The organism is Microlunatus ginsengisoli, assembly GCF_039537205.1.
In the GTDB taxonomy this organism is placed as follows: Bacteria; Actinomycetota; Actinomycetes; order Propionibacteriales; family Propionibacteriaceae; genus Microlunatus; species Microlunatus ginsengisoli.
Genome location: NZ_BAABAB010000036.1, coordinates 1 through 57671, shown reverse-complemented (window position 1 = coordinate 57671; position 57671 = coordinate 1). Strand labels below are relative to the sequence as shown.

48 protein-coding genes and 1 pseudogene (1 of these 49 running past the window's edge) are annotated in these 57671 nt (G+C 68.7%); 31 read left to right on the top strand and 18 right to left on the bottom strand.

From position 1 onward, the window contains the following. Nucleotides 1–3210 carry the 3' portion of an FtsK/SpoIIIE domain-containing protein gene (locus tag ABD747_RS20790; protein WP_344808214.1) on the top strand. It extends 888 nt beyond the left edge of the window, so the window shows 3210 of its 4098 coding nt (coding positions 889–4098); the start codon falls outside the window, past its left edge; the stop codon is at nucleotides 3208–3210. A 498-nt stretch (nucleotides 3211–3708) separates the two neighbouring features. Here ABD747_RS20790 and ABD747_RS20785 read toward each other — a convergent pair whose 3' ends face one another. Both ABD747_RS20785 and ABD747_RS20780 read right to left on the bottom strand, forming a co-directional pair. After that, complete coding sequence (locus ABD747_RS20785) at nucleotides 3709–4248, bottom strand: ANTAR domain-containing protein (RefSeq protein ID WP_344808212.1); 540 nt, start codon at nucleotides 4246–4248, stop codon at nucleotides 3709–3711. A gap of 61 nt (nucleotides 4249–4309) precedes the next feature. Continuing rightward, on the bottom strand, nucleotides 4310–5419 hold the full coding sequence (locus ABD747_RS20780) for a GAF domain-containing protein (protein WP_344808210.1): 1110 nt from the start codon (nucleotides 5417–5419) through the stop codon (nucleotides 4310–4312). Nucleotides 5420–5905: 486 nt separating this feature from the next. Here ABD747_RS20780 and ABD747_RS20775 point away from each other — a divergent pair, with 486 nt between their 5' ends. Continuing rightward, a complete protein-coding gene (locus tag ABD747_RS20775; protein ID WP_344808208.1) occupies nucleotides 5906–6394 on the top strand; it encodes a hypothetical protein in 489 nt (162 codons plus the stop codon). 224 nt (nucleotides 6395–6618) lie between these two features. Here the strand turns inward: ABD747_RS20775 and ABD747_RS20770 are convergent, their stop codons facing one another. Genes ABD747_RS20770 through ABD747_RS20760 form a run of 3 tightly spaced genes read right to left on the bottom strand, consistent with a single transcriptional unit; the run spans nucleotide 6619 to nucleotide 10414 of the window. After that, complete coding sequence (locus ABD747_RS20770) at nucleotides 6619–7932, bottom strand: Tm-1-like ATP-binding domain-containing protein (protein WP_344808206.1); 1314 nt, start codon at nucleotides 7930–7932, stop codon at nucleotides 6619–6621. Next, nucleotides 7929–9383, bottom strand: a complete 1455-nt coding sequence (locus ABD747_RS20765; RefSeq protein WP_344808204.1) for a hypothetical protein — start codon at nucleotides 9381–9383, stop codon at nucleotides 7929–7931. The genes ABD747_RS20770 and ABD747_RS20765 overlap by 4 nt, the downstream gene beginning before the upstream one ends. A 5-nt stretch (nucleotides 9384–9388) precedes the next feature. Continuing rightward, entirely contained in the window at nucleotides 9389–10414 is a 1026-nt protein-coding gene (locus ABD747_RS20760; protein ID WP_344808202.1) for a Gfo/Idh/MocA family oxidoreductase, read from the bottom strand. 1723 nt (nucleotides 10415–12137) lie between these two features. On the opposite strand from ABD747_RS20760, the gene ABD747_RS20755 reads away from it, so the two are divergent. The 7 genes from ABD747_RS20755 (at nucleotide 12138) to ABD747_RS20725 (ending at nucleotide 17661) form a co-directional block, all read left to right on the top strand. After that, nucleotides 12138–12728, top strand: coding sequence for a hypothetical protein (locus tag ABD747_RS20755; protein ID WP_344808200.1), 591 nt, complete (start codon nucleotides 12138–12140; stop codon nucleotides 12726–12728). A gap of 180 nt (nucleotides 12729–12908) precedes the next feature. Further along, nucleotides 12909–14000 carry a hypothetical protein gene (locus ABD747_RS20750; protein ID WP_344808198.1) on the top strand — a complete coding sequence of 364 codons (1092 nt, stop codon included), beginning with the start codon at nucleotides 12909–12911 and terminating at the stop codon, nucleotides 13998–14000. Between the two features lie 50 nt (nucleotides 14001–14050). Then, the gene (locus ABD747_RS20745) at nucleotides 14051–14248 is read left to right on the top strand and encodes a hypothetical protein (protein ID WP_344808196.1); all 198 of its coding nucleotides are present in this window, start codon (nucleotides 14051–14053) and stop codon (nucleotides 14246–14248) included. Further along, nucleotides 14245–14595 carry a hypothetical protein gene (locus tag ABD747_RS20740; RefSeq protein ID WP_344808194.1) on the top strand — a complete coding sequence of 117 codons (351 nt, stop codon included), beginning with the start codon at nucleotides 14245–14247 and terminating at the stop codon, nucleotides 14593–14595. Before ABD747_RS20745 ends, ABD747_RS20740 begins: the two co-directional genes overlap by 4 nt. Beyond that, a complete protein-coding gene (locus tag ABD747_RS20735) occupies nucleotides 14592–15599 on the top strand; it encodes a hypothetical protein (protein WP_344808192.1) in 1008 nt (335 codons plus the stop codon). Before ABD747_RS20740 ends, ABD747_RS20735 begins: the two co-directional genes overlap by 4 nt. A 542-nt stretch (nucleotides 15600–16141) precedes the next feature. Then, entirely contained in the window at nucleotides 16142–16564 is a 423-nt protein-coding gene (locus ABD747_RS20730) for a hypothetical protein (RefSeq protein ID WP_344808190.1), read from the top strand. Between the two features lie 101 nt (nucleotides 16565–16665). Next, nucleotides 16666–17661, top strand: coding sequence for an alpha/beta fold hydrolase (locus ABD747_RS20725; RefSeq protein ID WP_344808188.1), 996 nt, complete (start codon nucleotides 16666–16668; stop codon nucleotides 17659–17661). A gap of 114 nt (nucleotides 17662–17775) precedes the next feature. Here ABD747_RS20725 and ABD747_RS20720 read toward each other — a convergent pair whose 3' ends face one another. Continuing rightward, a complete protein-coding gene (locus ABD747_RS20720) occupies nucleotides 17776–18366 on the bottom strand; it encodes a hypothetical protein (RefSeq protein WP_344808186.1) in 591 nt (196 codons plus the stop codon). 542 nt (nucleotides 18367–18908) lie between these two features. On the opposite strand from ABD747_RS20720, the gene ABD747_RS20715 reads away from it, so the two are divergent. From ABD747_RS20715 to ABD747_RS20690, 6 genes are all read left to right on the top strand, one after another. Beyond that, on the top strand, nucleotides 18909–20015 hold the full coding sequence (locus tag ABD747_RS20715; RefSeq protein ID WP_344808184.1) for a hypothetical protein: 1107 nt from the start codon (nucleotides 18909–18911) through the stop codon (nucleotides 20013–20015). Between the two features lie 58 nt (nucleotides 20016–20073). Further along, nucleotides 20074–20481: a hypothetical protein gene (locus ABD747_RS20710; RefSeq protein ID WP_344808182.1), complete on the top strand. Its 408-nt coding sequence runs from the start codon at nucleotides 20074–20076 to the stop codon at nucleotides 20479–20481. 82 nt (nucleotides 20482–20563) lie between these two features. Further along, entirely contained in the window at nucleotides 20564–21088 is a 525-nt protein-coding gene (locus ABD747_RS20705; RefSeq protein ID WP_344808180.1) for a hypothetical protein, read from the top strand. After that, nucleotides 21085–22950 carry a hypothetical protein gene (locus tag ABD747_RS20700; protein ID WP_344808178.1) on the top strand — a complete coding sequence of 622 codons (1866 nt, stop codon included), beginning with the start codon at nucleotides 21085–21087 and terminating at the stop codon, nucleotides 22948–22950. Before ABD747_RS20705 ends, ABD747_RS20700 begins: the two co-directional genes overlap by 4 nt. An 11-nt stretch (nucleotides 22951–22961) precedes the next feature. Further along, complete coding sequence (locus ABD747_RS20695; RefSeq protein WP_344808176.1) at nucleotides 22962–24038, top strand: hypothetical protein; 1077 nt, start codon at nucleotides 22962–22964, stop codon at nucleotides 24036–24038. A 32-nt stretch (nucleotides 24039–24070) separates the two neighbouring features. Continuing rightward, nucleotides 24071–24808 (top strand): hypothetical protein, encoded by a 738-nt coding sequence (locus ABD747_RS20690; RefSeq protein ID WP_344808174.1) that lies wholly within the window; start codon nucleotides 24071–24073, stop codon nucleotides 24806–24808. A gap of 18 nt (nucleotides 24809–24826) precedes the next feature. On the opposite strand, the gene ABD747_RS20685 is transcribed toward ABD747_RS20690, so the two are convergent. Then, on the bottom strand, nucleotides 24827–25069 hold the full coding sequence (locus ABD747_RS20685; protein WP_344808172.1) for a hypothetical protein: 243 nt from the start codon (nucleotides 25067–25069) through the stop codon (nucleotides 24827–24829). Between the two features lie 103 nt (nucleotides 25070–25172). After that, the gene (locus ABD747_RS20680; RefSeq protein WP_344808169.1) at nucleotides 25173–26144 is read right to left on the bottom strand and encodes a ribonuclease HI; all 972 of its coding nucleotides are present in this window, start codon (nucleotides 26142–26144) and stop codon (nucleotides 25173–25175) included. A gap of 362 nt (nucleotides 26145–26506) precedes the next feature. Here ABD747_RS20680 and ABD747_RS20675 point away from each other — a divergent pair, with 362 nt between their 5' ends. The 5 genes from ABD747_RS20675 (at nucleotide 26507) to ABD747_RS20655 (ending at nucleotide 33194) form a co-directional block, all read left to right on the top strand. Beyond that, nucleotides 26507–26737: a ribbon-helix-helix domain-containing protein gene (locus ABD747_RS20675; protein WP_344808167.1), complete on the top strand. Its 231-nt coding sequence runs from the start codon at nucleotides 26507–26509 to the stop codon at nucleotides 26735–26737. Continuing rightward, nucleotides 26724–27071, top strand: coding sequence for a type II toxin-antitoxin system PemK/MazF family toxin (locus ABD747_RS20670; RefSeq protein ID WP_344808166.1), 348 nt, complete (start codon nucleotides 26724–26726; stop codon nucleotides 27069–27071). Before ABD747_RS20675 ends, ABD747_RS20670 begins: the two co-directional genes overlap by 14 nt. Before the next feature lie 257 nt (nucleotides 27072–27328). Beyond that, entirely contained in the window at nucleotides 27329–28168 is an 840-nt protein-coding gene (locus ABD747_RS20665; protein ID WP_344808164.1) for a hypothetical protein, read from the top strand. A gap of 338 nt (nucleotides 28169–28506) precedes the next feature. After that, the gene (locus tag ABD747_RS20660) at nucleotides 28507–28884 is read left to right on the top strand and encodes a CU044_2847 family protein (RefSeq protein WP_344808162.1); all 378 of its coding nucleotides are present in this window, start codon (nucleotides 28507–28509) and stop codon (nucleotides 28882–28884) included. An 11-nt stretch (nucleotides 28885–28895) separates the two neighbouring features. Next, nucleotides 28896–33194 (top strand): nSTAND1 domain-containing NTPase, encoded by a 4299-nt coding sequence (locus ABD747_RS20655; RefSeq protein WP_344808160.1) that lies wholly within the window; start codon nucleotides 28896–28898, stop codon nucleotides 33192–33194. A gap of 102 nt (nucleotides 33195–33296) precedes the next feature. On the opposite strand, the gene ABD747_RS20650 is transcribed toward ABD747_RS20655, so the two are convergent. The 3 genes from ABD747_RS20650 to ABD747_RS20640 all read right to left on the bottom strand — a co-directional run bounded on the left by ABD747_RS20650 (nucleotide 33297) and on the right by ABD747_RS20640 (nucleotide 36060). Beyond that, nucleotides 33297–33851, bottom strand: a complete 555-nt coding sequence (locus ABD747_RS20650; protein WP_344808158.1) for a hypothetical protein — start codon at nucleotides 33849–33851, stop codon at nucleotides 33297–33299. Nucleotides 33852–33995: 144 nt separating this feature from the next. Beyond that, nucleotides 33996–35129 carry an ATP-binding protein gene (locus ABD747_RS20645; protein ID WP_344808156.1) on the bottom strand — a complete coding sequence of 378 codons (1134 nt, stop codon included), beginning with the start codon at nucleotides 35127–35129 and terminating at the stop codon, nucleotides 33996–33998. Between the two features lie 694 nt (nucleotides 35130–35823). Continuing rightward, a complete protein-coding gene (locus ABD747_RS20640) occupies nucleotides 35824–36060 on the bottom strand; it encodes a hypothetical protein (protein ID WP_344808154.1) in 237 nt (78 codons plus the stop codon). Between the two features lie 370 nt (nucleotides 36061–36430). Here ABD747_RS20640 and ABD747_RS20635 point away from each other — a divergent pair, with 370 nt between their 5' ends. Both ABD747_RS20635 and ABD747_RS20630 read left to right on the top strand, forming a co-directional pair. Next, nucleotides 36431–38920, top strand: a complete 2490-nt coding sequence (locus ABD747_RS20635; protein ID WP_344808152.1) for a WD40/YVTN/BNR-like repeat-containing protein — start codon at nucleotides 36431–36433, stop codon at nucleotides 38918–38920. Nucleotides 38921–39089: 169 nt separating this feature from the next. Next, nucleotides 39090–39511: pseudogene (locus ABD747_RS20630) on the top strand (error-prone DNA polymerase); the annotation flags it as partial. A gap of 676 nt (nucleotides 39512–40187) precedes the next feature. On the opposite strand, the gene ABD747_RS20625 reads toward ABD747_RS20630, so the two are convergent. The 3 genes from ABD747_RS20625 to ABD747_RS20615 form a co-directional block, all read right to left on the bottom strand. Next, nucleotides 40188–42452, bottom strand: a complete 2265-nt coding sequence (locus tag ABD747_RS20625; protein WP_344808150.1) for a beta propeller repeat protein — start codon at nucleotides 42450–42452, stop codon at nucleotides 40188–40190. Nucleotides 42453–43031: 579 nt separating this feature from the next. After that, the gene (locus ABD747_RS20620) at nucleotides 43032–43304 is read right to left on the bottom strand and encodes a hypothetical protein (RefSeq protein WP_344808149.1); all 273 of its coding nucleotides are present in this window, start codon (nucleotides 43302–43304) and stop codon (nucleotides 43032–43034) included. Between the two features lie 811 nt (nucleotides 43305–44115). Then, the gene (locus ABD747_RS20615) at nucleotides 44116–44655 is read right to left on the bottom strand and encodes a MarR family winged helix-turn-helix transcriptional regulator (protein ID WP_344808147.1); all 540 of its coding nucleotides are present in this window, start codon (nucleotides 44653–44655) and stop codon (nucleotides 44116–44118) included. Nucleotides 44656–44745: 90 nt separating this feature from the next. Here ABD747_RS20615 and ABD747_RS20610 point away from each other — a divergent pair, with 90 nt between their 5' ends. From ABD747_RS20610 to ABD747_RS20570, 9 genes are all read left to right on the top strand, one after another. Beyond that, nucleotides 44746–45324, top strand: a complete 579-nt coding sequence (locus ABD747_RS20610; RefSeq protein ID WP_344808145.1) for an NADPH-dependent F420 reductase — start codon at nucleotides 44746–44748, stop codon at nucleotides 45322–45324. Between the two features lie 65 nt (nucleotides 45325–45389). Next, nucleotides 45390–46220: a VOC family protein gene (locus ABD747_RS20605; protein WP_344808398.1), complete on the top strand. Its 831-nt coding sequence runs from the start codon at nucleotides 45390–45392 to the stop codon at nucleotides 46218–46220. 800 nt (nucleotides 46221–47020) lie between these two features. Continuing rightward, nucleotides 47021–47449, top strand: coding sequence for a nuclear transport factor 2 family protein (locus ABD747_RS20600; RefSeq protein WP_344808143.1), 429 nt, complete (start codon nucleotides 47021–47023; stop codon nucleotides 47447–47449). 91 nt (nucleotides 47450–47540) lie between these two features. Next, nucleotides 47541–47834, top strand: coding sequence for an NIPSNAP family protein (locus ABD747_RS20595; RefSeq protein WP_344808141.1), 294 nt, complete (start codon nucleotides 47541–47543; stop codon nucleotides 47832–47834). A gap of 289 nt (nucleotides 47835–48123) precedes the next feature. Continuing rightward, nucleotides 48124–48366, top strand: a complete 243-nt coding sequence (locus ABD747_RS20590; protein ID WP_344808139.1) for a hypothetical protein — start codon at nucleotides 48124–48126, stop codon at nucleotides 48364–48366. 229 nt (nucleotides 48367–48595) lie between these two features. Beyond that, a complete protein-coding gene (locus tag ABD747_RS20585; protein ID WP_344808137.1) occupies nucleotides 48596–49420 on the top strand; it encodes a COG4705 family protein in 825 nt (274 codons plus the stop codon). After that, a complete protein-coding gene (locus ABD747_RS20580; protein ID WP_344808135.1) occupies nucleotides 49420–50193 on the top strand; it encodes a COG4280 domain-containing protein in 774 nt (257 codons plus the stop codon). Before ABD747_RS20585 ends, ABD747_RS20580 begins: the two co-directional genes overlap by 1 nt. A gap of 8 nt (nucleotides 50194–50201) precedes the next feature. Then, the gene (locus ABD747_RS20575) at nucleotides 50202–50411 is read left to right on the top strand and encodes a hypothetical protein (RefSeq protein WP_344808134.1); all 210 of its coding nucleotides are present in this window, start codon (nucleotides 50202–50204) and stop codon (nucleotides 50409–50411) included. Nucleotides 50412–50654: 243 nt separating this feature from the next. Continuing rightward, nucleotides 50655–51671, top strand: a complete 1017-nt coding sequence (locus tag ABD747_RS20570) for a YncE family protein (protein ID WP_344808132.1) — start codon at nucleotides 50655–50657, stop codon at nucleotides 51669–51671. A 1164-nt stretch (nucleotides 51672–52835) separates the two neighbouring features. Here the strand turns inward: ABD747_RS20570 and ABD747_RS20565 are convergent. The 4 genes from ABD747_RS20565 to ABD747_RS20550 form a co-directional block, all read right to left on the bottom strand. Further along, nucleotides 52836–53783 (bottom strand): glycosyltransferase family 2 protein, encoded by a 948-nt coding sequence (locus ABD747_RS20565; RefSeq protein ID WP_344808130.1) that lies wholly within the window; start codon nucleotides 53781–53783, stop codon nucleotides 52836–52838. Nucleotides 53784–54053: 270 nt separating this feature from the next. After that, nucleotides 54054–54911 (bottom strand): phosphatase PAP2 family protein, encoded by an 858-nt coding sequence (locus tag ABD747_RS20560; protein ID WP_344808128.1) that lies wholly within the window; start codon nucleotides 54909–54911, stop codon nucleotides 54054–54056. A 175-nt stretch (nucleotides 54912–55086) separates the two neighbouring features. Then, nucleotides 55087–56316, bottom strand: coding sequence for a COG4705 family protein (locus tag ABD747_RS20555; RefSeq protein WP_344808126.1), 1230 nt, complete (start codon nucleotides 56314–56316; stop codon nucleotides 55087–55089). Nucleotides 56317–57183: 867 nt separating this feature from the next. Next, nucleotides 57184–57671, bottom strand: a 488-nt coding sequence (locus ABD747_RS20550) for an EfeM/EfeO family lipoprotein (RefSeq protein ID WP_344808123.1), incomplete at its 5' end; no start/stop codon positions are given.

The window sequence follows — 57671 nt, the reverse complement described above, 5'->3', positions numbered from 1 at the left end:
GGGACGGTGATCGTGGAGACGTTCGGCTGCAACCCGGGCCACCCGGCGGACAAGGTATTGGCCCTCGCGGACCGGCTGCGACCCACCCTGGGCGACGACTCGGTCCGGTTGGCGCTGCTGCCGCTGCCGCGGACCGACCCGGCGACCGACGAAGCGGTGCCGGGCACCGCGTCGACGCTCGGCTTCCGTGCGGTCCGCTGGCCGGGCGGGCTGGTCGACATCACCGACCCGGCGGTCGGCCAGGAGCTGGTCGGGCCGGCGCTGGAGTCGGCGATGGCGTGGGCAGCGGAGTCGACCGGCTGGGCGCGGATGCTGCTGGTCGGCGCGACACGGATCAGCAGGCCGCCGACGCTCGCGCGTGGGTCGGGCAGTGTGGACGGGGATGAACCTGCACCGGAGGTCGACGGTGGGGACGGTCCCTCGAGGGGACGGCAGGCGTGGGCGGTGGAGTGGACGTCGCCGATCGGCATGGACATGGTGCAGGTCCGGCTCAACCTGACCGCACCGATGGCCGCATCGCTGGGCTGCGAGGTGCTTGCCGACCACCGCGCCACCGGCGGCCGGCTGCACGGGCAGGGTGTGATGTACGCGGGCGCGCTGACCGACGGGAGCGCCCGGATCGACCCGGACCGGCTGCCCGCGCCGCTGCCGGCCGGCGTCGACGGGCCGGGCCAGATGCTGGAGAACCTCACCGTCGACGACTGGTGGGTCCGGGTGTGGGCGGCGGTGCTCGGCTCCGACGCCAACCCGCCGACCCCGAAGCACAACGTGCGCAGCACCGTCACCCTGCCCGGCGGGGTCGAGATCGTCACCCAGCCGTTCGTGGTGCGGCAGGGCCAGGACCCACGGGACTTCTTCGGCCGGGAGGCCAAGCTGACCTCCGCGATGGACTCGATGGGGTTCGTCGCGGTCACCGCGTTCCCGGACCGGTCGTCGAACCGGCCCGGCGAACGTCACCCGATGGCGTTCCAGGTTCACTACTCGCGAGGGGCGGTGCCGCGGATCACCGCGCTCGGACCGGTGCCGCCGGCGGCCGCGCTGCCGCTGCTGGCCGGCCGGGTCAACGCGGCGTTCCGCGCGGCCAGGCTCGCCCAGCCGGAGACCTACGCGGTCCGCTGCCTCACCGAGCCCGGATCGACGGGCCACATCTGGGAGGCCCGGGTCCGGCTGTACGACGGGGTCACGCTGGCCGACCTGCGGGCCCGGCGCAAGCAGCTGGCGATCACCCTCGGGGTGCCGTGGCTGCGGATCGTGGAGGACGGCAACGACTGCCGCCTCGTCGCCGGCGTCGACCTGGCCGGGGCGCGGCTGGGGCCGCAGCCGCGGGCCGAGCTCGCCGCCCACGACTGGGAGCAGGTGTGGCGCGACGCCCGCTGCACCGGCGCCGACGGCGCCCTGCCGGCGCTGCTGTCGGTCCGGGCCCTACCAAGCAACGACGCCGTTTCCGAGCTGGTGTTCCGGATCCCGGCCGGTCTGGACCTGGCCCGGCTCCGGTCGGCGAAAGGGAAGCTGGCGACCGGGTCGGAGAACGGCTTCGTCGAGATCGGGCCCGGCGCCGAGCCATCCACGGTCACCGTGCTGGCCGCGCGGACCGACCCGATGCCGGCGGTGGCGCCGTACCGGTTCGGGGCGGACCCGGGCGAGCACCGGATCGCGTTCGCCGACGGAATCGACGGCGAACCGGTGGCGATGGACCTGACCGAGGTCGCCCACCTGTTGCTGGTCGGCACCTCCGGCGGCGGCAAGACGACCGCCGGGCAGGCCATCATTCAGGGGGCGCTGGCAGGCGGGGCGCAGGTCGTGGTCGTGGACGTGCAGAAGGGCTGCGCCGACTTCCGCTACGCCGAGCCGTGGTGCCTGCGGATGGCCGGAGACCTGGCCGACGCCGCGGCCACCATGACCGCCCTGTACGCGGAGGTGCAGCGCCGCCGCGACCTGAACGCCGCCCACGGTGTCGGGTCGGTGCACGCCCTGCCGGCGGCGATCCGGCCGCCGGACGTGTTCGTCGTCGTCGACGAGTTCTTCGGCCTGATCTCGTCGGCGGAGCGCCCCGCCACCCGGTCGGAGCCGAACCCGGACCTGGAGGCGGCCCGGCTGGAAGCGCTGGCCGCGTACAGCGCGAAGGCGCGGATCGCCTACCTGGCGGGCAGGATCGGCGCGGAGGCCCGCTCGGCCGGATTCCACCTGGTGCTGATGACGCAGGCGCTCACCTCGAAGATGCGGCTGCCCGCGTCGATCGCGGACCTGAAGGTGAACAGCAACCGGATCCTGCTCGGCAAAGCTAACCACGGCGAGCGGATGTCGGCGCTGCGGCAGCCGGAGACCGCGCCCGATCCGGGCGAAACGGTGCCGAGGGGCCGCGGCGTCTACGAGCCGGTGGTGGGGGAGGCCCGGCTCGTCCAGTTCTGGTACGCCCCGACCGGTGAGTACCGGACCTGGCTGGAGCACCATGTCGACAAGGTCGCCGAGCAGGATCGGCTCGACATCGAGCCGCACCGGATGGACCCCACCGCGGGGGCGGAGTTCGTGATCACCGACGAGCGAGACGGCGAGGAGAGGGTAGCCGGCGCGCGGGTCGTCGACGGTATGCCCGAGACGGCACCGGTTGAGGTCGACGACACCCTGGACCTGTTCGACGGCCTCGAGCTGCCCGAGCTGGTCGACGACATCGACGTCGACTGGTCGATCGTTGTCGGCGCCGAGGACGGGATTGGCCGGGACGGGGAGGCGACGCTCCCCGGCCGCAGTGTTGATCAACCTCCGGGCCGCCGGGCCGACCGGGAAAGGGAGCCTTTTGATCTTGGCGGGGGTGGGCCGGAGACTGCTTCCGGTCCGTACCAGGGAGGGGAACCCGCCACAGGGTCGGCCCACGACGAGGATGATCAAGACGGCGAGGACGGGTGGGACGACCGGCCGGATGCGCGGGGCGGGATTCGGCCGGCGCGTGAGAACGACGGTGCCGACGAGGAGTGGTTCGGAATCGGGCCGGAGCGTGGCGGCGGTGGTTCAGCCGGGGCAGTCATCCGCGCCGATCCGGTCGACGAGGAGGAGTTCGGTGACTGGCCGCCGCGCCCGCCCGCGGCAGCCGACCGCACGGGAAACGACATCGCCGAAGAAGACCTTCCCGATGGAGCCGATCCAGGCGTTGACGCGGACCCGCCGGTTCCGGTGCCGATGGCCGATCCGCTCGCCGGATTGCGGAGACGTTGAGCGTTCGAGGCTCACGCGATCGCGACGACCTGGAGACAGCGACACACACAGATCGTGCGGCCGCACGGCAGGTGGACGGTTCGAAAAGCACTCGTCGGTTCACGTATTCGACCGACCAAAAGGCATCGCACGCAAGATCGAGATCACCCCAATGCCAGGCCGCCGAACGATTCCGGATGAAGTCGACTGAGGGGCCTCCGCCCAGCCCCGAACAGAGCCTCCGCGCGCACTGTCGGACAGTCCCGTGTCGAAATGGCGTCCCGGCCCATGGCGGGATTCGGCGGCGACAACACGGCCGCGGTGGCCCTGCGGTGGCCCAGGCTGCCGATCCGCTCTGGATAGGTCAAGGCGGCGCCGCGCGCCGGTGCCCGCTCCGCGAGTTCTCGCGTCGCTGTGGGCTGCGCCGCGGCGTCCGGTGGGGGCTCGGAGATGTTCGATGGGTCGTGCTCGGGGCAGTCAGCACCGTCGCACTCCCGGGGCGCGGCCAAAGCCGCCAATCTAGCTCCCGGGCAGGTCGCTGATGTCGCCCGTCTCCACCACCTCGTCCGCAACGACGCGGACCTTGCGATTGGTGTTCTGGCTGGCCCTGGTCAGGAGCAGAAACGCATCCGTTTCGTTGACCTTTCGGCTCGCCATCACGATGCCAATGGCGGCCCCGATCCTGCGTGACGTGCGCAGCGCCTCCTGCAACTGCTCGGCATGCTGTTGGCTGATCAGCCCCTCGGCCCGCAGTTCGAGGATCATGGCCCGGTCGACATCGACGTGCGCCTCCAGCTCGCTGATCCTGCGCCGGTCGTCAGCAGACAGCTCTTCGCTCACGTCGGCCCTGCGGTCCGCCGCGGCGGCGCGCTCTTCGATCACGTCGGCCCGCTGCTCCGCGGCGTCGGCGCGGGCCTCGATGGCGCTCGACCGATGGTTGGCCGCGTCGGCGCGGCCGAGCAGCGAGTCAATGTCGGCACGATTAGCGGTCATGCGCTCCCGCAGGTCGTCGATCTGTCGCTGCAACTCGGACTCGTCGTCAGGTCGCTCGTCGTTCATGACCAAATTATGGCGCGCAGATTCGGGCGTGCCGATACCCAGAACGCCGACTTGGCGCCCGTCAGGACAGGTGCAGTTCTCCCGCCACGATGGCCCGCGCCACGCCGGAAAGTGATGCTCCGCTGCCGAGGACGTGTCCGCGGATACGGGAGAGGGCTTCCTGCAGGCTGACCTTCAGCTGCACGGAAACGATGCCGGCGGCGATGTGCACAACCGGCAACGCCAGCGCGGTGTCCGCGCCGTGCTCCCAGGTGTCACGGTCGCCCAGCAGGGCGGTGGCGGCGACCTGCGCCAGGAACGCCGCGTCGTCCAGCTCTTCTCGGTCAGGTAAGGCCCGGGTGCGACGGTAGAGCGTCAGGCAGCCAACGCCGACGCCACCGAGCCGGAGGGGGAACGACCACAGGCTCTGCAGCCCACTCTCACCGGCCACCGCCACGTATCCGGGCCACCGCTCCTGCGCCGCCCCCAGATCGTCCACGACGACCAGGCCCTGAACTTGGTGCGCGGTGACCGCCGGGCCCTCACCCATGAGCTGGTGGACCTCCTCCACTGTGCGAGTCCACTCGTCGGTGGCCGCTAGCGGATCCGGGGTCCCGTCGGCGTCGAAACCGGTCACCGCCGCCCCGTCCACGCTGTCCAACAGCTGCGGCGCGGCCGCACAGACCGCGCCGGCCCAGCCCGACCACGAACCTGACAGGCACTGATCGGTCACCGCCAGCCATATCCGCCGGAGCCGGCGCTCCGATTCCCCCACGTCCGACCAGCCTCGGCTGGCCAAGATCGTGGCCACCCCGGCCTGCAGTCGGTCATATCCCACACCAAGCCGCTCGACATCTAGCAGCCCGCGATCCGCGACCGAACGCTCGCCGCCGCCGTCGCCGGACCGGGTCCCGTCGGGTCGGTCCGCCCGAGTAACGCCGATCACCGACGGCAACGCCGGCCCAGGACCGCGACGTCGTCTGGTGGCGGCCTGCTGCGCCGTCTGCAGCCGCTCCGACGCCTCACTGAAGTGAACTCGCGCGGCCTGCGCCCGCAGCTGCGCGCGCCGCACGTCTTCAGGCGTTGAAGCCTCGCCGGCCGACAGCCGATCGATCCGCTCGTCCAACTCCGCCACACGCTCCGCCAGCAGCGCCACCCGGCGGGCCGCCGCCTCCGTTCCCCCCGAGGCCATGGCATCACCTCCAACCAGGACCGCTACCTACCGCAGTATCCCCCCGGCCCGGGCGTAAACGCGTCACCCCAGCCCGACCCAGCGCCCAACCCATCCAGAGCCTCGCCGTCCATCGAGGCGCCCTCGGCTGTGGCTGAGCGCGGTACTCGCCCGTCTGAGAAAGAGAGATCTGGGTGCCACGCTCAGGATTCGCGAAACAGCTGCAGTAACCGATGGGAAGCTCATGTCGTTGCCTGCAGCGGCGGCACTCGCTCACCGAAAGTTGCGGTGACCAGATCGCCCTCCCCGCGACACACATCCTTCAGTCGTTGGACTGTGAAGATTCGGTGCGGAACTGCTTGAACAGGTCCGGCCTTTGTCGGTCCTGCCACGATGCTCGCAGGGGCTGTCGGTCCGGCTTTGTCCGCGATCACGTGGGCGCCGCACACATAGCGGTCACTGCGGGCCGCACCGGAGACGGCCCCACCCGCGTGGAAGGAAACCGCCGTGGACGCTGCCGACAGGCTGTCCCTGGTCGCCGCCGCCGCGACCTCCCTCGGCCCGATCGAGGACCCGTCGACCTTCGCCGCGAAGGTCCGCGACCGTGCCGTCGAGCTGTACCTGATGTCGAGGGAACGCGGCGCCGTCGGCCGGGCCCTTGAGCAGCTCGACGAATGCCGGACCTATGTCGCCACCGTCCTCGGCGGCAAGGTGGAGCATCATCCGCTGCCCGACGGCGGTGAGCTGCGACGCGGCCTAGTCCGGCTCAAGGTCGCCGCCAGCAAGTACAACCGGGACGGCGTGGAGGAGATCCGCACCGAACTGCTCAGCACCGACGAGGGCGCCGCCCTGTGGGCGAGGATCCGCGGGCTCGTCGGCCACCGCGTCCTGGTCTACGCCCAGACCGAGGAGAAGGACTCCCGCAAGGTGAAGACGATGCGGCACGTCGAGGACCTCGGCGAGGACCGCGAACTGGCTCGGGGCGACGCCGCCTGAACGATCATGCGAGGCAGGGTGGCTGCGTGGCGTGAGCTGGTGCGCGGTGGTATCTCGGGGCGGCCGCCATCCGGCCTCTCTGCTGGCGGCGCGGCTCCTGGGTGCACACGGTCGGAAGACCACTTCTTCCGTCAAGGCGGCGAGGGGCGCTTCGACCGGGTGCGAGCTCTCGTCGACGACCTTCCTGTCGTCCGCCGCTCCGGAAGGGCGCACCTCACGATCGACTACGGACCGCCGACCGGACTTGGTTGACGTGAGTGCCGTCCGCCGCTCGCCGCGGGTCGGGAGTCGGGCGCCGAATTGCTGCGTCGGACCAGGCTGATGAAGTGCTCGGCGACGATGTCGGCGAACGCGGGGTCGTTGACATGCGTCGGGACGAGATCGACGGCAATGTGGGGCTGCAGTGTAGAAGTGAGTGCGTCGATGAACGCAGCGTCGGCGTCGGGATTCCAGAGCCGACCGCCGGGCACGTCGTTCAACGAGAACCCGCGGGTCGGGACGACGACACGGACCGGTCCGCGAGCCGCATTCAGGCGGTGTGCCAGGGTCTCGCCGACGGAACGCATTTCTCCCGGGAGCAGCCGCACCAGCGTGGACGACGGGTTGTGGTGATAGGTCTGCCGGCACTGCCACTGTGCGGGAACCGGGGCCGGCTGGTTGAAGAAGTCGACCCCACCGGGCACGACGATGCGGGGGAGCGCGGATTCCGCGGAGATGCTGAGCCGTTCGGGCGGGGCGGTCAGGATTCCGTCCATCAGCGTGTTCGAGATCTCGGCCAGGGTGTAGTCGATGATGCCGGCGAAGGAACCCCCGACCGCCGTTCGCTCCATCAGCGCTCCGCCGACCCCGTTGGCGTGGAAGACGACTGTCTCGTATCCGGCGTCGTCGAGCCTTGTTCGCAGTCTCATGACTCCGGGGGTGGTGTTGCCGAGCATCGTGACCCCGACTTGGGCGGGGAAGCCGTCAGCCGTCGCGGCTCCGCGATGGGTGGAACTATTGCGGGCCATGCCGACAACCGCTGCGGCCGCGTTGTCGAAGATCGTGCGGGCCAGGCTGTGCAGTCCGATGATGTCAACCACGGAGTGCATCAGCGTGATGTCGGATTCGCCGACGAACGGGGCGAATCGGCGGCGCCCGGAAGCGCACGGCGTGATGATCAGCTTCGGCACTCCGACGGGGAGCATCTGCATCGCCGCAGCGCCGAGCAGGGCGCCCTCGGCCCCACCAAGGCACAGCGCCCCGTCGGCGTGACCGCTCTCCCACAGATCGGAGCAGACTTTTCGCAGCCCCTCCGACATCTGCGTGACGGCGGCCCCGCGGCTGCCCGCACGTCGGACCGCGTCGATCGAACGGCCGGCAGCGGCGGCGACGTGCTGCCGGTCGATGTCGGGGACGATGTCGAGCGGGGAACCCATGATGCCGGAGTCGATCACCGTGGGTCGGGCGCCGAGCGCGATCAGCCGGTCGCGGACGTAGGCGATTTCGGATCCTTTCGTGTCGAGCGTGCCGATGAGCAAGATCCGCGGCCGCGTGCTCATGGCTGCATCGGTGCGTCGAGGATGGCCTTGGTCGGTTGAGCGCGCAAGGATCGGAAGCCGCGGATCCGACCCGCGTCGGGCGCGCCGTCGGCGTAGGTCGCGGCTTCGATGTAGCCGAGCCCCGGCGGGAATGACACGTCGTCGTCCAGGACCATGACGTACGGCTCGATCGTCAGCCGGCTCATCGTGCCGCTGGTGCCGTTGGCGTGGTCACCGGTGTGCAGATGGCCGTGCAGGTCGGTGTCGGACCAGAACGAGGACGTGTAGTTGCGGCGTCCGACGACGAGACCGCCGCTCAGGTCGATCGCTGCGCCCTTCCCGATCACGGTGGCCTGTCCGATGTAGACGAGGCTCGGCATGTCGAAGCCGTGCGGGGTGAAGTACATCTTGCAGCCGAGTCCGAGATTCGCCACTCGGCTGAACCCGAGCACGCTTCGGGCGAACGCTGTCCAGGCCTGCCGAACTCGGCGGTCCGGCCACACGGCCTCCGGGGCGAACGAGGCGATCCGGGTCAGGTTGGACACGGTCTGCCCGGCCAGCTTCTGGTGCGGATCCACCACGTAGTCCTCGACGCGACGGGTCCGAGACGTGAGCCGCTCGGCGACGATGGCCTCGGCGTCTGGGTGGCTCAGGTATTCGCCACGCTGGTCGTAGATCTGGGCCAGTTCGGCGAGGCTGGCCGCATGATCGGCGGAGAAGCGTTCATCCACCTCGGCCAGCTGCGCGATGGTCCGTGCGACGTCGACGAAGACCCGTTCACGGGTCTTGCTCAGCGAGCCTTGCCACAGTGCCTGGATTCGGTCCTCCGTGCTGGTCGGAAAGTCGAAGGGGGTGTCAATGGTGTCGGTGCCGGCGAGGACCCGTTCCCGCAGGGTGGTCGAGCCGCTCGATCGGTCGCCGTTCAGCACGGACTGCAGCGGTTCGGCGACGATCTGGTGATCATCGGTCCGGTAGGTTGCGCAGAGGAGGTCGGCGGCCTCCCCGCGCACGTCGATCGGCATCAGCGGGTTGTCGCTGACGATGCTTCGGACCAGCTCGGACACGATGGCGGCGTGCAGGTCGGCGCGGCCGGCGAGCGCTTCGAAGACCGTGATGGCGTGATGTTTCGGGGCGGCCTTGTCCAGGTTGACCCAGCCGAGCAGCAGCTCGTGGCGGAGCGCGGCTCCGAGGGCTGAGATCCCGCGGAGCGCGGGGGCGACGGGTGCCCGCTGAAGGCATTCGGTGAGGAGCCGGATGTAGTTGACGAAGGTGTCGCACAGGTCGGCGCGGTCACCGATGCGCGGGAACTCCTCGGAGTTGATCACCAGCCCGGCGACGAGGAGGTCGAGATCAGCAGCTTCAGCCGTGTCGGCGCACAGGATGTCACGGAGCCGGCGCAGCGCTTGGGCCGTCGTCTCCTCGGTGGCGAAGGTTTCCGGGTACGGCACGAAGCCGCGGTTGGAGAGGAGCATCGGTGTTACCGCCTTTCGGTGAGTCGGAGGGCGAGTTCGGTGGGGGCGAAGCAGGCGGCGTAGGTGCCACGGCGGTCGTTCCAGGACAGGTAGCTTGCCGCCGCACGGGCGAGATGGTCGTCACGGAAGCGTTGTCGGTATTGGGTCTGGCCGTGGTGGCGGACCGTGACCACGGAGTGGAAACTCGGTGTGCCGGGACGCAGCTGGCCGGGGAAGCGGAGCTCGACGCTGAACCCGTCGCTCACCGTGACCGTCAGGGTTCGCCGGCAGGGCCGGACGTTGGACAGATCGCTGCGGTGCTCGATTCCTTGCCGGTCACGAAGGACGATGTGCGCGTCCCGGTAGCCGGGGTAGATCCTGCCGTGGTGGAGCAGGTCGCGGCGTCGGACATCCTCGATGCCGAGAGGGCCGAACGCGCTGAACAGCAAGGTCAGGGTGTGCGGCAACTCGATCAAGCAGATGTTCTCCGCATGTCGCCCGAGATCGAGGTCGTGAACTCTGTCCTTGTGCAGGTGCGTTGTAGTCGAGACGATGCCGGCGTTCCGGGGCACCGTCCGGCCGCAGCGTCGGGAGAGATAGTCCGACGGGTGCTGTGCGAGCTCGGTCAGTTCGTCGAAGAGTGCGGAGTACAGGTACTGCTCCTGCACGCACATCATTTCCGGGTGGCTACGTAACATGTCCCCGATGGATCGAAGGTCAGCTGCATTCGCGGCTATCGGCTTCTCGACGACGATTCTGTCGACCCCGTGACGGAGCATCCACGAGATGCCTTCCTGGTGGAAACGGGCCGGGCAGGTGACGAAGCCCAGCGTTGACTCGGATGCGACGGGCGGTGGCTCCTGAGCGGAGTTGATGGCTGTCAGATCCGAGCCCGGGAAGAGGGTTGCCAGACCGTCGAGAAATCCCTGGCGGCGCTCGGGATCGGGGTCGATTCCGACGAAGCTCAGCCCCGATTGAGCCGAGGATTCGCGCACGGCCTTCTGGAGGCACAGGGCGAGGTTCGTTGCCTGCCGACCGGTACCGAAGAACACGACCCGGGACGCGTTCGACGGTGGAGGACCCGGAGCGGCGGCGTGTGCTGGGCCGGTGCCGAATGTGCGGACGATACCTGCCTGCGGCGCGGTCGAGGTGACAGTCATGACGACCTCCCTGAATGGTCGAATGAGAAGACTTGGCAGCATCGTGTCTGGTGGCGGCTAAGGGATGGCTAAGCCACCGGATCGTGGAGAAATCGTCGATTCTCCGCTCCACAGCACGCGTGCGGACGTCGATGACGTTTCTGAACCAGTGCTCGGACTCATGCGCGCCGGTGTCGGGGATTTCATCGGGCGTGAACGGGGGCGGTGGTCCCTGGTGCCTACCCCAGCTGGCGCTGCCGGCGGTCGGCATCGACATGGACGTATCAAGATCATCCGACTGACGTCGACATCGGCACGATCGTGCCTCGCCACCGCCCATCTCTATTTGTGATCTCGTGATCAACGACGTGCGATCCGATGGACCGGGCCTGCAGTGGTGCGAGACCTTGATCACTCAGATGCCGATGGACGGCTGGATGCCACCGAGGATCGCGCTCGCCAAGGGTGCGCGTGAAGGGGCGACGCATTGTCGTCCATGACGATCACAATGCGCGTGAGCTGATCCCCAGGGACGGTGGTTTAGCGGAGGAGCAGCGATTGGGCCGGGCGAAGACGATCAGGCGGTCCGACCAGCAACCATCCGACCTGCGCCGGCCTTGTGGTGGTCGCGGGTTCGGATGAGACAGTCGTCGTGCACGGCGAGTAGTCGGTCGAACGCGCCGACCTGGCGGGCGGGCACGGGTCGGCGGGCGGGTCACCCCTCGTCGATGGCGTCACGTGCCGGTCCGAGTCGGAAACCGGCGGCGGAGCCACCTGACATCCCGACTCGCTGCCGCAGCCATTGGCCCACCCGGAGTCGTCCGGAATGGGCCAGCGCGAGTTGGCTTCGGCGGCGTATCGAAGGGGCAAGATCCGAGCTTGCAGACGCCGGCCATGTTCGGACAGGGTGATGATAAAGCGGCTGCGTTCCGATGGTTGAATGTTGAACGGAGCGGTTTTCGGCTGCGCGGAGCGGGCGGTTGGAGGCTGAACGGGGCGGTTTTCGGCGGTTCTGTCCAGGCTGTCCAGGCTCGATTTGGTTGCCCTGGTCAGCGTTTCACCTGGTCAGGTGCCGGTTTCCAGGCTGTCCGGGCCGTCCAGGGTGTTTTGTGTATGTGTATGTGTGAAGAACGGTGTGTATATGTGTGTGTATATGTGTGTTCTCCGGTGCAGATATAAACACCCAGGCTCGCGTGTATAGAGATATGTGTATGTGACTGGACAGCCTGGTCAGTAGTAGTAATAGCCCAGATCTTACGTTGTAAACTGCTTTTGGTCAGGTGTGATGATTTCGGGTTGCTGTCCAGGCTCGGGCCGGAAATGCCTGGACAGGCCCTGGACAGCCTGGACAGACAGCTGGCCGACCCGAGGGACCCAGCCGGCCACTCGTGGAGCGCCGGGTGGCGCCGACCCGGAGCGACGCCACGCGTTCTCGGTGCCGTACTGGAGGCGCTCCCGCACACCGTTGGGGTGACGGCCGGCACCACCGCACGCGCTGCCGGCAACGACACCGCCGCACACCGTGAGGCATGACACTCGCGCATGCCTACTGCCGCTCCACCTTCGAGGCCGGGATGGCGGCGCGACCCTGGCCGGCCCCGTCCGGCGGCGTCCTGCCGCGTGGGTCGTCCGCCCGGTGAGCAACCCGTCGAAGGCGAAAGGCGACCGGGCGGAGCGCGAGGCCGTCGCCTACCTGGTCGCGGCCGTCCCGCAGCTGGTGAGCGTGTCCCGGCCGCAGCGCAAGCTCGGCGCCGGCCGGGCCGAGGACACCGGCGACCTGTGGGTGTTCGACGACTGCGCCGTCCAGGTCCGCAGCTGGGCGGTCGCCCAGATCGGCACCGCGATCCGCAGCGCCGCCATCGACGCGGCCGCCCAGGCCCGCAACGGCGACCTGGCGCACGGGTTGGGCATGGTGCCGGTCCCGCGGGCGCCGCGCGGGTCGGTGCGCTGGCTGGCCTGCTGTCTGGACTGGCCGGCCGTCCTGCCGCGGGAGCCGGTCCACTTCGAGCTGGTCGGCCGGATGCTGGCCTGGTTGCGCGCCGACGTCGGCCCGTACGGGTTCGACGCCCGGCCGCGGACCACCCGGATCGCGACCCTGCCGCGCTCCGGCGGCGGCCTGGTGCTGGTCGCCCCGATGGAGGCCTGGCTGACCGGCTACAGCACTCTGCGCGACCGCACAGTGGACGGGCCGACGCCGGCACCGTCCGGCGCCGTTCCGGCCGCCTGAAACCCAGGGCCCGGCGGCCGATCCGGACCCGATCGGGCGGCCCGGCGGCAGGACACGACGGGAGAGCGCCGCATGGAGCGGGTTGACGGCGGTCCGCGAATGTCACGGACCGTGGATCGGAACGGTGCCGGAGCCGAACGGAGATCCGGCGAGGCGACACGAGCGGAACGGGGAGACCTGATGCGGGTGGCGCGGCGGCACTGCTGGCCGGAGGAGGACCGGCCGGCGCAGTTGATGCCGTGCGCCGACCCGCTGTGGCTGGTCGAGGCGCCGCTGGCGCTGGCCCGGTTCACCGGCATCGACGTGAACGCCGTTCCGGTGGCCGAGGTGTCGGTGTTCGCCGTCCCGGTCGCGGAGGACGACTGGGTCGAGCGCGGGTTGCGCCGCTGGGAGGGCACCCGGGCGGAGGCGATGTGGCATCCGCTGCTGTGGCTGCCGGAACGGCTGGCCGCGCCGGTGGTCGCTGTCACCGGCGACGGTGCTGCGGTGGAGGAGCCGGCCGAGCTGTGGCAGGCCCGGGTGGCGTTCGAGGTCGTCGATTCCGGGCTGTACACCGCCGACGGGTGGGTCGACGTGTACGCCCTGCTCGGCCTGGACGTGGACTGTCCGGCCGACGTGGCCCGGGTCCGGGCCTGGCTCGACGGCACGGCCGACCCGCTGCTGGACGGCTTCGACCTGGAGTCGTTCGTCGCCGACGACGTCGACGAGCACGACGGGCCCGATCGGCCGTCCGGGCTCAAGCCCGACCATGATCCCGATCCCGAGCCCGGCGGGTGGGCGGCGGCGATGGCGGCCGACGTGGGGCCGCTGCTGGCGGCGGCGGCGACGGCGCTGATGGCCGACTCGCTGCTGGGGCTGGCCTACGACCTGACCGACCCGGAGAACCGGCTCGACGACGACGCCTATGCCCGCGGCGCGTGGTGGCTGGTCAGTCTCGCGATCGAGGCCGTCGCCGAACGGGACACCGCCGACACCTGGCTGGCGGTGCTCGACGCGATCCAGTCTTCCGGGGCCGAGCGGGACGCGGTCGCGGCCGCGTTGCGCCCGACGCTGCGGCTGCTCACCGAACCCAGGGACGAGCACTGGCCGGCGCTGACCGAGCTGCAACGCTTCGTCGGCCGGCTCGACCCGCGCGACGAGTCGATCCTCGCCCGCCCCGCACCGCCCACCACCGGCCTGACATCCGGCGGCGAGCGGCCGAGCACGCTTGCCGCGGTGGTATACCGCGCACCCGCCGCCAACGTCCTCCGGGTCCTCGGGCCACGACGATGACGTGTAGGGAGGCGGCCGCCGGGCCAGTGCGCGCCGCACACGGGCCGGACATGAACGCCACCACACGCCCGGCCGGGCGCGTCCCCACCGGGGCCAACCTGACCCGCTGGCGCGCCGCGCACGCCCGCCGCTCCTCCAACGCCGCCGTCCCGCACCGAAACCGCCGCCGCGAGGCCGCACGGGGCCTCGGCCGGGGCGGCCGGGCCGGGGCCCGCGCCGCCTGGCGGACGGGACGGTGGGACCGGTGACAGCCGCGTCCCTCCCTCTTCCGGCGGTCCCGGGCGGGACGCCGCCCGGCGTCACGGCCCTGTACGACCCGGACGTGTTCGAAGGGCTCGACCTGAACCAGGACACCGGCTGGCTCGACGCCGACGGGGTCCGGCACCGGATCGGCGCGATGCTGGTCACCGAGCGTCTCGACGCCGCCGCCGAGTTGGAACGCCTCGGGTCGGCGGTCGAGTGGGGCGAGGAGCTGGTCCGCGCCAGCATCCTGCACCGGGCCCTGCTGGACCTCGAGCCGCCCGCCGAGTCGCCCGCGGAGACGCCGGCCGAGACCGAAGCCGGCATCCCCTCAGTGGGGGAGCGGGTCGCGTGACCGCCGCACCCGCCGCCCACACCGACCGGCACCCCGCCGGGTCACCGGTCGGTGGCCGGTTCGCCCCGACCCACCACGCCGAGTCCCGCCCCGAGCTCGCTCCGGCAGCACCCGGCGGCAGGCGGGACGCCACGGCGGGCCGGTTCGCGCCCTCCGTCCTCGACCCGTCGAAGGTCGTCCACCAGGAGACCATCGACCTCACCCCGGTCGACGACTTCGGCGGCGGCACGCGGGCCTTGGCCGCCAACTGGGACCTGTGGGACGACTGGGCCGAGGAGGCCGTCGAGCGCGGCCGCGGCCGGTGCACCATGTGCGGGCAGCACCTCACCTTCGTGCACGTGATGCACCACGAGGATTTCGGCACCTTCACCGTCGGCACCGACTGCGCCGAGTCGATCGGCATCGCCGCCGACCTCGGCACCAAGGTGTCCCGGCTCCGCGCGGACCGGAAGGCGCGCGCCGAGAACCTGAAACGGGCCACCCAGTTGGAACGGTTCTGCGCCGACGACACCGAGTTCGCCGAGGCAGCGACGGGCGCCGACCCCGACGACGAGACGTTCGACCCGCTGATCGCCGACATCGTCGACTCGGTCCGTCGCCGCGGCACCCCGACTCCCGCCCAGCGCGACGCGGTCGTGAAGGCGGCCGCCCGCGGCCGCGAACGACGCGCCCGGCTCGCGGCGGAGGCCGAACTGCCCAAGATCGCCGTTCCGGAAGGCCGCCAGGCCGTCACCGGCGAGGTGCTCGCGACCCGGATCGAACCGAACCGGTTCGCGTACAGCGGCGACGTGGTCAAGATGCTGGTCCGCGACGACCGCGGCTTCAAGCTCTGGATGACAGCACCCGCTGCCCTGCTCGGCCACGACGGCGGCCTGAAAGGCCGCCGCGTCACCTTCACCGCCACCCTGGAACCCAGCGCCGACGACCAGCACTTCGGCTACGGCAAACGGCCTACCAGGGCTGAGTTGTTGCCGACGGTCGAATCGGCTGGTGGCGGCGGGTGAATTCTGCAGTCGAAGCGCCCGTGGCTTGAGAATCTGTCGCGAGATCGACGAGGCCGCGGACGACAGGTCGCTCACTGGTAGTCATAAGCACCCTCTCCTCGTCCGCGAGATCTGTCCGGTGCTGCCGACCACCAGCAAACGCGGCCTTTGCCACGCACCCCGTGCGATCTGCATCGCACTCCGAACCCCGCTCCGATGACGTGATAGGCGCTACTGTGCCTTGCGCGGCATCCGACACCGTGTTGCGCGAAGTCTGTGGCGGTGCCGATGCCCGCGGCCGCAGACACGATGATCGCTGCTACCGGTGCCCTCAAGCGACCGGTCGCTGTTGGACCCTTGATCCATTCGCTGACATGCTGTTCTGACATGACTGAACTTCCCCCGGATTGTGAGGCCGTGAACCGGACCGAATGCTTGGGACCCTTCATCGAGAATCCCAAGTCGGCCGACCTTCACCATCCGCCATTCGGCGGATCTTCAGCCCGCCCGCATTCGGGAGCCGCGTGCGGTCGGCTCGGGACATAACCGGAGCAGCGGTGTTGTTGACCTTTCCCAGCGACGAGTGGCTGGCGAGATGGGTCGAGTTGGCGAACGACGACCCGGAATTCAGACGGGCCGGCATGGGCTGGTCTGGTTCGGTTGGATGCGTTGTCAAGCAACGCGAAGACGGCCCGCGTCGCACCGTCCATTGGCTGCTGACCGGCAACGACGGACAATGGACGGACTACCGGAGCAGTTTTGAGGCTCAAATCACAGATCCTGCTCGATTCGTCCTCACCGCGCCACGCGCCGAATGGTGCAAGATTCTTCGGCAGGAGATCGGTCCTTTCGCAGCCATCGCCGCCGGACATGTGCGGATATCGGGCCAACTGTCCTCCGTGCTGCGATGGGCCCAGGCCCTGGTAGAGATGGCCCGGCTCGCCGGGCTCGTCGACACCGATTTCGACCGGCAGCCCCGACCCTGATGCAGCCCAGGCAAGAGGCAGGCCCGTCGACGCGGTATGCAACCAGCGAAGGTCTCAACCTCGCTTACCAGGTGCTCGGAGAGGGGCCTGGGGACATCGCAATGGTGCCTGGATTCATCTCGCATATCGAGTTCGCCTGGCACGAACCTCTCTGCGCGCGATTCCTCCGATCGCTGTCTGACTTTGGGCGGCTGATCGCGTTCGACAAACGCGGGATGGGGCAGTCGGATCGTGATCCCCACGACCTGGCGCCGACCATGCAGCAACGGTGCAACGACGTCCTCGCGGTGTTGGACGCGGCCGCGTCCGACAAGGCATGCCTTCTCGCCTGGTCCGAAGGTGGCCCCACCGCCATCCGGGTCGCGACCATGGCACCCGAAAGGGTCAGCGGGCTGATCTTGATCGGAACTGCCGCCCGGTTCGCCAGCGCGGTCGACTACGCGCATGGACTACCCCCGTTCGTCGTGACGGAGTTCATCGCGACCTTGCAGCAGCTCTGGGGGTCCGGAGTCGCTCTTGAGCTCTACGCGCCCACGCTCGCCGACAGTCCGGCCACCCGGAAGTGGTGGGCTACCTATCAGCGCCTCGCCGCAACTCCGGGAGCCGTCGCGGCGTCGTTGCGGATGCAGCTTGACGTCGACGTCCGCGATCTACTCCCAGAGGTGACGGTTCCGACGCTTGTCATCCACGAGACCAGGGACATGGTCATTCCCGTCGAAGCCGGACGTTATCTCGCGGAACAGATCCCCGGGGCCAGGATCGCCGAGATAGACGGTCACGACCACATGTACTGGGTCAATCATCAGGCCGCCAAACTCAGCGCGATACGAGATCTGCTCGACGAGGCGACGAGTCCTCGAAACACGCGTACTCGTCGGCGGCGCCCCGTCCATGGCTGGCCAAGCCTTACTGAAACCGAACTGACCGTGGCCGAGCTTGTGGCGACCGGCATGACCAATCCAGAGATAGCGCAAAGACTCGTCGTGTCCCCGCGAACAGTGCAGAGTCACGTGGCCCATATCCTGCAGAAACTTGGCAAGAGCCGACGGACTGAAATCGCGGCCGCGGTCACCGAACGCGCAACTGAACACAGATGAGCTAATAGCCGCTCGAGCCGGCCACAGGCCAGACTGACGACACTCTGGCGTAGAACCTGAGCGGGATGAGTTCCGACCCCGGCGTCGCGGCGCGGGCGCTACTGGCTCTCCGCCTTAGGTGAGCCGGCCGAGACCGGTCGTCCGGTCAAGCAGCTCGACCGCGGAGGCATGCATGCGGTCGAGGAAGTCGAGCATTCCCTGTCCGCCGACGGCGCCGAAGGCGGCGACCAGGCTGTCCAGCCCCACGGTCAGTGAGCGGAAGGTGACGTGGAACTCCGGGCGGCCGTAGGACCACTGCGGCATGTCGTGCAGCAGACCGTAGGCATCGACGGCCCCGCACTGGCGAGCGACGCTGAGGGCGGCCTGCGCCGCCGGCGGAATCTCAGACATTCCGTTGGCGTCGGTGCCGGCGACGAGGCCGGACGGATCCGTGGATCGAGGGTTCGGCGACGCGCTGGCCGCCCTGATCCGGGAACCGAACGAAGAATCCGACGAGATCGCGGCCGTGGGCTGGAGATCGCGGATCTGCCCATCGCGAGACCGCCGACGTGGATCTACCGTTGAACTCCGGAAGGCGGCGACGGCGGGGAGGAGCACGATGGCCACGCATAGGACGGTGCGCGTCACGCCCGCGCAGAAGCAGGCCGCGAAGGCGCTCGTCGAGCGCAGCGCGAAAACCGGTCGGTCCGTGTCGACCTCGGTCACCAAGATCGCCAACGCGATCTCGTCCGCCAGCCCGGGACCGAGCACGGCCGTCGACAGCTCGCACTGACGTCTTCTCACCGGAATCGCTGGGCCGCTGCAAGTCTGCAGATCGGTCGGATCGTCGCTGGCAATGTGCCGCCGCCGGCCTCGCGCACGACCTTGATCGGTCGAGGGTCGGGGCCGGAGTGAACGATCGGATGATGGCGCCCCTGTAGTCGGACAACACCCAGCTCGCGACGGCGGCCAGAGCCCTGAACTGAGCTGACCCGTCCCGCGGGCGGCCCCTGCGCGGTCGTTGCGCCGGTTGTTCCGACCGCGGCACGTCGCTCGGACTCCGTCTCCTCGCCGCCGACGGGGCGATCCCGCATTTTGTTGGCCTTCTGGTCGCGTTCGCCTGACTCGAAGCCCAGGCGAGCGATCTGCCGCACCCATGACGCGATCAAGGGCCTGTCAGCCCCCCTGAGGCGTCGACCACCGGCCGCAGTGACGGCGTGCGGTAACAGGCGGCCCGTAACTGCTGAGTCGCCGCACACCGGCTCGGCATGGTTACCCCCAACCGCCGCCCTGCCGGCTCCCCTCACTCCACCGGCGGCCAGTACGCCGCCCCGACCCAGAGCGAGTCCCACCTCGACCTGGGCGGCACGCTCGCCGTCGAGGACCACTACCGCGCCGTGTTCGACGCGACCGACGACGCCGCCCGCTACGCCGACAACCGGGTCGGCACCTCCCGCCGGCTGGCCGACCGGGACGCGGAGGATCTGCGCCAGGACGCCCTGGAGCAGTGGTGGCGGGACCGGCAGCGCGGCCACGCGATCGCCACCGACGCCGGCTATGCCCGCACCGTCGCGCACTTCCAGGCGACGAAGCTGGGCGACAGGATGCGCGCCGAGGACCGCCGCGCCAACCGGCAGCTCGCCGCGTGGGAGATCCGGTTCGAACAGACCTGGTTCCGGTCGCCGACGCGCCGGGAACGGGACGCCCAGGCGGCGTCGATCCTCGAACACTGGCCGGACCGCCGGCACCTGCCCACCGCCGGGTTCCACACCCGGACCCTGTCCGGGCAGGAGGTGTCCTACCCCGGCCGGGCCGACGACCGGGGCGTGGACCTGCTCGCCCAACTGGCGGTGCGGGGCGACAACTCCTCGATCGGCCAGGTGATGCGCACCGGTGACCGCTTCGACGCGGACGAGGACCGGGATCCGCAGCCGCTGGAGCCGGGCACGTGGACCACGGCCGCGATCGCCTTGACCGAGGGCTCGATCGGGGTGAGCAGGCCGCGGCGGGTCGCGGCCCGGCGGATCTCGTGCGCCGCGCTCGCCGAGGCGCGGAAGGCGCCGATGCCGCAGGTCGGCTGCCTCAGCCACGCCGCCGCGTCGAAGGCCAGCACGAAGCTGCGCCTCTACCCGGGCGGCGTGCCGGGCGCGATCGCGACCTGGCGCTCCGGTGAGGACGACGCCGGTACCGAGGCCCTGTTCGCCCCGTTCGGGCCGAACCTGGACGAGGGCCAGCGCGACGACGTGTGCGACCTGCTGGAGCTCGGCGAGCCCCGCACCCTGTGGTTCTCGGCGGCGTGGGTGGCCGACGAGCACAACGCCGTCACCGTCCGGCGCATCGTCGCCCAGGCCGCCGGGCCGGGCCGGGCGGCCTGAACCCGGCCGGATGTGACGAGCGACCGCCGCGGGCGGGACGGTGCCGTCGACCCGGCCCGTGCCGTCCGCGGCGGGCTTCGTCGCATGGACCATTGCCGCCGCGTTCGGGTTCGCCGCATGGATCAGGTCGGAACTGCCGACGACCCTGGAGACCGACATGCCGACACCCCTCGAGGTGAACCTGAGCGGGCAGTGGAACACGTTCTGGTCCACCCTGAAACAGGCCGTGCCGTCCCTGCCGACCGTCCTCGGGATGCTCGCGCTGATCATGGTGGTCTGCGCGATCGTCATGTGGGTCTGGGGCAAGCGGCGCAACATCCGCGCCGGCGACAACCAGATCCTGCTTGGGGCGCTCGCGGTCGGAGCCCTGTTCGCCGCGCCCGACATCGTGTTGCCGATCCTGCTGACGATCATCGACGGCGTCGCCAACTTCGCCATCAGGCTCGCCGGGAACGTCGTCAACTAGCCGGACCCCGGCTGCCGCGCAACCACGGGGCACTCGGGGGATCGCGGCGGGAGGCATCCATCGGAGGAGGTGAACAAGGCCTGTGATCGACGAGCGGATGGTGCTGTACGACCTGACGCCGCTGACCGGCCGGAAGGCGAGCGCCGACCGGACCGTGGTGATCATGACCTGGGACGTGAACTACCTGCTGGCCCGGGTGCTGCTGCTGTCGCTGCTGCCGGCGGTGCTGCTCGGCGCGATCGCCTACCCGCTGCTGCACTCCTACGCGGTCTTCGTGGTGCTCGCCACCGAGGCGCTGTTCACGGTGGTCTTCTACGCACGGTCCTCGACCGGCCTCCAGCTGCGGGTCTGGCGGCGGCTGTGGAACAAGAGCCGCGCCAACCTGGGCCGGGTCTACCTGCGCAACGTGCCGGTCGGAACCGGCGCGCCGGCGATCGTGATGCTCACCCAGGCATCCGTCCCGAACCCGCACATCCCCGACATCACCGACGGGGAGGTGTTCGGGCCGACCCCGGCCGCCCCGGATCCGGAGCCGGTGGCCCTGCGGCCGGCTCCACCGCGGCGGGTCGGCCAGGTCGACCACGACTGGTACGCCGGGGCGACGTGACCACCGGGCCACGACCCCGCCCGGCAACCGCCCGCACCGGGTTGTCGGCCAGGACGCCGCGGCGCCGGCGGGTGGCGCGGATCGCGGCCCTGCTGGCCGCGTCGGTGGCGCTTGCCGTCGGTCTGCTGCTCGCCTTCCCCGCCGCGGCTGAGGCCCGGCCGGCCGACGCCGGCGCGGACACCCTGTCGGTGTGCGAGCAGCTGTCGTTCAACGGCAACACGTCGTCGCTGCCGGCGATGCGCTGGGACGACGCCTCCACCCACTTACACTCCCGGCTCGGCGGTGCGGTGTGGGACGACGTGCCGCAGAAGCTGCAGCGCAACGGCTACACGGAGCAGCTGCTGGCGATCGGCAACTTCTTCTGGTCCTCCGCGGCCGGGTTCACCGAGAAGGCGTCCCGGTTCTGCCCGCTCGACACGGCCGGCGGGGTGATCGACCGGGCCGCCGGCCGGGTCGGCACCGCGATCATGGAGTCCTCCGTGCCGCCGCTGGCCATCCTGCTCGCCGTCGTCGGGTTCCTGTGGCGGAAACGGCGCAACGGCGGGTCGCCCCGCCAGCTGTTCGGCACCGTCGTCATCGTCGCCCTAATGGGGATGATGGTCGGCGGCGCGACCCGGTCCACCGGCGGCGGTCTCGACGGGGGCGACTTCACCCCCGGCACCCTGTCGCCGGGCTGGTTCGTCACCCGGACCGACATGATCACCTCCGCGCTGGCCGCCAAGCCGGCCCAGGTGCTGGGCGCGGTCGAACTGGACGACCCGGCCGGCGGGGCCCGGGACAGGCTGTCCTGCTACGCCTACACCACGGCGATGAAGGACCAGTACAAGCAGCTGTGGGGCAGCGGCGGCCCGGCCGGCACGAAGGCCGCGTCGTCGGTGCCGCTCGTGATCAGCGGCATGTGGGAACAGAGCGGCATGGTGGCCTGGCGCAAGGCCCAGTTCGGCGGCAACAGCTACGGCGACTACATGTCGTGCCGGCTGCTGGAGTCGTTCGCCGGCACCCCGTTCGCCGCGTCCCCGGCGGCGGTCCCCGGCCCGTCGGAGTCCTCGATCCGCGCCTACATGATCCGGGCCGGCATCCCCGCCGCCCAGCTGCACGCCGGCGCCCTCGCCTGGCGGCCCGCGAACGACCCGGTGGAACGGGACCGGCAGATGATCGGCTGGGCGGCGTGCCGGGCCAAGGACGGCGACCTGAACTCCGGGTTCGCGTTCTCCAGCCCCTACTTCGTCGACGACTCCCACCGCGACGACGCAGACGCCCTGTGCGGGAGGTTCTTCACCGACCCCGACTGGGACGGCGACGAGTTCGACGCGCCCGTCGACACCGCCGACGTGATCCGGCAGGCCGGCAAGGACCCGGCCGTCGTCCAGTTCATCAACGTGCTGCACGGCAAGGACTCCGCCGGCGGCCCGGTGGCCGCGTTCGCCTACGCTCTGTCCGGGGTGTCCGTGTTCGCCGTTTTCGGGCTCGTCTCGCTGGCCGTGATCGTGGCGAAGCTGGCCGCGCTCGCGCTGATGCTGACCTTGTTCGCGGCAATGACCGTCGCTCTGTTCACCCGGGACGGGCTGGACCGGGTGTTCCGGTTCGCCAAGCAGTACATCGGCCTGTCGTTCTACGTGTTCGCCTCCTCGCTGGTGATGGCCGTCCTCGCCCTGATCACCAAGGTGTGCATGTCGATCGGAGGCTCGTTGCTCGCCGAGGGCGGCCTGATGGCCACCATGTGGGCCGGCTTGTCGCCCCTGCTGGCCCTGTCGTGCTGGTTGCCCTGTTCAAGAAGGCCCGCATCCCCTCACCGTTCTCACTCAAGGGAGGCCTCGCCTGGGGTGCTGCGGCCGGCGGTGCCGGGGCGGCGGCCGCGATGAGCATGGGCCGGATGCGGGAGACCGCGAGACAGGGCTTCGGCCGGCTCAGCCGCACCATCGCCGGCCCGTCGGCACGCACCGTCCGCGGCGGCGGCTACCGCAGGTCCGGCACCGGTGCCCGCGGCGGCCGCACCTCCAGGATCGTGCCCGACGGCGGCGCCGCGACAGCGGCCGCGACCGTGACGGGGGAGGCGCTGACCAACCCGCAGCGGGTCGCCTCCAGCGCCGGCACCCGGGCAGGGCTCGTGTCCCGCTGGCAGGCCGTCCAGCACGGCGCCGCCACCACCCCGGCCGCCCTCAACACCGACCCGCAGCAGGTCGTCGAACACGGCATCGACCCCGACGGCGACCTCACCGGGACCGTGGAGGACAAGTTCACCGCCAAGAAGGGCAAGCTGACAGCCGCCGACGTCGAGCAATTCTGGAACGACGAGCTCGACGACGACACCCGCGAAGAGCGCCGGCACGCCGCGAAGGCCGCGGCCCGCTGGCAGACCGTCGGCGCGACCGCGGCCGGGGCCCGCCGGCTCGCCGCCTCCGCCATCGCCCACCGCCGCCGGGTCCTGCTCGTCGGCATGGGAGCCCTCGCCGCGCCGCTGGTCGTCTCGGCCGGGGGCGTCGCCGCCCTCGCCGGCGGTGCCGCGGTCGCCGCCGGGGCGGCCGGCGCCGGCGCCGTCTACGGGGTCAACAAGCTCCGACGCGCCCGCACCCTGCGCCGGACCACCGCGGTCCAGTCCGCCCAGATGGACGCGCTCCGCCAACACCTGATCAGCCGGCAGGCGCTGAGAAGGGGCGTGAAACAGTCTGGCGGCGGCGCCACCAAGACTCCCCTCTCAGAGTCGGTCCTCGCCCAAGGCCAGAATGAGCGGCCCGCATCAAAGAGTGTCGACAGTGACCATGGACGACCCGAGGCCGAGGGTCTACCGGAAGACCAGACGGATCTGCGCAAGCCACCGGACCCTCCGAGTAGGAGGTCCAACACTTCCCGGCAGGCGGCTCAGTCAATCGACGCGCCGGTTCTCGGCAAGGCCAGTGATTTGGGTCCACACCAAGGCGCGTTGGCGGAGGATCAGAAGCAAGGGGGATGATGCTGCTGCTCAGAAATCCGAGAGGTGGCACGATGAGCGAGCAGCAGCGCGAGCCTGCCGGGTCTCCCGCCGGAGGTCAGTTTGCATCCCAGTCCATGTCCGAGTCGCACTTAGATCTGGATACCGGTAAGGGCTACGACGGATCCTTTTTCGCAGCCCCGCCAATGGATAGCGCTCTCGAGGTCTACAACTACTTCGAGGAGCATCCACCTCCGGACACCACAGTGTTCAAGCTGCGACGGTTAGTCAACGAGTACCAAGTCGAACTCGCGGATCATCGGTGGAACGCGGACTTGAGCACGGCACTTGACACATGGGACCAACAGAACCCGGCGCCATCAGAACGCGGGCGAAACCGCGAGCGAGAGCAGAACGAGCATAAGTTGCAACGCGATGCCGCTGAGCGGTCGGTCGTCGAGGAAATGCGCGCGGATCCTCGGTATCAGAGCTACAAAATGACGCCGTACTCTGCGAGGGTTGCGTGCAAGGTAATCGCCCGCTTGCGTGCCGGGAGCCGACTTTCGAGAGATGAGCAGGACAGGCTTTCGCAATGGATAACCCAGACTCGTAGCGTCGAAGTCCCCGGCAAGCATGCCTCAGCCGACGAGCTCATGCGAACCTGGCATCTTGACCGCTTCGCCGACGAGATTCTGGATCCCGAGTTCGATCAGCGACAGATGATCGAACTGCTGGAGAAGATCGCGAAAGACGTGGATCGCCAGGGCTACCGGATCAGCGAGGTGCAGAACGACGTGCTGAACCTCCGGTAGCGGCCCAGCCGTTCCCATTCAGGCTGGGTAGACGCACCATGGATGGCTGTAGATGCTGCCTTCGGGTTCGCCGCACAGCTCGCAGATCCGGACGACGCCCGGCACCCGCGGTGGAGCTACTCGCCGTTCGTCGGTGTCCACGAAGCCGCCGACTATGGCTGTGCGCGCCTCGATCGCGTCGGGCTCGGCGTGGACCGGGACATCGAACAACGTGCCTTGGCTGTCGTCAAAGACCGGCGCGACCGGCGTCGAGAAGCTCATGCACCACCGGTGTGCGGCGCAGCCTGCTTCCGGACCGGGTGCGGTCCACCCGACCATCCGGTGGGTGGCACGGTGATTCCTGGGTTCGTCAGCCTGACGCGGATCAGCCGGTCCCCGCGGACAGTCCACTGGATTCGGCCGCGGGGATCGTGGCGGCCGCCTGCGCCGAGCGGATCCTGTCGCGGTACTCGTCGACGATCCGGGCGAGCACCCGGTCCCGGACCGCCGGGTCGACGCCGAGCTGCGCACCGCGGCGCGCCGCGACCGCGAGCCGGTCCGCGCACTCGTTCATCGGCTCCCCCGAGTGCCCCGGCACCCATTCGAAGTCGACGTCGCGGCCGAAGACGGCCTGACGGAGCCTGGCCACCACGTCGAGCGGGACGCCGAACGTGTCGCCGCGGCCCGACCGGATCGCCTGCGCCAGCCGGACGGCGACGACCGAGTCGGACCTGACCAGCAGCCGGCGGGAGCAGTGGTGGCTCTTGATCGCGGACAGGAGCGCCCGGACCTCGGCGACATTGGCGCCGGCCCCGCCGCCTTTCACCCGGCCGGTGCCGGCACCGAACCGGCCCTCGCCGTCGACCCAGCCCCAGCCGCCGATCGGCCAATGAGCCCGCATGTCGCACGACCCGTCGGTCCCGACCAGCAGCCGCGGCAGCGCGGCCTGGATCTCGTCCCGCGTGCGCGTGTCCGCTGCGAGTCCCAGAACCCGCAGACAGGCGTCGCGGGCATCGGCGGCCTTCGACAGTCCGCAGACGACCTTGGCCGCGGGTAGCGCGAGCGCCTCCAGTGCGGCGCGCACCTGCGGATCGTCGACCTGCAGCTCGACCGGCCCACGGCACGCCCTGACCAGGTCCGCGACGTCGTCGACCGCCGCCAGATGGCCGGCCGCCATGTCCCGTCCATCGACGGTGCCGCTGCCCGTCAGCGGCCCCGCCCAGCCGGGGAGGCCGTCACCCGGATCCGCGGCCCACGCCCAGGCCACCACACCCTGCTGCTTGTCGGCAACGGCGTCGATGCCGACCCGGACAGGACGGCGCAGCGCGGTGGGCCGGCGCGGCACGATCGTTGCCACGACCGGGGACGCGGCTGAGGTTGCCAGCTCGGAGCCGCCTGCTGCGGGCTCTGCGCGGAGTGGTCTCCGCGCGAACCGCGAACCGCGGCCCGCGTACGCCGACCAGCTGATCGACGGCGGGCGAGCCGGCGCTGAACCTCGCAGGGCCGCCGCAGACAACGAAGGCCGGGAAGTGGCGGGCGGCGGGTTCACGGCGAAGCTCTGCGCACCAGGTCGAACAGAATTCGGCGTGACGCCGCCCGGCTCCCGTTCCGGGTCATCGCGGCGCCGCGTGTTCCTCTCATCTGCCACCATGTGCCACCGGTGTGCGGCATCGCAGATTTGATGGACTCGGGGCAGTAGTATCGGAGTAGTATCCGGGTATGAAGCTGAGTGTGAGTCTGCCGGATGAGGATGTGGCGACGCTGGACGAGTTTGCCCGTGCCGCCGGGCTCGCGTCCCGTTCGGCGGCGGTGCAGTACGCGGTTCGATTGCTGCGGCTGCCGGAGCTGGAGCAGGACTACGAGGCTGCCTGGTCGGAGTGGGCCGGTTCGCCCGATCACGAGGCGTGGGAGGCGACCTCGGGCGACGGGTTGGCCGATGCTGCGCGGTGAGATCCGGCTGGTCGACCTGGACCCGGTCCGCGGGAGTGAGGCGAACAAGCGTCGACCGGCCGTGGTGGTGAGCAACGACCGGGCGAACGCGGTCGCCGCGCGCCTGGGCCGAGGTGTGGTGACCGTGGTGCCGATCACCAGCAACACCGACCGCGTGTTCCCGTTCCAGGCGCTGCTGCCGGCCGAGTCCACGGGCCTGCGCCTGGACTCGAAGGCGCAGGCCGAGCAGGTCCGCTCGATCGCGGTCGAACGTCTCGGCGGGGTACTCGGCCGGATCCCGGCCGACCTGATGACGAAGGTCGACGACGCGCTGCGCCTGCACCTGCAACTGTGAACGCCGCCATGGCTGCAGCGCGCCGAACGTAGCACGGGTGCAGGCGCCTCGGGCCGCCTTCCGCTGCTCAGTGCCGGCGTGGCCAGGCGTCGGCATCCAACCCGGCTGCCCTCGGCGCAGCACGGAGCGGACACGGTCGAGCCGACCTGCGCGGAGCTCTGAGGCCAGCCGGTGTCGGCGAACCCGGCGGTTACGCACACGGGTCCTCATCGACGGCATTCCGGCTGTCGAGCCGCACCGAACCGGAGGAGCAGCTGATGCCCGTTCCCGCCGACCGCCTGGCATTCTTCGAGCACGTCACGCTGACCCGCGAGACCCACGACCGGCCCGGCCCGCGGATGTCCGCCGGCGAGTCCATCGCATTCCTGTCCGGGGAGGATCACATCGGCACGCCGGAGACGGTGTCGCGCGCGGCGGCCGTGTGGGCGATCTGCCTCGGGTCCGCCTTCGACGACGTCCGGCGCCAGGCTCTCAAGCCGCACCTGATCGCGGTCGCCGCCTCCGGCCGCGACGTGTTCGAGGACGACCGCTGCTATCTGATGATCGACTGGCAGGTCCGCGTCTTCGCGCCGCGCTGCCTGGACGCGGTCGGCGCCGCCGAAGCCGACATGTTGGCCGCTCGTCTTCGCGGGCTGGACCCGATCCTGGGTGCCGAGAGCGCCGGGCGGACCGCCCCGGTCACGGACGACGTCTACCGAGCCACGAACCGGATGCGCTCCAGCGCCGAGCACCGAGTCCATCAGGCGCGGCCGGTCGCCGATCACAACCACCCGAGCGGGCTGGTCGGCGCCCGCGGGGCCGACGGTCTTCCCGAGCCGCAGCCGGCCGCGCTGAGCGCGATCGGGGTCGCCCGCGGCTGCGGCGCCTGGACCAGCTGTGAACTGTTGAGCCACGTGCTGTTCCGCAACGGTCCGAGACTCAGCATGTCGCTGCCGGAACTCGCCAACTGGCAGGCCGCGCTGAGCGTCGGGCTCGACTCGCTGTTGCTGGGCGCCGGCCGTCTCGGGACCGCCGGACTGCTGGACCTGATGGTCGAGCTGCAGGACTCCGCGCTCGACCGTCTCGACCGCATCTCCTGCATCGGTCGCCTCGACTGAATCGAGGTCGGGATGATCGTGGACGGCTCATGTCGGCGGACATCGTGACGCGCTGTTCATGCGTCACGTGCGTTCGCGCCACGGATCCCGCGCGCCGGCCGCGCGTCCGAGATCAGGCGGATCGGGGCCTTCGGCGCATCCGCATCCACCGAGGCTGGACAGCGCCGATCTCACGCGGCCGAGACAAGACGGTTCGGGATGTGCAGCGGCGGAACGGTGTCTTGCGCGATCTGGTCGTGAGCCGGGCGTCACTCACACCAGCCAATAGGGCATCTCGTCGACGGCAAGCCAAGCCGGTTTACGATTGCGGCTGTGCTCCAATCGCAGAGGGTCGAGGCGTGAGCTACTTGCGATTTGATGTAGGCGCCGACCATACGATCCTGGTCGAGGTGGACGCTAACGAGATCGTCTCGTCGGGCGTCGAGAAGGCAGGGCTTCAGAATGTCGTGCGCGGTGCCGCCGGAGCAGTCGCAGCCGCTGAGAGTTCGCTGGAGGACGCTGTGGCGGCCGGCGTCGAGCGGGTCGCCACAACGTTCCAAACGGCCGTCTCTCGCCTCAGCGCTCGGCCGAGCGAAGTGGAAGTCACGTTCGGGCTCAAGGTCACTGGCGAAGCCGGAAACATTGCTATCGGCAAGGCGGGGGCCGAGGCAACCTTTCAGGTGCGAATGACCTGGAAGGGTAGTGGGGACTCGGAGCAATCATCCAATTCGGGTTGAGCATCGTTCGCGTGCTGGCGGCCGACGGCGGCACCGCCGGCACGGGCTTTGTCGTCACCCCGGTCGAACCGGACGGGGATCGACTGGTCGTCACGTGTGCGCACGTCGTAGCGGCCGCGGGTTCGGGTCCAGGCGGGACCATCTGGCTGGCTTCGCGGGGCGACGGCGGCTGGGACGGTACGGCCCAGGAGGCACTCGTCTACGGGGATTGGTGGCGAGAGCCGAGCCGCGAGGATGTCGCGTTTCTGCGGCTTCCTCGCAGTTCGCTATCGCAGGCTCAGCCGCTCACGATCGGCGGCACGTCGACTGCCGCCCCTGGGCAGGTGTACGAGACGTTCGGCTTCCCACTCGTCAAGTCTGTCGAAGGACTGCCGGGACGCGTCAAGGTGACGGGTCGGACCACCGAAGGAGGCGCACCGGTCCTGGCGGTTCGCTCGAACGAGGTCTCGCGCGGATTCAGCGGCGCGCCGGTCTGGGATCCTGAACTCGGCGTCGTGGTGGGGATGATCATCAGCACGATCCCAGCGGGTGCGGACCCGGCCGGCAAGCAGAGCGAAGTGGCCTTCGTGATCCCGGCCGAAACCCTCATCGCGGTCTGCCCGGCACTTGGCCTCGCCACGACTTCCCCGTACCGTGGGCTGGCCGCCTTCGAGGAGCGTCACGCCGCGTACTACTTCGGCCGAGAAACCGCCAGCGGACGACTCCTCGAACGGCTGGAAGCGCATGACGTCGTGACGGTCGTCGGCGTCTCCGGCGCGGGGAAGTCTTCGCTGGTTCGCGCTGGTCTCGCACGTGCGCTGGAAGCATCGCCCGGAAGTTGGTTGGCATCCGTTCCGCGACGGATCTTCCAACCGCGGAGTGCGCCTCTGCACGAACTTGCGCTCGCTCTCGGTCAGCTCGATGCCGTCGACGGCTCGGCCGCGTCCTCGGAGAGCGTCGCGGGCGCTTCGAGTTTCGCCCCGAGGACCGAGCCTTTTTCGGCAGCAGCGCTGGCCCGTCGACTCGCTGAGTCGTTTCGCGCAACGGGCCTGATCCTGATCGCCGACCAGTTCGAACAGCTCTTCGCTGCGGGGGTCGATGAGGAGCGCCAGCGCGAGCTCGTTGAGGTTCTGCTCGCCTTGGCCGCGCACGGGGTCAAGGTCGTCATCGCGCTGCGAGCCGACTTCTACGGCCACGCGCTGCAGCACGCGGGTCTTGCTCGTGCCGTCCAGGAGGCGCAGCTCATCCTGCTGGCGATGACACGGGCCGAGCTGACGGAGACGATCCGCCTTCCGGCGCGACGTGCAAACCTGGCGCTGGAGCCTGGGTTGGCCGAGACGATCACGGCCGACCTGACCGGACAGGCCGGCGACCTGCCCTTACTGGAGTTTGCGCTCACGCTGCTGTGGGAGCATGACTCCGCTGGTCGGGTGCTGACCCTGCGGTCGTACGAGCGGATCGGCGGGCTCCGCGGGGCGCTGGGCGGACACGCGGAGCGTGTCTGGCGCGAGTTCGCTACCGACGCCGAACGCGCCGCAGCCCGGCGAGTGTTCCTCGCGCTTGCCGCGACCGAACCGGACGACGGTTCGGCCGTCGCGCCGGTCCTCTACGTTGGTCGCCGCGTCCGGCCTGACGTCGAGTTGCAGGGCGCGGAAGTTGTGCTTGAGCAACTCATTCATGCGCGCCTGCTGACCGCCGGGCGTGACGCCGGCAGTGGACGCGGAACGGTCGAGCTTGCGCACGAGTCGCTGTTGCGCGCATGGCCGCGACTGCAAGCATGGGTGCGCGAAGAGCACGCCTACCTCCGCTGGTTCAACCACGACCTGGCGCCGTACGTTCGGCGGTGGGTGGAGTCGGGCGAGTCGTCTGACTTCCTTCTGCCGAGCTCGCTGGTGCATGAAGCGCGGCGTTGGCTGAGTGACCGCGGGGATCTGCTCACCGGTGTGATGGCGCGCTACATCAATCGCAGCGTGGAGGCCCGGGAGGATGAGCGCCGTCGCCTGGAGCGTCAGCGCGACGAACTGATAGCCGCGCTGGAACAGGCGCGCCGCCAGCGACGACTGGCATTCGCGCGAGAGCTCGCGGCACACGCGGAGGTCGAAGCCGCCAGGCCGAACGGGCTCGAACGAGCTGCGCTTCTGACGCTCGAATCGCTCGGCGCCGCCGACACGGCGGAGGGACGCCGAGCGCTCGACAGGGCGTTGAGCTTGCTGCCGCTACCCCGACTGCGCATCAAGCACCATGGGATCGTGACGGCCCTCGCGTTCAGTCGCGACGGCCGTCTGGTCGCGTCGGGGAGCCAGGATGGGGCGGTAGCGGTCCACACCGTCGCGAGAGGTCACGTGGTTCTAGCGATTTCCCACGACGACAGAGTCAACAGCGTCGTGTTCAGTCCAGACGGCCGCACCCTTGCGAGCGCAAGCGTCAGTGGACGGGTGCTCATCCACTCACTCGACGATGCCAGTGTCCGTATGCGCATCGAGCATTTCGGCTCAACCTGGCGGGTCACATTCAGTGCTGACGGTCGCCTGCTGGCCACGGCGAGCGACGACCGCACCGCGCGTGTGTGGGACACGCACTCGGGGGCTGAACTGCTCCGGATCAACCATGACGGCGGGGTGAACGATGTGACCTTCTCTCCCGACGCAAGGCTCTTCGCGACGGCCTCGCGTGACGGAACGGCCCGCCTGCACGAGACCGCGACAGGCGTCGAGGTGCGGCGGTGGCAGGGAGGCGAGTGGTTCACGTTGGTCGAGTTCAGCGCGAATGGCGACCGTCTCGCACTCGCCGGCCAGTGGGACTCAGCGTCCGTCTATGAGCTCGCCGCAGGCGTCGAGATCGCACGCATCGAGCACCAGGGGTGGGTCCGGGCCGTCGCGTTCAGCCCCGACGGCTCGCTTATCGCCACGGGGAGCAGCGACGGCACCGCTCGCGTGTCCGAACTTCCCGGTGGACGGGAGGTCATGCAGGTTCGTCACGGGAAGGAGGTCTGGGACGTTGCATTCGACCCGCTCGGTCGGCTTGTCGCCACTGGCAGCGAGGATGGGATTGCTCGCATCTCCGTCGCACGCGACGGGCGTGAGCGAACGAGAGTCGAACACAGCTCACCGGTCCGGGCGATGGCATTCAGCCCTGTCTCCGCGCTCATCGCGACCGGTGATATGGAGGGTGAGGTCCGTGTCTGCGGAGTCGATCAAAGCGCCAGTCTCGCTCGAATCCGCCACGCGGGCCACGTCCGTGCGCTCAGATCCTCAGCTGACGGGGCCCGGATCGCAACCGGCAGCGACGATGGCACAGCGCGGGTTTCACTGGTCGAAGATGGGGTCGAGGTCTTTCGTACGCAACGGGCCCGTGAGGTCTACGACGTTGACCTGAGCTCGGACGGTCGGCTTATGGCGGTAGCGGGCCGGGACGGGACCGCCACCGTCCACGGAATCGATGCCGGCACCGAGCGGCTGCGAATCGAACATAGCGATGCTTTCAGAACGGTGCGGTTGAGCCGGGATGCTCAACGCTTGGCGTCACTTTCCTTCGGTCGACTCGCCATGGTCCACGACCTCGCCGACGGACGGGAACTCTGGCGATTCGAGCACGACGCGGCGCTCGGTGCCATCGCGCTCAGTCCCGACGGGACGCTGGTTGCCGTGGGCACGAGAGACGATTTCAGATCGGCTCGCGTCTTCCGTGTCGGCGGCATCGGGGCGGGCAGGCGTTCGCTCGGGCGCGACGCCGAAGTTTTCCAGAATGATGACTACCTCGGACCGGTCGCCAGCCTCGCGTTCAGTCCGGATGGATTGTTGCTGGGCGTGGCGAGTGACTACGGGCGGGCGGGCGTATGGGAGCTTGCGAGCGGAGACCGGGTGCTGTCCGTGGACCATCTGCGCACCGCTATGGGGATTGCGTTCAGCCGAGACGGCCGCCTTGTCGCCGCGCCCGGCGCCGATGGAACGGCGCGTGTGCTGGCCCTCGGCACCGGCACCGAGGTCGCGCGAGTACACCATGACGGTCCGGTCCGTGCGGTGGCGTTCAGCGACGACACGCGACTTCTCGCGACCGGGAGCAATGACGGCACACTGCGAGTCCTCGACCTTCAGACCGGGGTCGAACTGCGGCGCACTGAGTTCGACGACATCGTGACGGCGATCTGCTTCACCCCAGACGCGCGCCGACTTGTACTGGCGGCGGGCAACGACGTGCAGATACTCGCCCTCGACGCGGCACTGCTCCTCGATGTACTGCGTGAGCGCGTCTCGCGTGGCCTAACGCCAGCCGAGCGCGACCGATTCCTGTCCGACGCACCCATGGACGAGCCCGACGCACCGGGTCATTGACGATTCGGAACGGCATGACTTGCCAACTCCACCCTGGAATGTGATGAGCCACTTCGCACCAACGGTTTCCCACGCGCCTTCCCACGCGGCCCGAGGGCGGTCTCAAGGTCGGTCGGCCATGCTGCCTGGTCGAAGTGGTCCGTCGACGACCGCACCGACACCCCAGTACATCCAGCTGCCGTCGTCGAGCTGGATGAGCGGGCCGGGGTCGGTGAGCTGAGTCCCGTCGCGCCAGAACTCGATGGTGCCGTCGGCGCGTTCCACCGCGGGGCCGCCGAGCCGGTGCCGGTTCCCGTTCAGCCACCATTCGCGCTCGCCGCCGACAGTCTCGACAGCCGGTCCGCCGGCTCGGTGACGCTGGTCGCGGAGCCACCACTCGGTTGAGCCGTCGGGGTAGACGACCGCCGGCCCGTCCGCCCGGTGCCGCCGACCTGACACCCACCACTCGAGCGTGCCGTCGGGCGATTCGACGGCTGGCGCTCCGACCCGGTGCGGGCGGCCGTGCCGCCACCACTCGGTGGTGCCGTCGGGCAGGCGGACGGCGGGACCGTCGTCGCGGTGCAGCTCGCCGTCCAGCTTCCACTCGCGCCGTCCGCTGCTGTCGACCGTCAGCACCGGGTGGCCCGACGAACTCGACGGCGCCGACTTGGGCCTCATCGGCGGGCCGCCGCGTCAGTGGACGCCTGACGGCTCGCTCGGTGGCTCGACCTGCCTGGGTTCCGGATGCCGCCCGCAGTCACCCCCGTACATGAGGCCAGGGTCGAGGTCGCCGTCGGCTGTCGCATGACCGGTCGCCGCCGTTCAGGCGGCCCAGCGGCCCATCCCGACGAACAGGTCGGTGAACGCGTCGACGACCCGGCGGGGGACCGGCACGTCGCCGGGATGGTTGGTCAGCAGCGCCGCGACCGCGCCCTGGGCGATGTCGGGGAGGCCGTTCTCGGCCATGGCGGACAGGGCGTTGATCGCGCCGAGCCAGGTCGTCTTGTCGGCCCGGTTGCCGAGCGCGTAGGCGCGCAGTGCCCCGGCGACGGCGAACGCCCTGTCGGGCCGCATCGCCGCCCAGTTGATCTTGTCGGCGTCGGCGATGACCTGTTCCGGGGTGGGCAGGTCCAGCTCGCGGCGGAACGTGAGGTACTCCCGGGCGGGACCCTCGCCGACGGCCCCGGCGAGCAGCAGGCAGGCGGCGTCGGTGTCGTCGGGCCGGATCTCGGAGACGGCGGCGATGGCGTTCGTCCACGACCGCCGCGACGGCCACGCGCGCCCGGCCTGCACCGGGTCTGAGGGCACACCCGGTTCGATCAGGTCGGGTCGGGTCCGCAGGAACGCGGTCACGGCCCCGCGGACCTGGGCGCGGTGCTGGTCGTCGCCGGGCCCGATCAGCTCGTTCATGCTGGGCTGGGCGACGGTGTCGAAGCCGCCGGTGAGCCCGTCCAGCCAAGCCGTCTGGGCGAAGTCGAAGTCGAGGTGGATCAGCCGGTTCGCCATCGGCGGCTCCAGGTCGTAGCCGTCGACGGCCGACTCGGGCGGGTTCGCCGCGGCGACCAGCGCCACCGTGTCGGGCAGCGCGAAGTCGCCGGCGTAGCGCTCCTGCAGGACCCGCAGCATCGCCTTCCGAACCGACGGCGGGGCCGTGGTCAGCTCGTCGAAGAACACCAGCGCCCGGTCGGCCTGGGCGGCGGCGCGGGCCCAGCCGGGCGGGGCGTAGGCGACGTGCCCGATCCGGCCCTCGCCGCCGTCGACCTCGACGCCGAAGCCGAGGAAGTCGGTGGCTTCGCGGATCGAGCCGATCACCGTCTCGACGTGCCAGTTCCAGGCCGAGGCCAGGCTGGTGACGACGCTGGTCTTGCCGATTCCCGGATTTCCCCAGACCAGTGCCGGAACTCCGGCTCGGATCGACGCGGCGAGTGCCCGCATCATCGGGGTGCTGGTGCTCATGATCGTGACTCCTGTCGTCTGCGCCGCCCGCGACCCGGGCCGGCTCCACAGTCGCCTCGTGTGCGGCCAACGGAGGATCGCCGACAGGACGCGCCGGCTTGCCCCCTCTGCCGGCATCGGGCGGGCTCCATCGCGCCGGCCGGTGATGACGCCGGGCCCGCACGCGTGGGCACCATGAACTGCGAAGAACGGCAGCATGCGAGGACAACGCATCCGCGCCGATCCGAAACCAGGTGCGCACTCGTGGGGGGAGCACGCGTCCTCGATCACATCGACCACGCACTGGGCTATGGGACGCTCGGATCGCGTCGGCGTTTCGCGTACGTCGTCGGCCGAGTCCGCTGACCGCGACTGAATGTTGTTGCCCGGGCGTCTTGGTGGCCGCGCTCCTGCCACGGCGCTGGCCGGTTCCAGGGTCACCGGCCGCTTCCTGAGAAGTGCTATGCCTACAGCGCGCGCCTGCGGTTGCCGGGGGCTACTCCCGGGCCGATCGACGCCGCTCGGCAATTCTGACGGGGGGCGGTGGTGCTCTCGTCGCCGCACCCGGTTGGTGTCCGCAAGGATTCACTCACCCGTGCTGTCGTCGGATGTGGCGGTGCATACGGGGACAGTGAAGGCGATCTGGCAGTGGCTGACGAGATCCTACGTGCGCACTGATCATCGCGGTCCGTGACCTGCTGCCAATGACAGGTGGCTACACCTCGGCCATGCTGCGTGGAACGGTGAGTGCCGGTACCGGGGAGCTGCGGATGATGGTCGAGGCGTACGAGCCGAGCAGGACCATGCCGACAAGGGTGGTGCTGACACCGATGGCGAGGACGTCGGTCGGTAGCCAGGTGATTGAGCCGACGGCTTGTGGCCAGCTGGTGCCGACCCCGATGGCGATGTCGACGTCGTTGCAGCAGATGTCGGGTTGCAGCCAGCGATTCATGGATCCGGGCGTGGACCCGATCGGCCCATTCGGCGGCGACCTACCGGGTCCAGTGACCGCAGCTCCCCGCCAGGAGAGCCACCAGGAAGGTAACGGGGCCGCCCCACAACACGAGGGATTCGACAACCCACCCGATCCGCGCGGAAAAGTAGACGCGGAAGCGGAAATGACCCCGCTGCCGCCCGCACTTAGATGTCTTGACAAGCTAACGGCCGGGGGTGAGTCTTGGCTTCGGTTCAGTCCGAGAGATGCTCGCGTACTTTTCGCTAGTTCTCAATCTGTTTGGCTCACACTCCTGGTGGAGGTCTTGGTGGCCCTCTCGCGCGGTTTCCGTTGCACCCTCGCTCTCGCCGCGGCCGGACTCACAGCGATGGTGCTCACCAGTCCGGCCGGCGCAGTCGGGCCCGGCAAGAAGTTGCATCCACTGTCGCTCCTGACAACCGGTACGCACGCCACCATCCGGGCGCAGGAGCAGGACAGCGACGAAGCGGAGTCCATCCAGCAGCGCGCCGAGTTCGAGCAGTCGATCGCCGCCGCTCCGGCGGAGACCGCGCCGACCGCCGGCCTGATGGCCGCCACGCAGACGGCGAATAGCCTCGCCGTTTCCGGGGGAACCTGGCGTCCGGTCACCAACAAGCCGTTCCTCAACGATCCGATCGCCCGCGGCGCGAACTACGGCGAGGGCTACGGCCTCATCACCGGGCGGATGACGTCGTTCACCTCCGCCGGCCGTTATGTGTACGCCGGTTCAGCCAGCGGCGGCGTCTGGCGCAGTTCGGACAACGGGGCGCACTGGCGGACCGTCAACCGCGGGCTGCCGCGGCTGGCGGTCGGAGCACTGGCGACAAACTCGCGGGACGGGTCGGTCTGGGTCGGCACCGGCGAGGCCAACAACGCCAGCGAGAATCAGTACGGCACCGGCATCTACCGGCTGGCCCGCGGCTCCGACCACTGGGCGCGCGTCGGTGGTACGGAACTGTACGGGGCGGGCGTGCACCGAATCGCGTGGATCCGCGGCTACGTCTACGCGGCGACCAGTCATGGCCTGTACCGGCGATCGGTCTCCTCTGCCCGGACGTCTGGCTGGCGGCCGGTGCTGCAACCGGCGGGACCGCAGCTCTATCCGCCGAGCTCGGATGTGACTGACATCATTGCCGTCCCCGGAAGTCGCGGTCGGCAGGTTCTCGCCGTCGTCGGCTGGTCCGGGTACTCCGATCCACCTCAGACCCAGTACAACGGCTTCTACGTCGGCACCGGAGGCCGCGGTAGCTTCAACAAGATCGTGCTGAGCGGCGATCTCGATTCCGCAGCGCAGGGCCGAACCACGTTCTCGTCCTCCCATGGCTGGCTGTACGCGGTGGTGTCGGACACCGAGACCGGCGACCTCCGGGGTGAGGGTGCCTTCGTGTCCAGGAGCGGAAGGCCGGGAGGGCCCTGGGTCCGGATCGCCGACGTCGACAAGCTCGCGGCGTCGGGATCTGCGCTCGGAGACTCCACCAGCAGCTACTACCCAGGCGTGCAGGCCGACTACAACCAGTACATCCTCGCCGACCCGGGCAACCGGCGGCACGTCTACCTGCTGCTCGAGGAGGTGTTCGAGTCGACCGATGGTGGCGCCACCTGGCTCGCGGTGGCGCCGTACTGGAACACGGCCATTCTCAGCTGCAACCCGACGGGTGACAGGCCCTATGCCTGCCCGCCCACGACGCACTCCGACCAGCATGCCGCGATGATTCGGCACGGCCAGTTCTGGACCGGAAACGACGGCGGGGTCTGGCGGCGGCCCCTGTCCTGGCACCAGCGGGGACGGTGGACAGACCTCAATGCGACTCTCTACACGCTGCAGAACTATTCGGTGGCGGTGGGCAAGGTGGGCCGCGGCCTGGCCTACTGGGCCGGCGTTCAAGACAGCGGGGAGCCCTACACCAGAACGGACATGTCCCAGGTCGAGCAAGCCTTCACCGGTGACGGCGGCGACACCATCGTGGACCCCAACGACGGGAACAAGGCGGTCGAGGAATACGTGTTCCTCGACATGTTCCTCACCACCGATGGTGCCGTGAACACCTTGACGGAGATCTCGCCCTCCTGCTTCAGCCAGGGCACACCGATCGCCAACTGTGATCCGAGTCCCCGGTTCATCGCGCCGATCGAACAAGACGTCATCAACCCGAACCACTGGGTGGCCGGCGGCCGGTATGTGTGGGACGACACCAAGTCCTGGGCAACCGTCTGTGGACCGTCCCACTGTGATTGGCAACAGGCCTACGACACCGGCCAGGGCCACTCCATCACCGGGCTCGCAGCCAACGGCAACGTCACCTACGCGGCCTGGTGTGGTCCGTGCAACCCCGGCGATGCGAATCCGTTTGTCCGCGGGATGGCGACCAACTACGGCGGGACCTGGCACCAGCTGTCGCTGAGCCAGCTGCCGAATCGCTACATCACCTCGATCGCCGTCGACCCGGCCAACGCCGCCCATGTCTACGCCAGCGTCGGGTCGTACAGCCGACGATGGATCCCGGACGCCGGCGTCGGTCACGTCTTCGAGTCCGTCAACGGTGGAGCTTCTTGGACCGACATCAGCGGTCAGTTGCCGGACGCTCCCGTGTACAAGGTGGTCCTGCACGGTAGCGACCTGGTGGTCGGCACCGAGGTCGGCGTCTTCGTCGGGCATCGCTCGAGCGTGCTCGCGGCGGCTGTGACAACCTCGTCGGCGACCGCCCGTCCGCGCTGGCAACGGCTGGGGAAGGGACTGCCGAAGGTCACGGTTTGGGACCTGGCTGTGGGACCGAACGGGCAGATCGAGGCCGGCACCCACGGACGTGGCACCTGGGAACTTGCACGGACGTCCAGATAATGCCGTCCTACTGAACGACGTTGCCGGCCGGACTCGATACTGTGGCGACCAATCACTCTCCGCGACATCGGGCCAGCGGGAAGAGGGCGACCTCCGACCCACATATGAATTCGGCCCGGCGTGGACCGGCTGTACCTGGACCCGGCCGGCCACGCGGCGGCCCCTGGTCCGGCTGGGACAAGAGTTGGAGCTGATCCGCGTGAAGGATCTCGCGGGCTACTTCCTGACCGTCTCCTGACATCGTCGAGTTCGCGAATAGCAACGGGATGCTCTGCCAGGGCAGGGTTCGGCGGCCGCATCATAGGTCTGTTACGCGATCGGGATCGCCGCGATTCGACGTGATGCGGTTCCGGCTGCCGTTCGAACGGTTTCTGTCCAATGACCCGCGACGAGGAGCCCGACACCGACGTCGACTTCGACTCCGACCGGCGCGACGAGGTGATCCAATGGGTGTACGAGCGGTACGGGCGGCGTAACGCCGCCCAGGTCGCAAATGTGATCACCTACCGGCCCCGCTCGGCGGTCCGGGACATGGCAAAGGCGCTGGGCTACTCGACCGGGCAGCAGGATGCGTGGTCGAAACAGATCGACGGCTGACAACCCACGATCACCTCCGGCGGCATCGACGGTGATCATCCGATCCCGCCGAGGGTGGTGGAGCTTGCGAACCAGTTGGTTCCCACTCAACCCAAGGAGCCAATCCGCATGAGCATCGCCGTCGCACACCAGCATTCGCCGACCGCCAAGATCGCGCTCACCCAAGGTGCCTACGCGGTCCCTGCTGGAGCCGGGCGTGCGCCCCGCCAAGAATGCCGGCGGCAGGGCCGTCCATCCCGGTCAGCAGCACCCGGCTCCGACGAGCCTCGGACCTGCCGGTCACCTCCGTTGCCGCATCGTGCGCTCAGGTGTCTCACGCGTTCGCGAGCGTCTGTGCCGGCACCGGTCCGCACGTTGACCGATTGCTCGCCCATGGCTCACCTCTCTGCGGCTTTGCGGTGCCCAGTTACACAGTGAGCGGCGGTCAACATTGCGTGCACTTGGTTAACGACTGCCCTCAGGCAACCAGTCCATCCGCTGGCGGCGTGGATTCCATCCCCCGATTCGGGGTGAGACGGCGGTCTCGCCTCCACTGGCGCGGACAAACGCCTAACCAGAGCCACTTATCATGAAGGTCAGAGTCTTCTCACCGGATGCAATTTCGTTCTGTACATTCGATAAGGGACAGAATCGTGAGTAGTGACCGCTCGTGACAACCGTGCGGGCCGATTCAGGCCTTGATTGTCCGCGCGATTCGCGCCATCAATGCCGCATGGGCTTCGGATGTGTCGGCGGTGATTCGGGCGGCGTTCGCGACCGTTGTCGGGACTGATTCGAGTCGCGTGGCACGGATGGCGGCGGTGGCAGTTACCACCTGCTCGGTTGCCGCGGCGGCCGCGCGCGCAAGCCCCTGCACCGGCCAGGAGAGCGCTGAGTCACTGATGGCGGTCAAGGTGGCCAGTCCGCGGGCGAGCTGGTTGTCGAGCGCTTCGACTCCGGCCAGGGCTGCGGCCGCGGCGGCGTCGGTCTTTCGCGCGTCCGACAACTCGAGGCCGGCTTGTAGCACGGCGGTCTGCAGATCGGTCACACGTGCGACCAGGGTGGCCGCGCTCGCCCGCGCGGCCCGTTCCAGCTCCGGATCGATCGGGCCCACCGGGTGGAGGCCGCCGTGGACGAACTCGTACAGGCGGCCGTCGGCCGTGCTGCCGATCAGCCGGTTGTAGGACAGCCCCGGGCCGGGTTGGTGTCCAGGGCGGGTAGGCATGTGCCAGGTCGCTTTCCACGCCGACCGGCCCCAGGTGCCGGCGAAGAGCGCGATGCCACCGTTCGGGTAGCGGACGAATCGCAGATGGCCGAGGTGGACCCGTTTCGGCAGCCCTGTCGAGACGTCATGCCAGGGCGGACCGGTTCCGGGCGCCGCGAAGACGTGGTTGTCCGTTGCTGCGTAGAGCACACCCCACGGATCTACGTCCAGCCCGAAGATCGGAAGCAAATCGAGACCGGTACCCGGCCCGTTGAGGCGTGACCACGTGCCCGAGCCGTCGCGGTGGAGCAGTTGACCCGTGGAACATCCGGAGGCATAGCTGGACTGGTTGTAGGCGGCCGCGATCGAGCCGTCCGGCAGCACCACGATGCGCGTGATCGCGGCATTGGGGTCGGCCTGGCCGGTGACCAAGGTCGGCATCCCGGTCAGTTCGGTCGGCGTCCAGCCGCGTTCGCTGAGATCCAGTCGGAACACGTGCGGCGGGGCCGTGCCGACATAGATCGTGGCGTCGTCGGCGGCGGCGAAGCTCCAGATGGCGGCTCCTGCGGGCAGGCTCGCCAACCGCGCCCAGACGGCATCGGAGCCGTCGGGCTTGGCATAGCGCAGACCGAAGACCGTGGTCGCGTCCGGGCCGTTACCCCCGACCGCCATCACCGGGGGGCCTGCGTGGCCGGGCCGGGTGACAGCCTCGGCGACCGGATCGGGCAGCCCGTTCACTGAAGAGCCGTCAGCGGCGACGTATGGGGGTGTGAGGACCTTGGAGTACCCGGTCGGGCCCGGCGCGAACAGGTCGGCGCCGGCCGCGGACGCCGAGCCGAGAACGACCTTGTCGTCGCTGGTGAAGACCGCGGCCGCTCCGTCACCGCCGCCGATGGTCCGCCATGGCCCGCTGCCGGATCCCCAGACAACGCCGTTGTCCTGCAAGCCGGCAGCGAGGCGTCCCGGCGTGAGTCCGCTCGCGGTCATCGTGCCGTACGCGTTCCGGCACGGAACACTGGCGAACTGAAGGTTGGCCAGCGATCGGTTCCATGTGCTGGTGAATGTGTCGCCCAGGTCGGTGCTGCTGGCCAGGCCACCGTCGGAGCCGACGAACAGGGTCTGTCCCGACTGGTCCCGCGGATCGAAGTAGAGGCAGTGGACATCCGGGTGGAGGCTTTCCCGGTAGCCGCTCCACCGCAGGTAGTTGGCTCCATTGTCGGTCGAGACGAGCACACCTGACTGCCAGCCGATCATGACCGTCGACGGTTTGACCGGGGACACCGCTATGCAGTTGTTGTAGCCACCCTGACCGCCACCGTAGTCGGCGAGCGAACCGTGCACCGACGGGTCACCGTCGTTCGCCGTGCCCGGCACCGGCAACCAGGAACGCCCCGCCGTGTCGGAGCGGAAGACACCACCGATCGGTCCGCCGCCCTGCGCGACCACGCACCACAGATGCTGCGGTTGGCCGGCGCACACATCAAGCGAGGACCGTCCGCCGCCGGCCAAACCGGAGAACACCTGGCTCATCACCAGCGCCCCCCGCTTGTCCCACTCGCCGAACCAGATCGTGCCACCCGCGGCAGCCGACACGATCGGGTTCCCGTCGACGACCACGAGTGAGGTGCAACCGACCGCGGTCGCGGCACCGGCAGCCCAACGGGCGCCGCTCCAGGAGAAGACCCGCGCTCCCGCCGGGTCGGTCGCGGCCGGCAGATCCGCCCACCACACACCGGTCGAGGTGGCAGCCACCAGCCTCCGATCTGCGGCAACGCCGATCCCGTACACGCTTCCGAACCCGGCGCCGTCCATAATCACCGACCACGAACCTGGGGCCGTCGGCGCGGCCTCATAGATCACCGGGAAGGATGCGTAGTGGCCCGGCAGCTTTTCGGTGAGAGTCCGGCAACCAGCAAACGCATGACCCACACCGTCCGGACCCTCGGCGAGACAGAGGACATCCGGATTGTCCCATGCATCACTCAACGGATACGCCCGAACGAGGTCCGCAACTCCGGCCGTCGGCGCCAAATGCCACACGCCGCCGGTGTCAGCACCCACCAGGACATCACGACCACCCAGCGCGACCACAGCATTGACGTGCCCACCAATGTGGACCTGGCCCGTACCCGCCGCATCGGAGGTCGGAGCGATTCCTCGCGGGCTGCTCAACGACCACCCGATCGAGGGCGCCGGCGTCCGAAACCGGCCAGGCGGCCTCGGGATCGTGTCGAGCATCCCAGGAGCTTGCGCCGGACCGAACTTCGGTTTCCGGTTGCTCATCGCGGAGGCCGAGATGTCGCCCGGCACAACGGGTCGGTGATCACCGGATCAGGCATCGTCGGATCCTCGCGCCATTCCCAGACCCTGCCCGACTGCGTTGCCAGCCGGCGCGGCTGCTACGCCAAATCCGATCGCGACCAGCCCCAGCACGGCCACCACCAACGACTCGAAAGCACCGCTCCCACGGTCCGGATCCCAACCCGTGAAAACCTCGATCCAGTCCCGGCCGATCAGCCTCAAGATCATCAGCACGAACGCGGCCGCGGCAAACCCCGCCTGAAACCGGAAACGGCGGCCAACACCCGTTGCCCGACGGTTCATCGATGCTCCCGTCGACAAGTACGACCGACGCGGGCCGCACGTCAATCATCCACCCGGTCAGGATGAGATGGCCAGAGCGACAGTCCACCGCGTACACGCTACCGGCCGACCCGATGGAGGCGTTGCACGTAGATCACCAGCCGCGTCGGTTCAGAACGACGCAGACGATCAGAGTCCGGTCGACCGCCACAGTGGTGGTCCAAGGGTCGGCCCACGCGTGTGCTGCATAACCGGGATTCTCTGTAGCACGTTTCGGTGCGTCCTCCACGGCCGGCGGGCAGGGCGAGGAACCGTTGGTCCGACGGGAGCGACCGGTCGTCCTCGAACAGTGCGGGGAGGGCCACCACCTGGCCTCGACCGCGCTCGAGTTGGAGATCTGTTTGTGTCGGTGGCGGCCTGTGTGCGCGCAGGCGATCTCACGATCTGGATTCGCTCGGGTGCGCGGCTGAGCTCCTCTTTGGCTGCCTTTGTTCTTCCGACCCCACCGTTTAGCCGCGCAGACCTGGGCTCAAGGCAGACTGCCCGACAGACCGCTCGCAAGTCAGTGCTGCATAACGCGGATATGCAGCCCATTTCAGTGTCTACCGCGTCCCGTCCCGCGACCATGTTCGTCGCGGCTTGGTCGGGCGTCATCCCGCCGGTCGGGGAGTTGTGATGGGCAGGCGTCGTGGTCCCTCCGCCCCCAGGTTGATGGCACGTTCGTCGTGACCTGCTCCAGACACTGCCTCGAGGTAGGACGGACGCAGCAGATGGCAGGCATGGAGGCCACCGCCAAGCGCCCTGCTGCCCGGGGCCCCGGACCGGCACGGCCTTAGGAGGGCGCCCGGGAGTTGATCGTCGACGGCGCGATTGGGGGTCCGCTGGGCGGACGGAGCACGGAGGCCATCACCTTCTGGTCCGGGTCTAGCACGGTGAGCATCCGGGCGCTGATGGTTGACAGCTGCTCGACCTGTTCGGCGGTGAGGGTGTCGATGGCCAGTTTCCGGACGGTCCGGACGTGACCCGGCGCGGCCCGGACGACCTTGTCCCAACCGGTCTCGGTGAGCACCACGTTGGTGGCCCGGCGGTCACTGGCGCACGGCTCGCGGCGGACATATCCGGCGTCCTCGAGCCTGTTCATCACCCGCGACAGCCGGGGCAAGGTGGCGTTGGTCATCGACGCCAACACGGTCATCCGCAAGGTTCGGGCGGGTGCCTCGGACAGCATGGCCAGGCAGTAGTAGTCGTAGTGGGTGAGCTGTTCGTCCCGCTCGAGCTGGGCGTCGAGGGCCCGGGGGAGGAGTTCGAGAACGGCGGCGAACCTGACCCACGCCAGCCGTTCGGTGTCGTCCAACCACGGCCTCTCGGTCATGAGTGTCAGCCTAGCCGATAGTTGTAGATACAACAATCATGTGGTAGGTTAGTTGTACATACAATGAATACGATTCCTCAGGAAGGCTCGATGACGCACGTCACCATCTTCGGCAAGGGCACCATGGGCACCGCGATCGCGGCCGTGCTCACCAAGGGCGGCGCGACCGTTACCCACATCACCAGCGACGACACCAACGCGGCCGTCACCGGCGAAATTGTCATCCTCGCCGTCCCGCACCCGGCCACCGAGGCCATCGTGGCCGCGTACGGGGATCAGTTGGCCGGCAAGACGGTGGTCGACATCACCAACCCGCTCGACTTCTCCACCTTCGACTCCCTGGTCGTGCCGGCCGACGGCTCCAAGGCCGCCGAACTCGCCGAGCAGCTGCCGACCGCCAAGGTCCTTAAGGCGTTCAACACCACCTTCGCCGCGACCCTCGCCAGCGGCCTGGTCGGCGACGCGCAGCCAACCACCGTGCTTGTGGCCGGAGACGACGCCGACGCCAAGCAGTCGCTGATCGACCTGGTCGTCGCCGGCGGCCTGCACAGTATCGACGCCGGCACATTGAAGCGGGCCCGTGAGCTCGAGGCGCTCGGCTTCCTGCAGCTGACCCTTGCGCTGAGCGAAAAGGTCGGCTGGACCGGCGGCTTCGCCGTCATCAGCTGAGCACAGTCCCTGCGAGCCGTGAAGGAGGAGCCGTGAGTCCGGACCTGTTGGCCGGTGATACCCGGATGGGGGCCGTCACCCTTCGAGTGGCCGATCTGGACACGATGACCGCCTACTACCGCGACGCAGTCACGTTGAGCGTGCTGGCGGCGGCCGGCGGGCAGGTGGTTCTGGGCCGCGGTACTGAGCCGATTCTGGTGCTTGTTCACTCCCCGGAGCTGCAACACGCGCCGTCACGTTCGGCCGGGTTGTTCCACACCGCGATCCTGTTCGAGTCCGAGGCCGACCTGGCCACGGCGGTCTATGCGGTCGCGAGCCGTCATCCGGGCACGTTCACCGGAAGCGCCGATCACCTGGTCAGTCAGGCCTTCTACTTCACCGACCCTGAAGGCAACGGTGTCGAGCTGTACACCGACCGCGACCGGTCGACCTGGAGCTGGACCCATGGCCGGGTCGAAATGGCGACGTTGATGCTGGACCCGGACAAGTTTCTGCGCGATCATCTCGACCCGGCGGCCATGGCCGCGGCTTCGTCGCGTCCGGCCACCGTCGGGCACGTTCACCTGTGCGTCGGTGACGTCTCCTCGGCCCGCAGGTTCTACGTCGACCAGCTCGGCTTCGAAACCACTGCAGAGCTCGGCAACACCGCCTTGTTCGTCAGTGCAGGTGGCTACCACCACCACATGGCGATGAACACGTGGCAAAGCCGGGGAGCGGGGCGACGCCGGCTGAGTCTGGGTCTCGGGCTGGTTCGGATCGAGGTGCCGACCGCCGATGACATGGGCAGCCTGACCGAGCGTCTCACCTTCCACGGCATCGAGACCAGCGACGACGGCCGCACCGTCGAATTCGACGATCCCTGGGCCAACCGAATCCTGGTCCGTAGCGCCGGCTGAGCCAGCCGCCAACAGAAGTGGAACGGTGCCGGAAGCGGCTTGCCCGTCGGATCAGCCAACACCGTCGAGTAAACGCCGGAGGCACACCTGATCCCGACAACGCGGCGTTTCGATATCGAATCTCGGATTGTCCAATGCACCGCCAGGACAACGTTGCTCCGACACGACGCCGTTGCCGTGACACCCTCGGCTGGCACATACCAGACCGCCCGGACCGGCCGCGGTGATCTGGTCAAGATGACCCTCCGTCAGCCTTTCGCGCGCTGCAGCGGGCTCCGGGCCCTTCCACAGCCGTCGACGGAGACAGCGTTCGGAAACCCGGGGCTAGGCGACATGCCTCACGCCGACGGGATCGCGGCCCCCGCGCGTGAGCCATTCCTGTGGTTCGAAGGACTTCGTGAGCCGAGCCCGTTCGTGGTCCGTCGATCGCCACGAAACGGTGAGAGGGCGATCGTGGCCGACAGGGGGACGCGATCGCCGCCACGGCGGTGTCGTTGTTGTACCCGACCGGCGCTGTCGGCAGGGCCCCGGTGTCCAGCACCTCCCGGGTAGCCTGCAGACCTTCGAGCTATGACTGACCACCACGGGACGTCCGCACCTGGCGCGCCATCCCGTGGCGTTTCGTCGCTGCTGTATCGGCCTCTCGCCGCGCCGCCGCGATCACGGTGTCAGCAGCCCTTGATATGTGCCATCTGTCGATGCCCCAGCCCGATTAGGTGACGGGACGTTGGTGATGCATGGTCCCCGCACTACGTGGTCGGGCCTATCCAGTGGGTGCTGACCGCGAGCATGCTGATGGCATGACCGACCGCGACGACTTTCTCGCCTGGATCGAGACCGCGTTGTACAAAGCGGAGCTAGCCCTGCACAACGGTGACCCGGCCCCTCGCAGGGCGCTCTGGTCCCGCAACGAGCCCGTGAGCGTGCTGGGCGCGTGGCGGAACGCTTATGGGCAGGATGAGCTGAATGAGCTCTTCACCGCACTTGGGAACAGTTTCTCCAACTGCACGTCGTACGTGTTCGAGCTGCAGGCGTATGACGTGGTGTCCGACATGGCCTATAGCGCTGGTCTGGAGCACACGTCGGCCTCCGTCGATGGTGAGCCCCGCAGCTACAGCCTGCGCGCGACCCAGGTTTATCGCCGCGAGGGCGGCGAATGGAAGGTGGCTCATCGCCACGGCGACACTGTGACCGTGTCAGTCGGGCGTCAGCGGGAAGTCTTACTCTGAGGATGGCTGTCCGGCCTGGATTCGGGCACCGGGCTCGGGGTGGCAGCGGAGTTGATCTCGCACCATGAGGGGGCTGGAGATACTTGAAGACATGGAGATTCAGCTGCGGGACTACCGGATCGAACCGGGGCACATGGACGACTGGATCACAGGCTGGGAGGGTGGCGTCCTGCCCTTGCGGCGGCAAGAAGGCTTCGAGGTAGTCGGTGCATGGGTGGATCGGGCTCACGATCGGTTCGTATGGCTCGTCGGGTACTCCGGGGCGGACGGGTTTAGCGCTGCCGAGGCGAGGTACCACGCCCTGCCGGAGCGGCTGTCCTTGAATCCCGAGCCGTCCGGTTATATCCGATCCGCAACGTTGGACATGGTCGACAGGGTGCTGTGAGGCTGCCACCGTTCGTGGGACGCTCCGTGCGCGGCTCGTGACGCAGCTGGCCCTTTCTCGATACCCGGTTGGCCCGGGGTGAGATCGCGGGATCGGTGGTGGCGCTCCGCGCCGACCCGACCGGAGACCTGCAGGTACCCTGGCGCGCGCTCTGCGTGACCCGACCCTTCAGCTCGCCTACTGGCTGCCCGAGTTCGGTGGCTGGGCGGATCAGGACGGGACACCGATCGAGCTGCCCGATGCCGATTCCCGGCGCATCGTCCGGATGATCGATCGAGGCGCCCAGCCGATGGCTGCTGTTGTGTTCGACCGCGCGCTGGAGGACGAACGGGAGTTGGTCGACGGTGTCGCGGCCGCGGTAGGGATCGCGTTGGAGAACGGCCGGCTCCGATCCGACCTGCGGGCCCGACTCCAGGAGCTGAAGGGCTGCCGGATCCGTGTGTTGGATGCCTCGCGCCGGGAGCGTCGCCGGCTAGCACGCAACCTGCACGACGGCGCCCAACAGCGCCTGATCGCTCCTCCCTCGAGCTGAGCCTGCTCGGCCGTGGCGAGCACCGACTGCGGATGGTGGGCGGTGTAGTAGCCCAGATCGGTCTCGTGCGGCCCGTTCTCAGCGCGGTGTGCGGATCGGTCGGCGACCGACTGCTCCTACTGCTCAGGCTGGGCTCAGTGAGTCTGGTCTACGTTTTCCGCTGCCGTGGGGGTCCAGGCCGACCGGTGACCAGGACAAGTTGTTCAAGCCTGCTGAGGAGATTGTTCGGATGGCATCCAGCGTTGACACGGATCCACGTCGGTGGGCGGTGAAGGTTCCGGAGATCACGCTGCTGTTCTGGCTGATCAAGGTCCTGACGACCGGCACCGGCGAGGCGCTGTCGGACTTCCTTGCCGCGTGGAACATCCCGGTCGCGGCGACGCTTGCGCTGCTCGGCCTGCTGGGCGCGCTGGGCTGGCAGCTGTGGACGCGGCGGTATTCGCCGCCGCCGTACTGGCTCGCCGTGTCGATGGTGGCGGTGGCCGGCACGATGGCCGCGGACGTCGTCCATCTGATCGGGGTTCCGTACCTGTACTCAAGTCTGCTCTGCGTGGCCGCCGTCGTCGTGCTCTTCGTGGCCTGGCACCGATCCACAGGTACGCTGTCGATCCACAGCGTCGATCGGCGTTCGCGGGAGCTGTTCTACTGGGCGACGGTCTCGGCGACATTCGCGCTGGGCACCGCGGTGGGCGATCTCGTGGCGATCTCGTTCGGCTGGGGTTACCTCGTGTCGGGGCTGGTGTTCACCGTGCTGATTATGGTGCCGCTGGTCGGCTGGCGGTGGTTCGGACTGAACAGTGTCGTCGCGTTCTGGATGGCGTACGTCCTCACCCGTCCGTTGGGTGCTTCGTACGCGGACTGGCTGGGCAAGCCCGATGCCCGCGGCGGTCTGGGTCTGGGCGACGGGACGGTGGCCCTGGTCGGTGCACTGGCCATCGCGGCCGGGGTGGCCTATCTGACCGTCCGTCAGCGACGCACGCGTGACACCGCGGTCGACGATGTCGGAGCCGGCTACTCGGCCGCTGGGGACGCCCTACCGGCGGTCGAGCTGTAGTGGGCGATTGGGCGCTGTTTGCGGCGGTCTTCCTGGCCTGCGTGGTCGAGTCGGTCGAGGCGACCACTATTGTGCTGGCCGCCGGGACGACCCGCGAGTGGCGGTCCACTCTGATCGGCGTCGGCTGCGGACTCGCCGCGCTGGCGGTGATCGTGGTCGTGCTCGGTCCGGCGATCACCCTGCTCCCGTTAGGAGTTCTGCGGGTCGTCGTCGGGTTCCTGCTGCTGGTCTTCGGAATGCAGTGGCTGCGCAAGGCGATCCTGCGGGCGGCCCGCTACAAGTCGTTGCACGACGAGGCGGCCATCTTCCGGACCCAGGTCGAGGCGGCCCGGTCCGCGGACCTGACCCGACGCGGCGCGGTATCGGACTGGTACGCGTTCACCCTCGCGTTCAAGGGTGTGTTGCTCGAGGGACTCGAGGTGGTGTTCATCGTGCTCACCTTCGGCGCCAACAGCGGCAACATCGGACTGGCCGCACTCGCGGCTGTGGTCGCCGTGGTCCTGGTGGCCGCCGTCGGGATCGCGGTCCGGGCCCCGCTGGCCCGCGTTCCGGAGAATGGGATGAAGTTCGTCGTCGGCGTCATGCTGACCGCGTTCGGCACGTTCTGGAGTGTCGAGGGGGTGGGGGCGACCTGGCCCGGTGGTGACGCTGCCCTGCTCGTGCTCGTTCCGGCGATCGCCGTGTTCGGGCTCGCGATCATCGTCTGGCTCCGCAGGCAACGCCGTTCACCGCGGCGCTCAGAACCGGCGGCCACCCGGCCGGCGGCGTCGTGATGGGCCGGATGAAGGCCTTCGGTGCCTTCTGGTACGACTTCGTGGTCGGCGACGACTGGCTGATGGCTGCCGGGATCGTCGCCTCCTTGATGATCACCGCGATCGCGGTGAGAGTCGCTGATCTGCTGGCCTGGTGGATCGTTCCGGTCGCCATCGTCATCCTGCTCCCGGTCAGCCTGTGGCGGGCGGTCAAGGCCGACCGGGCCGCCGAGGACTGAGCCGTGCCCCGCGCGATCACAGGACGGACGTCCGCGGCCGGTGTCCTCGCCGTCGGACTCTTGGTGATCTTGGCCGGCTGCACCACGGCGCTGTCCGACCCTGTCCAGATCCCGGTACCTTCGAGCGTTTGGTCGTCCGGCTCGGTACCGATCCCACCGTCGGCGGCGTCGACTCACGGCGAGAGTACGCCGCGCCGGCCGCAAGACGGGACGCCGATTCCCTTTCGCGACCAGTTGCCCGGCATGCCGCCCGCGATCGGACATGATCTCTACAGCGCGACCCGGGCCGGAATGCTGGCGGAGCAGGTCGTCCGCGATCCCGCCCTCCTCTATGTTCCGGACTCCGGCGGGCGACGGGTCACCGTCATCTCCCAACGGACCCACCGCATTGTCCGCATTCTGCACGTCGGTGCGATGTCGCAGCACGTCACGCCGTCGTACGATCTGCGGCGGCTCTACACGAACTCGAGTGCGGCCAATGAGCTCGTCCCGATCGATCCGCGGACCGGGAAGCTCGCCGGTCGCCGCCTGCGGGTCCCGCGGCCGTACAACCTGTATTTCACGCCGGACGGCCGGCAGGCGGTGGTGATGTCGGAGCAACGTGACCAGATCCGGTTCAGCGACCCGAGGACATTCCGCCTGATCGCGGCGCGGCGATCACCGGCATGCCGCGGCCCGAACCACGCCGACTTCTCCGGCAACGGTCGATATCTTCTGGTCAGCTGCGAGTTCTCCGGGGTCCTACTGCGGATCGCCACCCTCAGCCACCGCGTCACCGGCGTGCTTCGCCTCGGCCGCACGAGCATGCCGCAAGACGTCCGGGTCTCTCCGGACGGTCGGCTCTTCTACGTGGCGTTGATGGGCCGAAACCGGATCGCTCTCGTCGACACTGAGCACCTGCGGGTGGTGGCGAACATCCGCACACCGTCCGGCCCTCACGGTCTCTATCCGAGTCGGGATGGCAGCAAGCTGTACGTGTCCGACCGCGGGGCGGGCTCGGTCAGCGTCGTTTCCTTCGCCCGTCGGCGGATCGTATCCACCTGGCGGATACCCGGCGGCGGGAGTCCCGACATGGGCGGGGTTTCCGCCGACGGGCGCACGCTGTGGCTGACCGGACGGTACGACGGTGTGGTCTACGGATTCGACACCCGACGCGGCCGACTCGTAGCGCGGATCACGGTCGGCGGCAGCCCCCACGGGATGGCGGTCTGGCCACAACCCGGCCGGTACAGCCTCGGACACACCGGCAACATGCGATGAGAGGGTCCGAAGTGTTGCGATAGGCAGTCGCCGGCCCCCTCGAGCGGCGGCCGCCGAATCCTCATGAGCGAGCGGTAGGCAGCCGCTGAAGCACCGGCGGCGACCAGGATCTCGTCGGTCACGAAACCGAGAAGCAGGCCGGCGAGGATGGTCCAGGCGATCAGCGTCTTGGCACGGGCTCCACGGGCGGTCGCGAGCAGGTCGATCACCACGTAGAGAACCGAGCCCGCAGCGAGGGCCAGGAACGCCACCAATACAGGCTCCCCGACGAAGCGTTGGCCGACAACCGTTCCGACAAAGGTGGGTCCGCCGCCTGTGCGACGATGCCGAATCCCTCGGTGGCGTTGTGCAGACCGAACCCGATCACCGGCAACAGCGCGAGCGACAAGTCACCGGCTGCCGCCGAACTGCCGATGGCCAGACCCTCCGCGAAATTGTGCAAAGATCCCCGTGGCGATCATGAACGCCAGCTGCATGCCCGCGGTCTCGGCGGCGTTGACCGGTTGGGTCCGCACCACCACCGTCCCGCCGGACGCAGGCACGGACGGGTCGCTGCTCGCAGCCGGCTCCGGGTTCGGGCGCGGTGGGCCGCGATTCGGGAGCCGACATAGGTGAGACCCAGCATCCCGGCGGCGAGACCGGACGCGATAATGATCAAGCCTTCCGCGGACGATCCCCAGTTGTGGGTCGCCAGAGCGGCGTCCGTCGGCTCCCAGGCGTGGGTGAAGATGTCCAGAGAAGGAAGATCAAGATGCCGATCGCCACGCCCTTTAGACCCGCCCGCAGTAGAGGGGAGGGTCGGCGCATCCTGTCGAACGGCAGTCCGAGGAAGATCGTGAAGCCGGCGATGGCGCCGAGTGGGGCAACCTGAGCGGACGACATGGGCAGCTCCATATGTGAGGTCAGGCTTACTGCGTTCCAGTCGGTCGGTCACACACCGTTGAAACGGTTGAGCGTGCCGACCAGGGCATGGAGGTTGTTGCTGCAGTTGGCTTGGCTGGTGGCCCTGGCCTGCGGTGGTCGACTCCTGCTCAGTGAGACAGCACCGACGACCGTCAGTCTGGTGATGCCGACCGATCCTTCGCCCCTGGGATGCTCGTCTTCCCGAAGATGGTCGCCCGATCGCCGATCCGGCCGACCTGGGCTGAGCGCCGTACCGTGGGGTCAGAGGATGGGCGGTCGGCCGAGGAGGCTCATTGTCGCCACCGTGCTCCATTTGATGGGGTGTCGTTGCGGTCGGGCGCGCCAGCCCGCGCGGTATCCGGTGACGACATCGCGCACGGGTGCACCGCGGACGATTGCAGCCGCGGTCCAGACCCCTAAGTAGGCTACGAGCAGAGGTGCGGGCAGAGATCTCCACGCCATCCAAAGGCGGTTGCGGGCGGTCAGGCGTGCATAGCCGGGGTGTCTTGTGGGTGTGGTCCGTGGGTGATACGCGGTCAGGTCGGCGGCATACCAGATCGACCACCCAGCGTCTAGCAGTCGCCAGGCCAGATCCGACTCCTCCATCGCATAGAAGAACCGGGCATCGAATCGGCCGACGGAATTGAATGCCGATGCCCGCACAACGCAGGCGGCCCCGACAAAGTAGGTGACGTTGCCCGACTTGTCGGCGGTTCTGTCGCCAAGGCGCGGCACGTGGCGTCGTTGGGTGTTCCCGTGCTCATCGATGAGGTGGAGTGCCATTGCGCCCATGCCGGGGTGGGCGTCGAACCGGCGGACGATTTCGGCAAGTGTCTGGGGGTCCAGCAGTTCCGCGTCATCGTCCAGAAACATGATCAGCGGCGCATCGGCCACCTCGGCTCCGACGTTGCGGCCGGCAGGGATGCCGACGTTTTTGTGCAGCATCACCAGTTTGTCGGGCTGCTCGAAGCCGGGCTCGTACGCGCCGTTCGCGACGAGGACGAGTTGACTTGATATGTCTTGCGACTGAACGGAGGTGAGTGCGCGGGCCAGTTCGACGGGTCGGTCGTACCGGGTGAGTACGACGACGGCGATTCGCGGACCCGGTCCTGACGTCTTCCTGGTGCGGCGCATCGGCTTGTACCGATCTGAAGACGGCTGATGTGTCGACGGTACGCGAACGCGTCTGGTCCGTGCGGTGGTGTCCACCGGTCCTCCTGAAGGCCGTCTGCGGTTTGGTGCCAATGTCAAGAGGGTGATCCTCCGAAGCTGAGACGTGACTGTGAGCCAGTGGACTCTCCACGGGAACTCGGATCCGGCGATGGTCACCCGGCGGGCGTAGAGCACCGACCTTGCCGCGACCTGATGCCGGGACCATCAACGGCACGGAGCTTCGAGGAGCGCTCGCGGGCGGGAGGTGACCGGCTGATTTTCCCAGGTCGCCAGCCTGTGGGGTTGGCGGTCTACCGGGGCGTCGTGTCAATCCTGTGAAGGCTGCGCGGCGTGGGGATGCTCGCTGATGATTCGATTGTGGCGTCGCACGGTGAGATAGATGCGGTGGCTGGTGATCACCATCGCCGTCCAGGCCAGACCGAGCAACCAGCCGGCCATGACGTCCGTGAGCCAGTGGTAACCGAGAAAAACCCGGGTGAGTCCGATCGCGACAAACCAGACGACGGCCAGTGTGACGGTAATGATTCTGGCTAACAGCGAGGCGAGGTGCAGCAGCAGCAGGTACGCGACAAGACACGCGACCACGGTGTTGTTCAGGGCGTGGCCGCTCGGGAAGGACGGTGATGTCTCGTACGGGGCTACGGCTTGGGCTTGCGGCGGACGGGACCGCCCGACCAGATCCTTGCCGACGGTGGTCATCAGCAACGAGCCGGCGGTACCGATGGCCAGAAGCAGGAACGGTGTTCGTGATCGCCACCGAACGGTCATGATCAGTGCAATCGATATGGTGATGATGGTCAGCCCGATCGGGCCGCCGAGGTTAGTCAGCACCTTGGCCACGGTGACACTCGTGGGGGTGCGGAGGCTGATGGCCAGATCGAGGGCTGGCTGGTCGAGCCCGGACAGGCCATCGGCGGCCTTGACGCTGTCGTAGATCTCCTCGGTTGCCCAGGTCAGCAGGACCGCGATCGCCGCTCCGAGAGCTGAGGTGATCAACAAGACGCTATGTGCGGACGTGTAGCGGCCAAGCCAGAGCGCGGCACTGACGAGGTGACGCTGCGGGCCGGACCACCGGGTTATGTCGCGTTTGCCGATGTACTCTTCGGTGGCAGGCTCGTCGAAGGTGGCGGCGGGGTCACCTTCGGTGTCGTCTTCTCCGCTCATGATGCGCCTCGGTCTTCGCTGATCGATGTTGCTGCAGATGGTTCACAGGTATGGACGGATCGTTACGCCATCGATTGTGAATGACGATGCCCTGCCCCGGCACGATGAGGTGGAGACGCCGCTCCTGACCGCCGCGCCAGTCGGGTCAGGGTGAGGCGCGAACGATGTCCGTCGGTCACACGCCGTCGAAGCGGTTGAGGGTGTCGACGAGGGCTTTTAGATTCGCCGCACAGTCGGCTTGATTCGGTGAGCTGGCGCGCAGGGAGGTGAGCACGCCGTCAATCTGGGAGTCCAGCGTGTGCCAGTCCGCGGAGTCGCGGGGCTTGAGGCCTGCCTCGGCGGAATCCCAAGCGACCTCGAGGTCTTTGACCCGGCTCGTGGCGCCGGGGAGGTCGTTCTTCGCGACCTCGGCCTGGACGTCTGTGGCGATAGTCGCGAATCTGCTGACGTCGCCGAGTGCTGTGGTCGGATGGGCAGCGTTCTGGGTTGCCGTAGATCCGGCTGATACGCTCGTCGCCGGTGACGGGGAGTTGACGCTGCTCAGTCCCAGGCCGACAACGAGCACTGCCGCGATACCGGCGCCGGCCCAGACCACATCCGCGCGCCGGCCACCGTGTGGTGCAGCGCCCTTGGCGACCACGCCATGACGATTGACCAGAACCTGTTCCCGAGCGACGAGGACGATGATGAGCAAGAAGAAGACGACGCTGGTCATGGTCGCACCGAGGCCGAGTCCGCCAAGGGTCGGGTCCTGAGTAAGGAGGTCGCCGAGGGACGCGCCGAGGGGCCGAGTCAAGACGTAGGCGATCCAGAAGGTTGCCACACTGTTCGCGCCCATGCGATTCGCAAGGAACGTTGCCGCCAGTAGCGCACCAAAGATCAGGACGCCGTTGCGGAAGCCCAGACTGAGTGCCTCGGTGGCGAGGTCACCGGCGGCGGTGCCGAGGGCGAACGTGACGAGGATCGCGGCCCAGTAGAAGGCCTCCCGCCGGCGTGTGTCGATCGAGGTGATCGCCAGCGTGTGCTCCTGCCGGTACCAAATGACGAACACGGCCGCCAACAACGTAGTGAACACGGCCGTACTGATATAGAGGCTGACGCCGAGGGTGTCGGTGAAGAAGTCAGTGATCTGAGTGCCGACGATGCTCACCAGCACCACGCACAACCAGTAGATCCACGGCGTGTACCGGCGGGTTCTAAGCTGGTAGGCGAGCGCAGCAGCCAGCACGGTGAGCATAGCAAGATCGGTGACAGCGGTTCCGAGCCCAACGTCCACGGAAAGGAAATCAGCAAAGGTTTCCCCGACCGTGGTGGAGAGGATCTTGATCACCCAGAACGTCGCGGTGATCGCCGGGACTTTCGTCGACCAGGCCGGTCGGATGCCGACGGCTCCGGTTTCACTCATCTGAACTCCTGCGGGTTTAAAGCGAGATCTGCGATCCGCTAACAATCAGAAGCTCACACGAAGGGCGCCACGGGAGTCAAAGGGAGCTACTCAGGCTCAGCACAGCACAAGCGATCTTGGTGCGGCTTTAGCATCCGCCTCTCGATACAGACCGCTTCTCGATACTGACCGAGGCCACGACCATGCGCTGATCAAGGCACCGAACAACAAGACGGCCACCAGAGGATCCATCACGTCAGGCGACATGCGGGCCCGATCATCCAGGCGATGATGGATGCCCCCCGCAACGACTATGATCAGGCAGGGGGTTGCGGCCCGGGTGCCCGCCGCGGTCAGCATCAGTCCGGCAGCCGAGTAGCTGATCGAAGACGCGCCAACCACACACCAGCCGCCCGGATCATGCCCGGCGCCAGCCGCTGCGGGGGACAGAAACCAACCGAGGATGGCAAGCAGCCATAGACCGGGTCGCCGTACGAACGGCAGGAGTCACTCGCCTCGGACCGACCGGGCCGAAGGGTGGACGCCTTGCCGCCCTCCACGAAAGCCCGCTGAGCAGAACGAGGACCACAGCCGCTTCGGCGAACACTCTGGTGGACACATCGCTGAAGCGCCGGAGCGCGACGATGGCTGCCATCACGATAAAGACGCGACAGCGATCTCGGCGAGGACGATGGGCAACATGATCACCGCGCAAACATAGCCGGCAGCGAACGGTCGACGCTCGGCCGATCGTCGATCCCGCTCAGTTCCGCACGTATAGCCGTCGCCCATTCGATCCGATCAGCGGGAAGGAGCCACGTCAAGGCTGCGAGCAATCGCTCAGACCCGCCGTCGGAGTGCCCGGTCGGCGGAGACCTCATCATTGGCTCAGACGACGGCTGCGGCCAGCTGGGACAGCGGCTCGCTGAGCGCGTTGACCGCACTGGACAGCTGCTTGACCTGGTCCTGGCTGAGCTGGTCGTAGGACACGAACCCGTCGCCCTGCTTGGTCTTGTCGAGTAGGGCCTGCAGCGCCGCGAACCTTGCCGCGAGCTGCTTCTCCAGCGCGGGACTCTTCGTCTGCAGCAGGGGCTTCAGCCCCTCGAAGGCGACGCGGGCACCGTCGATGTTGCCCTGGAAGTCCCACAGGTCGGTCCGTGACCAGTACTCCTCCTCGCCGGTCACCTTGCCCGTCGCGACCTCGTCCAGCAGGCCCCTAGCGCCGTTGGCGATCTGGTCGGCGGTGAAGCTCACCGTACGGGTCTTGCCGTACAGCGTCTTGGTGTTGGCCAGCAGGTCGTCGGCATACTCGGCCCGCTCGGCGGTGGTCATCGCCGCGTAGTCCTTGGCGCGCGCCGGCCACAGGTCCTTCTCGA

Coding starts and splice junctions, on each gene's coding strand:
- ABD747_RS20635 (WP_344808152.1), top strand. CDS start 36,431: ATGGTGCTCACCAGTCCGGCCGGCGCAGTCGGGCCCGGCAAGAAGTTG.
- ABD747_RS20610 (WP_344808145.1), top strand. CDS start 44,746: ATGACGCACGTCACCATCTTCGGCAAGGGCACCATGGGCACCGCGATC.
- ABD747_RS20650 (WP_344808158.1), bottom strand. CDS start 33,851: ATGAGGCCCAAGTCGGCGCCGTCGAGTTCGTCGGGCCACCCGGTGCTG.
- ABD747_RS20715 (WP_344808184.1), top strand. CDS start 18,909: ATGGTTACCCCCAACCGCCGCCCTGCCGGCTCCCCTCACTCCACCGGC.
- ABD747_RS20560 (WP_344808128.1), bottom strand. CDS start 54,911: ATGAGCGGAGAAGACGACACCGAAGGTGACCCCGCCGCCACCTTCGAC.
- ABD747_RS20750 (WP_344808198.1), top strand. CDS start 12,909: ATGCGGGTGGCGCGGCGGCACTGCTGGCCGGAGGAGGACCGGCCGGCG.
- ABD747_RS20605 (WP_344808398.1), top strand. CDS start 45,390: ATGGGGGCCGTCACCCTTCGAGTGGCCGATCTGGACACGATGACCGCC.
- ABD747_RS20570 (WP_344808132.1), top strand. CDS start 50,655: ATGCCGCCCGCGATCGGACATGATCTCTACAGCGCGACCCGGGCCGGA.
- ABD747_RS20745 (WP_344808196.1), top strand. CDS start 14,051: ATGAACGCCACCACACGCCCGGCCGGGCGCGTCCCCACCGGGGCCAAC.
- ABD747_RS20725 (WP_344808188.1), top strand. CDS start 16,666: ATGGTGCCTGGATTCATCTCGCATATCGAGTTCGCCTGGCACGAACCT.
- ABD747_RS20685 (WP_344808172.1), bottom strand. CDS start 25,069: ATGAGCTTCTCGACGCCGGTCGCGCCGGTCTTTGACGACAGCCAAGGC.
- ABD747_RS20765 (WP_344808204.1), bottom strand. CDS start 9,383: ATGCTCCTCTCCAACCGCGGCTTCGTGCCGTACCCGGAAACCTTCGCC.
- ABD747_RS20590 (WP_344808139.1), top strand. CDS start 48,124: ATGGCTGCTGTTGTGTTCGACCGCGCGCTGGAGGACGAACGGGAGTTG.
- ABD747_RS20665 (WP_344808164.1), top strand. CDS start 27,329: ATGCCCGTTCCCGCCGACCGCCTGGCATTCTTCGAGCACGTCACGCTG.
- ABD747_RS20645 (WP_344808156.1), bottom strand. CDS start 35,129: ATGAGCACCAGCACCCCGATGATGCGGGCACTCGCCGCGTCGATCCGA.
- ABD747_RS20690 (WP_344808174.1), top strand. CDS start 24,071: ATGAGCGAGCAGCAGCGCGAGCCTGCCGGGTCTCCCGCCGGAGGTCAG.
- ABD747_RS20670 (WP_344808166.1), top strand. CDS start 26,724: ATGCTGCGCGGTGAGATCCGGCTGGTCGACCTGGACCCGGTCCGCGGG.
- ABD747_RS20620 (WP_344808149.1), bottom strand. CDS start 43,304: ATGAACCGTCGGGCAACGGGTGTTGGCCGCCGTTTCCGGTTTCAGGCG.
- ABD747_RS20780 (WP_344808210.1), bottom strand. CDS start 5,419: ATGGCCTCGGGGGGAACGGAGGCGGCGGCCCGCCGGGTGGCGCTGCTG.
- ABD747_RS20585 (WP_344808137.1), top strand. CDS start 48,596: ATGGCATCCAGCGTTGACACGGATCCACGTCGGTGGGCGGTGAAGGTT.
- ABD747_RS20600 (WP_344808143.1), top strand. CDS start 47,021: ATGACCGACCGCGACGACTTTCTCGCCTGGATCGAGACCGCGTTGTAC.
- ABD747_RS20640 (WP_344808154.1), bottom strand. CDS start 36,060: ATGAATCGCTGGCTGCAACCCGACATCTGCTGCAACGACGTCGACATC.
- ABD747_RS20575 (WP_344808134.1), top strand. CDS start 50,202: ATGAAGGCCTTCGGTGCCTTCTGGTACGACTTCGTGGTCGGCGACGAC.
- ABD747_RS20675 (WP_344808167.1), top strand. CDS start 26,507: ATGAAGCTGAGTGTGAGTCTGCCGGATGAGGATGTGGCGACGCTGGAC.
- ABD747_RS20615 (WP_344808147.1), bottom strand. CDS start 44,655: ATGACCGAGAGGCCGTGGTTGGACGACACCGAACGGCTGGCGTGGGTC.
- ABD747_RS20785 (WP_344808212.1), bottom strand. CDS start 4,248: ATGAACGACGAGCGACCTGACGACGAGTCCGAGTTGCAGCGACAGATC.
- ABD747_RS20555 (WP_344808126.1), bottom strand. CDS start 56,316: ATGAGTGAAACCGGAGCCGTCGGCATCCGACCGGCCTGGTCGACGAAA.
- ABD747_RS20695 (WP_344808176.1), top strand. CDS start 22,962: ATGCGGGAGACCGCGAGACAGGGCTTCGGCCGGCTCAGCCGCACCATC.
- ABD747_RS20595 (WP_344808141.1), top strand. CDS start 47,541: ATGGAGATTCAGCTGCGGGACTACCGGATCGAACCGGGGCACATGGAC.
- ABD747_RS20770 (WP_344808206.1), bottom strand. CDS start 7,932: ATGAGCACGCGGCCGCGGATCTTGCTCATCGGCACGCTCGACACGAAA.